At 58.3% G+C, this 56236-nt stretch carries 55 protein-coding genes and 5 pseudogenes (2 of these 60 only partly in view); 36 read left to right on the forward strand and 24 right to left on the reverse strand.

What is annotated here, in order from left to right; genetic code table 11:
- Positions 1 to 382: the 3' portion of a FadR/GntR family transcriptional regulator gene (locus tag HMPREF2822_RS08045; RefSeq protein WP_070523448.1), read on the forward strand. It extends 335 nt beyond the left edge of the window; only the last 382 of its 717 coding nucleotides appear in the window; its start codon lies beyond the left edge, outside the window; its stop codon occupies positions 380 to 382.
- A 9-nt stretch (positions 383 to 391) separates the two neighbouring features.
- Here HMPREF2822_RS08045 and HMPREF2822_RS08050 read toward each other — a convergent pair whose 3' ends face one another.
- The 4 genes from HMPREF2822_RS08050 to HMPREF2822_RS08065 all read right to left on the reverse strand — a co-directional run bounded on the left by HMPREF2822_RS08050 (position 392) and on the right by HMPREF2822_RS08065 (position 3794).
- A complete protein-coding gene (locus HMPREF2822_RS08050) occupies positions 392 to 1102 on the reverse strand; it encodes an N-acetylmannosamine-6-phosphate 2-epimerase (protein ID WP_070523451.1) in 711 nt (236 codons plus the stop codon).
- Between the two features lie 41 nt (positions 1103 to 1143).
- Positions 1144 to 2085, reverse strand: a complete 942-nt coding sequence (locus tag HMPREF2822_RS08055; RefSeq protein ID WP_070523454.1) for an ROK family protein — start codon at positions 2083 to 2085, stop codon at positions 1144 to 1146.
- Positions 2086 to 2116: 31 nt separating this feature from the next.
- On the reverse strand, positions 2117 to 3061 hold the full coding sequence (locus tag HMPREF2822_RS08060) for a dihydrodipicolinate synthase family protein (RefSeq protein WP_070523457.1): 945 nt from the start codon (positions 3059 to 3061) through the stop codon (positions 2117 to 2119).
- Positions 3062 to 3176: 115 nt separating this feature from the next.
- Entirely contained in the window at positions 3177 to 3794 is a 618-nt protein-coding gene (locus HMPREF2822_RS08065) for a 3'-5' exonuclease (protein WP_070523460.1), read from the reverse strand.
- A 301-nt stretch (positions 3795 to 4095) separates the two neighbouring features.
- On the opposite strand from HMPREF2822_RS08065, the gene HMPREF2822_RS08070 reads away from it, so the two are divergent.
- Together HMPREF2822_RS08070 and HMPREF2822_RS08075 are read left to right on the forward strand one after the other, a co-directional pair.
- Entirely contained in the window at positions 4096 to 5958 is a 1863-nt protein-coding gene (locus tag HMPREF2822_RS08070) for a GmrSD restriction endonuclease domain-containing protein (protein WP_070523463.1), read from the forward strand.
- Between the two features lie 120 nt (positions 5959 to 6078).
- Complete coding sequence (locus HMPREF2822_RS08075; protein ID WP_070523467.1) at positions 6079 to 6585, forward strand: GNAT family N-acetyltransferase; 507 nt, start codon at positions 6079 to 6081, stop codon at positions 6583 to 6585.
- A 77-nt stretch (positions 6586 to 6662) separates the two neighbouring features.
- On the opposite strand, the gene HMPREF2822_RS08080 is transcribed toward HMPREF2822_RS08075, so the two are convergent.
- Complete coding sequence (locus HMPREF2822_RS08080; RefSeq protein WP_070523470.1) at positions 6663 to 8375, reverse strand: bifunctional metallophosphatase/5'-nucleotidase; 1713 nt, start codon at positions 8373 to 8375, stop codon at positions 6663 to 6665.
- Positions 8376 to 8503: 128 nt separating this feature from the next.
- A complete protein-coding gene (locus HMPREF2822_RS08085; protein WP_070523473.1) occupies positions 8504 to 8965 on the reverse strand; it encodes an ASCH domain-containing protein in 462 nt (153 codons plus the stop codon).
- A gap of 319 nt (positions 8966 to 9284) precedes the next feature.
- On the opposite strand from HMPREF2822_RS08085, the gene HMPREF2822_RS08090 reads away from it, so the two are divergent.
- The 7 genes from HMPREF2822_RS08090 (at position 9285) to HMPREF2822_RS08120 (ending at position 16733) form a co-directional block, all read left to right on the forward strand.
- Positions 9285 to 10478: an ATP-binding protein gene (locus HMPREF2822_RS08090; RefSeq protein ID WP_083306827.1), complete on the forward strand. Its 1194-nt coding sequence runs from the start codon at positions 9285 to 9287 to the stop codon at positions 10476 to 10478.
- Positions 10479 to 10887: 409 nt separating this feature from the next.
- Positions 10888 to 12135, forward strand: a complete 1248-nt coding sequence (locus HMPREF2822_RS08095) for an arginine deiminase (RefSeq protein ID WP_070523476.1) — start codon at positions 10888 to 10890, stop codon at positions 12133 to 12135.
- 269 nt (positions 12136 to 12404) lie between these two features.
- A complete protein-coding gene (locus HMPREF2822_RS08100) occupies positions 12405 to 13679 on the forward strand; it encodes a hypothetical protein (protein WP_070523479.1) in 1275 nt (424 codons plus the stop codon).
- Between the two features lie 30 nt (positions 13680 to 13709).
- Positions 13710 to 14282 (forward strand): hypothetical protein, encoded by a 573-nt coding sequence (locus tag HMPREF2822_RS08105; protein WP_070523482.1) that lies wholly within the window; start codon positions 13710 to 13712, stop codon positions 14280 to 14282.
- A 3-nt stretch (positions 14283 to 14285) separates the two neighbouring features.
- Entirely contained in the window at positions 14286 to 14867 is a 582-nt protein-coding gene (locus tag HMPREF2822_RS08110; protein ID WP_070523486.1) for a hypothetical protein, read from the forward strand.
- Between the two features lie 209 nt (positions 14868 to 15076).
- The gene (locus HMPREF2822_RS08115) at positions 15077 to 16330 is read left to right on the forward strand and encodes an ATP-binding protein (RefSeq protein WP_070523578.1); all 1254 of its coding nucleotides are present in this window, start codon (positions 15077 to 15079) and stop codon (positions 16328 to 16330) included.
- 55 nt (positions 16331 to 16385) lie between these two features.
- Positions 16386 to 16733, forward strand: coding sequence for a DUF2200 domain-containing protein (locus HMPREF2822_RS08120; RefSeq protein WP_070523489.1), 348 nt, complete (start codon positions 16386 to 16388; stop codon positions 16731 to 16733).
- Positions 16734 to 16767: 34 nt separating this feature from the next.
- Here HMPREF2822_RS08120 and HMPREF2822_RS08125 read toward each other — a convergent pair whose 3' ends face one another.
- Both HMPREF2822_RS08125 and HMPREF2822_RS08130 read right to left on the reverse strand, forming a co-directional pair.
- Entirely contained in the window at positions 16768 to 16950 is a 183-nt protein-coding gene (locus HMPREF2822_RS08125; protein ID WP_232755631.1) for a hypothetical protein, read from the reverse strand.
- Between the two features lie 52 nt (positions 16951 to 17002).
- A complete protein-coding gene (locus HMPREF2822_RS08130) occupies positions 17003 to 17842 on the reverse strand; it encodes a nucleotidyltransferase family protein (RefSeq protein WP_070523495.1) in 840 nt (279 codons plus the stop codon).
- A 202-nt stretch (positions 17843 to 18044) separates the two neighbouring features.
- Here HMPREF2822_RS08130 and HMPREF2822_RS08135 point away from each other — a divergent pair, with 202 nt between their 5' ends.
- From HMPREF2822_RS08135 to HMPREF2822_RS08175, 8 genes are all read left to right on the forward strand, one after another.
- Entirely contained in the window at positions 18045 to 19007 is a 963-nt protein-coding gene (locus HMPREF2822_RS08135) for a DUF2891 family protein (protein ID WP_070523497.1), read from the forward strand.
- A 155-nt stretch (positions 19008 to 19162) separates the two neighbouring features.
- Positions 19163 to 20146, forward strand: a complete 984-nt coding sequence (locus HMPREF2822_RS13680) for a sortase family protein (protein WP_232755633.1) — start codon at positions 19163 to 19165, stop codon at positions 20144 to 20146.
- Positions 20147 to 20442: 296 nt separating this feature from the next.
- Positions 20443 to 21198, forward strand: coding sequence for a hypothetical protein (locus HMPREF2822_RS08150; protein WP_070523505.1), 756 nt, complete (start codon positions 20443 to 20445; stop codon positions 21196 to 21198).
- Positions 21199 to 21616: 418 nt separating this feature from the next.
- Positions 21617 to 21982 (forward strand): hypothetical protein, encoded by a 366-nt coding sequence (locus tag HMPREF2822_RS08155; protein WP_070523508.1) that lies wholly within the window; start codon positions 21617 to 21619, stop codon positions 21980 to 21982.
- Positions 21983 to 22205: 223 nt separating this feature from the next.
- On the forward strand, positions 22206 to 22967 hold the full coding sequence (locus HMPREF2822_RS08160; protein ID WP_070523511.1) for a LamB/YcsF family protein: 762 nt from the start codon (positions 22206 to 22208) through the stop codon (positions 22965 to 22967).
- Complete coding sequence (locus HMPREF2822_RS08165; RefSeq protein WP_070523515.1) at positions 22967 to 24514, forward strand: 5-oxoprolinase subunit B/C family protein; 1548 nt, start codon at positions 22967 to 22969, stop codon at positions 24512 to 24514. The genes HMPREF2822_RS08160 and HMPREF2822_RS08165 overlap by 1 nt, the downstream gene beginning before the upstream one ends.
- A 24-nt stretch (positions 24515 to 24538) precedes the next feature.
- Positions 24539 to 26314, forward strand: a complete 1776-nt coding sequence (locus HMPREF2822_RS08170; protein WP_070523518.1) for an acetyl/propionyl/methylcrotonyl-CoA carboxylase subunit alpha — start codon at positions 24539 to 24541, stop codon at positions 26312 to 26314.
- A gap of 22 nt (positions 26315 to 26336) precedes the next feature.
- Positions 26337 to 26936: a GntR family transcriptional regulator gene (locus HMPREF2822_RS08175; protein ID WP_070523521.1), complete on the forward strand. Its 600-nt coding sequence runs from the start codon at positions 26337 to 26339 to the stop codon at positions 26934 to 26936.
- Positions 26937 to 27190: 254 nt separating this feature from the next.
- On the opposite strand, the pseudogene HMPREF2822_RS08180 reads toward HMPREF2822_RS08175, so the two are convergent.
- Positions 27191 to 27971, reverse strand: a pseudogene (locus HMPREF2822_RS08180) (putative hydro-lyase).
- Positions 27962 to 29125 carry an NRAMP family divalent metal transporter gene (locus tag HMPREF2822_RS08185; protein WP_185963349.1) on the reverse strand — a complete coding sequence of 388 codons (1164 nt, stop codon included), beginning with the start codon at positions 29123 to 29125 and terminating at the stop codon, positions 27962 to 27964. The pseudogene HMPREF2822_RS08180 and the gene HMPREF2822_RS08185 overlap by 10 nt, the downstream one beginning before the upstream one ends.
- Before the next feature lie 324 nt (positions 29126 to 29449).
- Between HMPREF2822_RS08185 and HMPREF2822_RS08190 the strand changes: the two genes are divergently transcribed.
- From HMPREF2822_RS08190 to HMPREF2822_RS13850, 5 genes and pseudogenes are all read left to right on the forward strand, one after another.
- Complete coding sequence (locus tag HMPREF2822_RS08190; RefSeq protein WP_070523527.1) at positions 29450 to 30610, forward strand: acetyl-CoA C-acyltransferase; 1161 nt, start codon at positions 29450 to 29452, stop codon at positions 30608 to 30610.
- Positions 30611 to 32797: a 3-hydroxyacyl-CoA dehydrogenase/enoyl-CoA hydratase family protein gene (locus HMPREF2822_RS13815; RefSeq protein WP_070523530.1), complete on the forward strand. Its 2187-nt coding sequence runs from the start codon at positions 30611 to 30613 to the stop codon at positions 32795 to 32797. It abuts the gene before it with no gap.
- 966 nt (positions 32798 to 33763) lie between these two features.
- Complete coding sequence (locus HMPREF2822_RS13845) at positions 33764 to 33988, forward strand: IS3 family transposase (protein ID WP_158014579.1); 225 nt, start codon at positions 33764 to 33766, stop codon at positions 33986 to 33988.
- A gap of 71 nt (positions 33989 to 34059) precedes the next feature.
- Complete coding sequence (locus HMPREF2822_RS13185) at positions 34060 to 34224, forward strand: DDE-type integrase/transposase/recombinase (protein WP_232755639.1); 165 nt, start codon at positions 34060 to 34062, stop codon at positions 34222 to 34224.
- 90 nt (positions 34225 to 34314) lie between these two features.
- Positions 34315 to 34533, forward strand: a pseudogene (locus tag HMPREF2822_RS13850) (integrase core domain-containing protein); the annotation flags it as partial.
- Positions 34534 to 34561: 28 nt separating this feature from the next.
- Here HMPREF2822_RS13850 and HMPREF2822_RS08205 read toward each other — a convergent pair.
- From HMPREF2822_RS08205 to HMPREF2822_RS08220, 4 genes are all read right to left on the reverse strand, one after another.
- Positions 34562 to 35377 (reverse strand): ABC transporter ATP-binding protein, encoded by an 816-nt coding sequence (locus tag HMPREF2822_RS08205; protein WP_049156256.1) that lies wholly within the window; start codon positions 35375 to 35377, stop codon positions 34562 to 34564.
- Entirely contained in the window at positions 35377 to 36501 is a 1125-nt protein-coding gene (locus HMPREF2822_RS08210) for a FecCD family ABC transporter permease (protein WP_080975109.1), read from the reverse strand. The genes HMPREF2822_RS08205 and HMPREF2822_RS08210 overlap by 1 nt, the downstream gene beginning before the upstream one ends.
- On the reverse strand, positions 36498 to 37655 hold the full coding sequence (locus tag HMPREF2822_RS08215) for an ABC transporter substrate-binding protein (RefSeq protein ID WP_070523537.1): 1158 nt from the start codon (positions 37653 to 37655) through the stop codon (positions 36498 to 36500). Before HMPREF2822_RS08215 ends, HMPREF2822_RS08210 begins: the two co-directional genes overlap by 4 nt.
- Positions 37656 to 37806: 151 nt before the next feature.
- Positions 37807 to 39168, reverse strand: a complete 1362-nt coding sequence (locus tag HMPREF2822_RS08220) for an MATE family efflux transporter (RefSeq protein WP_231732355.1) — start codon at positions 39166 to 39168, stop codon at positions 37807 to 37809.
- A gap of 595 nt (positions 39169 to 39763) precedes the next feature.
- Here HMPREF2822_RS08220 and HMPREF2822_RS08225 point away from each other — a divergent pair.
- The 3 genes from HMPREF2822_RS08225 to HMPREF2822_RS08230 all read left to right on the forward strand — a co-directional run bounded on the left by HMPREF2822_RS08225 (position 39764) and on the right by HMPREF2822_RS08230 (position 41366).
- The gene (locus tag HMPREF2822_RS08225) at positions 39764 to 40360 is read left to right on the forward strand and encodes a hypothetical protein (RefSeq protein ID WP_070523540.1); all 597 of its coding nucleotides are present in this window, start codon (positions 39764 to 39766) and stop codon (positions 40358 to 40360) included.
- A 4-nt stretch (positions 40361 to 40364) separates the two neighbouring features.
- Entirely contained in the window at positions 40365 to 40412 is a 48-nt protein-coding gene (locus tag HMPREF2822_RS13855) for an erythromycin resistance leader peptide (protein WP_011116968.1), read from the forward strand.
- A 99-nt stretch (positions 40413 to 40511) separates the two neighbouring features.
- On the forward strand, positions 40512 to 41366 hold the full coding sequence (locus HMPREF2822_RS08230; protein ID WP_011117480.1) for a 23S rRNA (adenine(2058)-N(6))-methyltransferase Erm(X): 855 nt from the start codon (positions 40512 to 40514) through the stop codon (positions 41364 to 41366).
- Positions 41367 to 41530: 164 nt separating this feature from the next.
- On the opposite strand, the gene tet(W) is transcribed toward HMPREF2822_RS08230, so the two are convergent.
- From tet(W) to HMPREF2822_RS12995, 3 genes are all read right to left on the reverse strand, one after another.
- On the reverse strand, positions 41531 to 43450 hold the full coding sequence (gene tet(W), locus HMPREF2822_RS08235; protein WP_000691721.1) for a tetracycline resistance ribosomal protection protein Tet(W): 1920 nt from the start codon (positions 43448 to 43450) through the stop codon (positions 41531 to 41533).
- Positions 43451 to 43990: 540 nt separating this feature from the next.
- Positions 43991 to 45207, reverse strand: a protein-coding gene (locus tag HMPREF2822_RS08240; RefSeq protein ID WP_118790700.1) for an IS3 family transposase whose coding sequence is annotated in 2 segments (ribosomal slippage) — positions 43991 to 44946 and positions 44946 to 45207 — 1218 coding nt in all. Because the reading frame shifts where the segments join, the coding sequence is not laid out codon by codon here.
- 186 nt (positions 45208 to 45393) lie between these two features.
- The gene (locus HMPREF2822_RS12995) at positions 45394 to 45672 is read right to left on the reverse strand and encodes a hypothetical protein (protein WP_005391230.1); all 279 of its coding nucleotides are present in this window, start codon (positions 45670 to 45672) and stop codon (positions 45394 to 45396) included.
- Between the two features lie 108 nt (positions 45673 to 45780).
- Here HMPREF2822_RS12995 and HMPREF2822_RS13325 point away from each other — a divergent pair.
- Together HMPREF2822_RS13325 and HMPREF2822_RS08250 are read left to right on the forward strand one after the other, a co-directional pair.
- A pseudogene (locus HMPREF2822_RS13325) lies at positions 45781 to 46198 on the forward strand (transposase family protein); the annotation flags it as partial.
- Between the two features lie 353 nt (positions 46199 to 46551).
- Positions 46552 to 46815, forward strand: coding sequence for a hypothetical protein (locus HMPREF2822_RS08250; protein ID WP_011117479.1), 264 nt, complete (start codon positions 46552 to 46554; stop codon positions 46813 to 46815).
- Positions 46816 to 47676: 861 nt separating this feature from the next.
- Here HMPREF2822_RS08250 and HMPREF2822_RS08255 read toward each other — a convergent pair.
- Both HMPREF2822_RS08255 and HMPREF2822_RS08260 read right to left on the reverse strand, forming a co-directional pair.
- Positions 47677 to 48270 carry a recombinase family protein gene (locus HMPREF2822_RS08255; RefSeq protein WP_011117489.1) on the reverse strand — a complete coding sequence of 198 codons (594 nt, stop codon included), beginning with the start codon at positions 48268 to 48270 and terminating at the stop codon, positions 47677 to 47679.
- A complete protein-coding gene (locus tag HMPREF2822_RS08260) occupies positions 48270 to 48524 on the reverse strand; it encodes a hypothetical protein (RefSeq protein ID WP_034659529.1) in 255 nt (84 codons plus the stop codon). Before HMPREF2822_RS08260 ends, HMPREF2822_RS08255 begins: the two co-directional genes overlap by 1 nt.
- Positions 48525 to 48712: 188 nt before the next feature.
- Here HMPREF2822_RS08260 and HMPREF2822_RS08265 point away from each other — a divergent pair, with 188 nt between their 5' ends.
- The 4 genes from HMPREF2822_RS08265 (at position 48713) to HMPREF2822_RS08280 (ending at position 50354) form a co-directional block, all read left to right on the forward strand.
- Positions 48713 to 49258 (forward strand): TetR/AcrR family transcriptional regulator, encoded by a 546-nt coding sequence (locus tag HMPREF2822_RS08265; RefSeq protein ID WP_070523549.1) that lies wholly within the window; start codon positions 48713 to 48715, stop codon positions 49256 to 49258.
- Positions 49255 to 49614, forward strand: a complete 360-nt coding sequence (locus HMPREF2822_RS08270; RefSeq protein ID WP_048733039.1) for a DMT family transporter — start codon at positions 49255 to 49257, stop codon at positions 49612 to 49614. Before HMPREF2822_RS08265 ends, HMPREF2822_RS08270 begins: the two co-directional genes overlap by 4 nt.
- Entirely contained in the window at positions 49611 to 49940 is a 330-nt protein-coding gene (locus HMPREF2822_RS08275; protein WP_003849969.1) for a DMT family transporter, read from the forward strand. Before HMPREF2822_RS08270 ends, HMPREF2822_RS08275 begins: the two co-directional genes overlap by 4 nt.
- Positions 49941 to 50039: 99 nt before the next feature.
- A complete protein-coding gene (locus tag HMPREF2822_RS08280) occupies positions 50040 to 50354 on the forward strand; it encodes an NIPSNAP family protein (protein WP_174232238.1) in 315 nt (104 codons plus the stop codon).
- 157 nt (positions 50355 to 50511) lie between these two features.
- Here HMPREF2822_RS08280 and HMPREF2822_RS13195 read toward each other — a convergent pair.
- Both HMPREF2822_RS13195 and HMPREF2822_RS08285 read right to left on the reverse strand, forming a co-directional pair.
- Positions 50512 to 50776 (reverse strand): annotated as a pseudogene (locus HMPREF2822_RS13195) (IS6 family transposase); the annotation flags it as partial.
- A 116-nt stretch (positions 50777 to 50892) separates the two neighbouring features.
- Positions 50893 to 52452 carry a SulP family inorganic anion transporter gene (locus HMPREF2822_RS08285; RefSeq protein WP_035009418.1) on the reverse strand — a complete coding sequence of 520 codons (1560 nt, stop codon included), beginning with the start codon at positions 52450 to 52452 and terminating at the stop codon, positions 50893 to 50895.
- A gap of 169 nt (positions 52453 to 52621) precedes the next feature.
- Between HMPREF2822_RS08285 and HMPREF2822_RS08290 the strand changes: the two genes are divergently transcribed.
- On the forward strand, positions 52622 to 53026 hold the full coding sequence (locus HMPREF2822_RS08290) for a MerR family transcriptional regulator (protein WP_034664654.1): 405 nt from the start codon (positions 52622 to 52624) through the stop codon (positions 53024 to 53026).
- Between the two features lie 293 nt (positions 53027 to 53319).
- On the opposite strand, the pseudogene HMPREF2822_RS13495 reads toward HMPREF2822_RS08290, so the two are convergent.
- Positions 53320 to 53397, reverse strand: a pseudogene (locus HMPREF2822_RS13495) (IS6 family transposase); the annotation flags it as partial.
- A gap of 532 nt (positions 53398 to 53929) precedes the next feature.
- Entirely contained in the window at positions 53930 to 54226 is a 297-nt protein-coding gene (locus HMPREF2822_RS08295) for a hypothetical protein (RefSeq protein ID WP_005531125.1), read from the reverse strand.
- A gap of 203 nt (positions 54227 to 54429) precedes the next feature.
- Between HMPREF2822_RS08295 and HMPREF2822_RS08300 the strand changes: the two genes are divergently transcribed.
- The gene (locus HMPREF2822_RS08300) at positions 54430 to 54678 is read left to right on the forward strand and encodes an alkyl hydroperoxide reductase (protein ID WP_232755636.1); all 249 of its coding nucleotides are present in this window, start codon (positions 54430 to 54432) and stop codon (positions 54676 to 54678) included.
- Positions 54679 to 54740: 62 nt separating this feature from the next.
- Here HMPREF2822_RS08300 and HMPREF2822_RS08305 read toward each other — a convergent pair whose 3' ends face one another.
- The gene (locus HMPREF2822_RS08305) at positions 54741 to 55124 is read right to left on the reverse strand and encodes a heavy metal-responsive transcriptional regulator (RefSeq protein ID WP_369815758.1); all 384 of its coding nucleotides are present in this window, start codon (positions 55122 to 55124) and stop codon (positions 54741 to 54743) included.
- Positions 55125 to 55351: 227 nt separating this feature from the next.
- On the opposite strand from HMPREF2822_RS08305, the gene HMPREF2822_RS08310 reads away from it, so the two are divergent.
- Complete coding sequence (locus tag HMPREF2822_RS08310; protein ID WP_044055145.1) at positions 55352 to 55729, forward strand: hypothetical protein; 378 nt, start codon at positions 55352 to 55354, stop codon at positions 55727 to 55729.
- Positions 55726 to 56236, forward strand: partial view of a cytochrome c biogenesis CcdA family protein gene (locus HMPREF2822_RS08315; RefSeq protein ID WP_005532162.1) — the 5' portion only. The gene runs 455 nt beyond the window's last position; only the first 511 of its 966 coding nucleotides appear in the window; it begins with the start codon at positions 55726 to 55728; its stop codon lies beyond the right edge, outside the window. Before HMPREF2822_RS08310 ends, HMPREF2822_RS08315 begins: the two co-directional genes overlap by 4 nt.

Raw genomic sequence — 56236 nt, forward strand, 5'->3', positions numbered from 1 at the left:
GGAAATCCGGCAGGCGATTGATCTTGCTATCGGGCAAGAAATCACAGCCAAACTCGACCCCTCGAAGCTAGAGCAGTTGAGCATCATCGTGGAAAAGATGTCAGCCAAGCGGAAGCAGGGCCTAAACTTTGCCGAAGAGGATCGGGAGTTCCATCAGGTGCTGCTTTCCGAAATTGATAACCCGATCATCCGTGAGCTCAATGATGCCTTTTGGCAAGTGCACATGAACGTCATTCCACTTCGCAAGTTGGAAGAACCACAGGACTTCAGCAGGACGGTTCGCGCGCACCAAGACATCGTCGATGCTCTACAGAACAATGACCTGAAGAAGTATCAAGAGTCTGTACTCAGGCATTACGAGCCTCTGCTGACTTCGCTGTGACAATCCGCGTCAGCTATTGAAGCTCCGCGTAATCCAGGCAGGATCTGTGATGGCAGTGCCAATGATGATTGCATCGGCGCCAGCGCGCTTTCCTGCAGCCACATCATCGCGCGAGGCAAACCTGCCTTCGCCTATCAAAAAAGCATCTTCACCACAGAGCCGTCGCCCCTCTGCCAAGCATTCAAGATCCGGACCTTCAGTCTTGCTCCGGAATTCTGTATAGCCGGCCAGCGTCGTTGAAATGATATCCGCCCCCGTGTGGTGCGCCTGCTGCATTTCTTCCGGGGTTGAACAATCGGCCATTGACAAGACATTAAGCCGGTGACACTCTGCGACAAGATCAGAAAAGCTTGAGCCATCAGGCCTAGGGCGATCCGTGGCATCTGCACAGATAACAGCTGCCCCTGCCTCAGCCAATCGACGGACGGACTCTACAGTTGGCGTGATATAAACCCCCTCACTCCCCTCCTTTGTAAGGCCGAAAACTGGTACATCTACTGCAGCTGCGATTGCCTCGACATCCTCGATGCCGCCATACCCGCCACACCGGATTGCACGGCTTCCTCCCTCAACGCACGCACGAGCGACATGCGTCAAGGTATGGGTATCGCGCATTGGGTGACCATCTGGCGCTTGCACCGAGACAATCACCGAGTTTCGAATTAACCCTTGGACTTCTTCTCGGCGTTCCGCCAGTTCACTACTCTTAAACCTAAACATATACCTGAGCCTTCTTCTGGATATATCGCAGATAAACGGTGCTAAAAAGCGTTATCTCGAGCAAAAGCCGCTGCACCCACTAACGGTGCTGTCGCCGGAGATTCAGTAACCCGAATTGCAACGGAGCGATTCGGCTTCAATGCGAAATCCTCTATGGCCTGACGGAATGGTTCTTCCACAGCGGCACCAATCTGACACACACCGCCGCCCAAGACAACGGCATCAAGATCAAGAGCCGAAACAAGACCAGCCACCGCACGGCCAAGGCCATAAGAATTCCCTCGAATAATCCGGGAAGCGAGTTCATCTCCCTGGTTCATTCTTTCCACGACCTTTTCGAGGGGAAGCACTAACTGGGCCCGTTCCTTCCACTGCACCCGCTCGCTCGCCGGGTTCGTAGAAAATTCTTCATAATACGCAGCCAAGCTATTGCCGCTCATAATGTTTTCGGCGCGGTCCGCAAAGCCCCGGAAATCAGCGCACAAGAGCTCCGAAAACTCTCCGGCCGATCCGGTAGGTCCGCTGAGCAGACTCCCGTTATCGCTTACCGCACCACCGACACCAGTTCCCAACGAAAGGTACAGGACTCTGCCGGACTGGAACTCCCTCGCGGCTCCGAGCATCAGCTCTCCGTACGCCCAGACTCTCACATCATTGTGAACAGCACACGGAAGGTCAACAACCTCTTTCGCGACCTCACGAAGATTGGTACCAGACCAGTTCTTAATGGTGTCCCCGTTGTAGGTGACGAGTCCCTCAGGTGCCTGAATCACTCCTGGCGAACCAATGCCGATTCGCGCCGGGGCAATGCCCGATTCTTCCAACGCCAGCTGAACGGCTTTCTTAATCTGCTCCTGTGGCGAAGCCCCGGCCGGCTGGGTAGGAATCTTTCCCAACGCAACTGCCTGCGTTGGGTCTTCATCAGACACGAAGCCCCAACCAATCTTTGTTGCACCGACATCAAGCGCAAGGGTACTAGTCACTCTTCACTCGTTTCGTCGTAGTTCAGCGAAATTAGGGCTCGATCACCTGAGCGGCATCGACGATCTCATGAATCTTAGCCAGCTCCTCATCATTCAGAGCGACGTGCGGACGGGACATCAGCCCCGACGGAAAGACGCCCAGGTGGTGAAGCGCTGCCTTGAAGCTGCCGAGACCTTGCGAGCTTCCGCCCATGCGGGTCCCATCGCCCACACCAACGATGGTGAAAAGGTCACAAATCTTAGACTGCAATTCCGCGGCCTCGGCATACGCCCCGTCCACCAGTAGCTCATGCAACTTCACGTAGGAAACCGGGTCCACGTTGCCCAGACCAGGTACCACGCCATCGGCACCTGCCAGGTAAGCAAAGTCGACCGTAGTTTCCGAGCCAGTTAAAACCACAAAGTTTTTCACCCCAGCCTTGTCGCGGGCACTAATCAGAGCACGCGTGTATCCATCATTGCCGCCAGAATCTTTAACGCCAGCGAGCACACCTTCCTTGGCGAGAGAAATAAGGGTAGAAATATCCAGTACCGAGTGAACACTGACCGGAATATTGTACGCGTAGATGGGAGTCTCTGGCGCGGCTTCGTGAAGAAGTCGGAAGTGCTCAGCAATTTCTACATCGTGAGTACGAACATAAAAAGGGGCAGTGGCAACTAGACCCTGGACCCCGAGCGCGACGGCATCTTCAATATGCTCAATGACTCGCGGAGTCGTCATGTCAATCACGCCTGCAACTACCGGAACTCGCCCGCGAGCCTGTTCCGCCACCGTTGCAATGACTTCCTTACGCTGCTCTCGTGTAAGGAAAGCCACCTCACCTGAAGAACCGAGAACGAACAGACCATGAACACCAGCCTTAATCAGCCGTTCGGCCTGACGCTTGAGGGTATCGATGTCGACGGAGTAGTCCTCGTTAAACGGAGTCAGAAGCGGCGGTACAACGCCGTGCAGGAGCTGTGTGCTTGCAGTCATGTCTTGAACCCTTCCTATTCACCTTTTCACTTGAGTCATAAGACATCATACGTCTCCTGCGATTGTGATGCAGCTCCTTCCAGCGAAAGGAAGCAAAGGAAGAGAACTGACTAACCTAACCTGGCAACAGCTCGGAGGCCTCCCCCACCACGCTCACTACGAGCACATCGCGGGCGCGGGAGGCCGCCACGTAGAGCAAAGCCCGCTCGCGCTGCAGCGCCTCGTCGGCCTCGGCCGGTGCCAGCCCCTTCATCAGGTAGCGTTGCGGCAGCGCCTCGCGGCTTACATCAAGCAAGATGACGTGCGTGAACTCCAAGCCCTTGGCGTTGTGCATCGTCATCACCGCCACCGGGCGATCCCGGGACGTGCGCCGCCCAGTGCTCACCGCCACGCCCAGCTCGCCCAACTGCGTGGCGATCTCATCCTTGCGGGCATTAGTCCGGGTGAGCACACCGATGGAGACATCGTCATCCCCGGAGGTCCAGTCCCGGATGCGCGCAGCCAAGGCCTCAGCCTCCTCCGCCTTGCTCGCAGAATTCAAGACAACCGGCGCAGGACCCTGGCGCACCGAACGGTAGCCATGCAGATCGTCGATATTCTCTTCCGAATCCACCCACTCGGCACCGTCGAGAATCGCCGTGGCATAGCCCAGGTTCTGCCGAGTCGTGCGGTAATTCACGCGCAGTTTCGTGGTGGCACGGCCGCGGGTTTCAATCCCGTAATCGCGCAGCACCAACCGCTGCCCATAGATGCGCTGGTGCGCGCGACGTTGCTGACCAGCCAGTGCTCATCACAGCAGGAGATGGGTACATCGAGGGCGAGCTGGGAGTAGTCGGAAAGGCTCATGGAGTCCAAGGCATCAGCGGGGCTGGACCTTTTGGGAGGATTGCGGCTCAGGAGTTCGAGAACATTTCACCTGGATAAGCCCAACACCAAACGCAGCCTTTTGCTGAAATAAATCTCCAGAGTTCTCCTCCCCCTTTGCCCCTTTTAAGGCATGCTGGAGAAGACTATTCGCTACAGAGGAGGCTCCGGTGGGTTTCAACACCAACATGCACCAACTATCGGCGCTGATGCGCAATACCGAGAACGGAGAGATTCAGCTCCCCGATTTCCAGCGAAAGTATAAGTGGGAGGACGAGCGCGTCCGCCAGCTCCTCATAACCATCTTCCGTGGGCATCCTTTGGGCATCATCATGTTGCTGGAAACCGGCAATTCCTCTGTCAGGTTCAAGCCACGGCCCATCGAAAGCACCGAGTCTACTGCCACTTCCGAGCCCAAGTTCTTGCTTCTCGACGGCCAGCAACGACTGACATCGCTTACCCAAGCCCTCAAGGGTGATGGTGTTGTTCACACCAAAGACTCACGCGGCAAGCGCCTCGACCGCAGGTACTTCATCAATATCCAGAAGTCTATTGAGGATCCCTTCGAGCTGGATGAAGCAGTGATCTCGGTACCGGCTGATGGAGTTATTCGAACCAACTTCAATCGCGATATCGTGCTCGATCTGAGCAGCATGGAGAAGCAACACGAAGCGGGCTACATCCCCGTTTCGCTACTGCTTGATCAGATGGGACTTTTCGAATGGTTTGGCAAGTTGGGTGATACCGAGCTCATGACCGCATTCAGCGATGGGATCATCCGTCAGGTCAACGAATACAAGATTCCCGCAATTGAGCTCGACAAGCAGACGGACAAGGCAGCGGTGGCCACCGTCTTCGAAAAGGTCAATGTTGGCGGACTCCCTCTCAACGTTTTTGAGCTCCTCACGGCGGTGTTTGCCGGCGATGCAGAGTACTACGACAAGTACCAGCGCGATTTCCGCCTCAACGATGACTGGGTGGAGACCAAGGAGCTGTGGAAAGAACATGACGTCCTCCACAAGGTGGAGAACACTGACTTCCTCCAAGCAATCACGATGCTGACAACTCTTGAGCGAAGCAAGCACTCCTCGGTAAGCCGCAAAGTCGGCCTGTCTGCCAAGAGGGAAGACGTTCTAAAGCTTGAGTTGAACGACTACCTCACTTGGCGCGACGCCCTGCGTCAAGGATTCATCTGGGCGGCAGGCTTCCTCGCAGATCTGCACATCTATCGGTTCAGGGATGTCCCCTACCCGAAGCAATTGGTTCCGCTTGCTGCCATTGCTGTTGTTCTTGGCAAGGAAGCAGACAAACACCACGTGAAAGAAAAGATCACGCAGTGGTTCTGGAGCGGAGTCTTGGGCGAGCTCTATGGCGCTGCCATTGAGACACGCTTCGTACGTGACCTCGAAGGAGTACCTGCTTGGGCGATGGGTGAAGAAACTTCCGCCCCACGCACCGTGCAGGACGCTACCTTCGCTGAATCCCGCCTTCATTCCTTGCGCACCCGCAATGCCGCTGCCTATAAGGGCATCGCAGCACTCATCATGGCACAGGGCTCAACAGACTGGGTCGAGGGAAAACAATTCGGAGCATTCCAGTACAGGGACATGGCCGTAGACATCCACCATATTTTCCCTCAGGACTGGTGCAAGAAAAACGGAATTGATAACGAGCGCCGCGAGTCAATCGTCAACAAGACGACGCTGAGCGCACGCACGAACCGTGTCATCGGTGGCGTTGCCCCGTCGGCATACTTGACCAAAGTTGAGAGCGAATCAGGCTTCGATGCCGACGGCGTGGACGACGTTCTGCGCGGACACCTCATTTCACCCGACGCACTGCGCAGCGATAACTTTGATGCTTTCTTCGAGCGTCGAAGGGAATCACTCTGCACACTCATTGAGGGTGCTCTGAAGAAGACGGTTCAGCGCGATGTCAGCGAAGGAAACGCTGTGGAAGACTCGTCATTCTTCGAGGAAGAAGCGCTTGAGGAGCCTGTCCAAACGGGAGTCGACCCCCTTTCGGAGGCCTAAGGCAAAGTTGCTTCCTCTCTGACCGACGCAGCCAGGCAGCTTTCGACCAAGAGCGACGGCACCACGCGTGTGCAGATTAGACAACTTGGCCGAACGCCGCTCTCAACCTCAGGACTCGCAATGAATGATATTCATACTCTTCGCACTCCCCGACTCAGTTTGTCGGCACCAACTGATGCCGACATAGACGCCATCTTTGCCATCCACTCGGACGCCCGCACTTACGAACACCGCCCTGACCTAGCTATGAAGACCAGGGAGGAAGCCACGGAGTTGGCACGCACATGGCAGGCCAACTGGCGCGAGAATCAGCTGGGCTACTACGTGGTATCCACGCTCGATGGCACGACCATAGGATTTACTGGCGTGCGCCATAGTGCGGAAGCTGGTGAAGAAGTACTCAACCTCTACTACCGCTTCGCACCCGAATCGCAGGGCAAAGGCTACGCAAAAGAGGCCGCAGCCGCTGCAATTGCCAGTGCGCGCGAGCGTTTCCCACAGCTCCCCGTCGTCGCCATCATCGACCCCACCAACGAGGCTTCGATTGCCCTAGCCTTGAAGCTCGGACTGCAGCACGTTCCTGGCGCCGGAGTGCCGGACGACTATGAGGTCTACCGACTGGGCTGATAAAAATATCTCGACACTCGCAGCTCAGCCACTCTTTTGAAACGTGGGAATGACTCCGTAGAACTGAAATGCCCTGGTTATTGATGCAGTCCCTGCAAGGGGAAGCGATCCGAAGGAAGATTTAGTTGCCACGAGCCCGGCAAGAAGGTCTTCAGGTAGCGAACAATCCCCTCCAGTACGGGCTTGGGAGTAAACGCGACGAAAGCACCCGCCAGTGCGGCAATCACCCCGATAGCAACGGCTGCTCCTCGCGAAGATCCAATCGATGATTCTTCTGCCTTCCCACCGTTTGCTGGACCGTTTGACTTATCGGGAGTCTTCAAAGGTAAGAGCTCACCATGCCGCTTGATGAACTCGGAGAAGACATCGACGTCGATTGCCGTGCCTGTAGAAGTAACACGCGCATCGCTGAATGAATCGATCTTGTCGCCACCATTTACCACGTAGTTGCTAACGGCTAGTGAATAGGTGGCATTCATGCCCATTGACGTGCCATCATCGAGCTTTATCGCCGTGACACGCTCGCCAAATGGCGCAGATGCGTCGAAATCAAACGTGAATCCGGCAGTTCGTGGGAAGCCGTTTCCACCGTCCGGGTTGGATTCAATACCCTTTTCCAGCGCATCTTTAATCTGTGGGCCTGTCGCTTGAATCGCGATTGGTGAGTTTCCAAAAGGAAGCACCGATTGCGCATCGCGACGGGTCAAGGTCCCTTCTTTCATGTCGGCACGCTGACCGCCACCGTTCTGCCATCCGAGCTGGGTATCGAAATGTTCGCGGTATGCATCCGCTACCAACGGACCTAGTTCTGCTTTTGATAAAGCCTGCGTCGCAGTACCAAGTTGCTCGCCCAGTTGGCGGTCTAATTCACCGTAGAGTTTCTCGCTGCGTGTCTTCCACTCTTCGTTAGCCCTAAGCGATGGATTGACCGGATGGTTCACTACTTTCACTGTGTTCTCCTGTGTGGACCGGTCAACAGTGATGTCGAGGTGAACCAACGTTCCATAATCAGCGCGCGGTGCGACAATCGGCCGACCATCTGCGGTGTAGGTTACTTCTTCCGGTGATTGCGCCTCGTTTTCTTCACGCAGCGCTGCTGCAAGCTCGGGAATCTCTTCCATTACCCGAGTGGTGTCTTCTTTTGAAATCTGGCTCAGCAAAACGATTGCATCGACGCCTTCTTCTTGGAGCTTGTTAACCCCGGCGCGTGCGGAATCAATGAAGTCCCCCACTACCACATCCTTGGCGGCTACCGTTCGATCAAGGTCGGCAGTAAGAGAAACAAACCCGACGGTGAGGTCGCCAGACTTAGCGGTGAACGTGGTTCCGTCCTCGCTGATCGGCTCGCCATTCTGGGTAGTCAGATTGCTGGAAATCCATGGAAACTCGGCCTTTTCGATAAGGCTACGAGTATGGTCCACACCGTAATCAAAGTCGTGGTTGCCAAAATTGCCAACGTCCACACCGAGTTCGTTAAAAGCCTCTACAAATGACTCACCGCGAAAGACTGAGCCGAACAGGCTGCCGGCAGCAAGTTCTCCACCAAAGGCGACAATGGGGTCGCCCTCTTCTTGACGGATATTCTCCAGAGCAGTTGCCAAGTAAGCGATGCCGCCTTGGTGACTACCGTCATCCCAAGTTCGGGGCTCGAACTCCTTCATATCCTGGAAGTAGACAATGTCTCCGGTCGCTACTGCCGCCTGGCCTGGGTCCGATTCAGCAGCGATAGCGTTAGAGGCGTTGAGAGAAAGAAGAGCAGTCAAAGCAAGAATGGTGTGACGATTGCGCATAGAGGCATTCTGCCTATCGCGACTAGAGGTTCCCCGACCTTGAGGCAAAATCTAGATGAACATTCACAGTCCAGATGTTTACCGCTGGGCACGAGCTACGAATACGCCTAGCTCGCGGGCATGCCCCTTCAGGAATCCCACGGCTCCAATGCCTTAACCGGGTACCGCCCATCAACAGCAAAGCGCTGGCACACCACCTGGGTGTCATCGTTGATGTCTAGTTCTCCGATGTACTCAACGAAATCGGGCGAACACCAGAACTCTTCATGCCCGGCGCGCCATTCGCTGGCATCGGTGTAGCCTTCGCCCTCGGCGATGGCATGCTTGTCGCTGACGTCGGCGAGCCGGCGGACTTGGACCTCGATGGTGCGGATGACGCACACCACGTTGTCGTGTGAGTCGAGGACAGCCTCAAGAGTGCCCACGTCCTCGCGCGGGTCGTGGTCGCACGGGTGCTCGGCCAACAAGGACGTCGTAGTGGTTTTCGTGCCGTTCAGGATGGCGGTGACGAGGGCGTCGCGAAGCGGGCCAGGGAAGGCGAACTCACCGCGCGGCAGTGCCGATATGGGTTCCAAAGTGTCCTGAGTCATACGTTCACAGTACGTGGCCAGTTAAATGTTGCTGAGTGAGTACGCACTCGCTTTCTGTTCCGACCGGCCGGATGCTCGCTCCCCCAAACTCGCTTCATCCACGACGATGTCCGGGCGCATCCCTTGCGCCAAAGATGCTCCTTACAAAGAACTTGTAAACCAACTTCTTTCCCAATCGCTCCATGCCGCGCCACTGCCTCCTATTAATAGCGACGCAGGCCCTTCTTCAAACTTCAAAGCTCTTCATAAACTTCAAAGAATTCACAAAATTCATAAACTTCACAAGACTTCAAAAGCTCTGTGGTCTAGAGTGAGGGACATGAATCCGAAACACACCAACCCTTTTACGGCTACTCTCGGCGCCACTCCCCCGCTGTTGGTTGGCCGCAGCGATGCCATTCGTGATTTCGGTTTTGCACTCGATGAAGGCCCTGGTGCCCATGAGAGGATCTCACTCATCATCGGACCACGCGGCATCGGCAAGACAGTCCTTCTTAATGCCTTCGAAGACGAAGCGCTCGAGCGCGGTTGGCTCACGCTCAGTGACACTGCAACGACCGGTTTTGTTGAGCGACTGCGTAGCAGCATTATTCAGCTTCTGGCTAAGGAGAGGAAACAGCTCAAAGGCCTCAACGTCTCTATCCTCGGCATTGGAGGCGGGCTCAATTGGGATACCCGAGCTATCGCAGAGTCCACGTACTCGCTCCGCAATGCGCTCAAGGATTTACTGGCCTATAAACGTGAGCTCGACCGGAAATCCCGCCAGGAGCCCGGTGGGGTTCTTGTAACACTGGATGAAATGCACCATCAACGCAGCCAGGAGCTCATAGAGTTCGGCGCCACGATTCAACATTTAGTTCGCGAGGGTGAGGACATTTCCGTTGTCATGGCAGGCATCCCGTCCTCAATTAGACCTTTGCTTTCCGGGAAGCTGAACAGTCGTGGCGACACCAATCCAGTTACCTTTCTTCGACGCGCTAACCGCATTGAGCTGGGCAGGGTCTCCGATTCGGATGTACGTGAAGCACTGGAGGAACCCCTTCACAGCGCCGCCACCTCATGGTCACAGGACGCTTTGGAAACCGCGGTTGAGGCGTGCCATGGATATCCATTCATGATCCAGCTCGTCGGCCAGTGCTCATTCAGGGAAAAGGAACGTACCGCTGACGGAGGTACCGAGATTTCTATCGACGCTGCCCGGCGCGGAGTCGCAACAGCACAGCGCAAGCTCGGCCAACTTGTTCATGAGCCAGCGCTGTCGGACCTCTCCCCCGTCGACCGAAGCTTTTTGGTCTACATGGCTCAAAGCGATGGCCCTTCCAAGATGGCGGACATCAAGGCACGCTTCAATAAGACTGATTCTTATGTAGGCAACTATCGCCGCCGGCTTCTCGACGCCGAAATGATCACCACCACGGGCCACGGCGAAGTCGATTTCGCCTTGCCGTACTTACGCGACTACCTCCGCGAGCACGCGGCAAGTCTCATAGCCGAGGACTTCGACGCCCAGTAGCGAGGCCTCCCTCGCCCTCGGACTGCACGCCACACCTACCCCCGCGCGTTTACATCTCTACTATTCGCGCAGAGTTTCCATTCCTCTCAAAGTTATTCATCCGGCTCGCCGGGAAATGCAGCACCTGCCAGCGTAGGTGTTGTCGCAGTGGCGGAGGAAGAGGCGTCGACAAGCGCGGCGTGGAACCTCACTATGTGCGCGCCGGAGCCGTGTGAATAAACGCGGATAATAGTATGCGTCCAGTCGCAAAACCTGCACCTACATGGGGTTTCTTCGGCTTCCGGTAGCTTGAAAAAGCTCGAACTTTTCTTAGAATTGTCGTCTAGTTCACATATCACCACCCCGGGTGCCGCTGCTCACCACGCAACTGGATGGCACAGCGCACCCGTACCGAGAAAGGTTCACGCACATGACAACTCCCCCGCTGGGCGTTTGGTCCGAGGTTGGCAAGCTCCACCAGGTCATGGTGTGCGCGCCGGGGCTCGCGCACGAGCGGCTGACCCCCAGCAATTGCGGAGAGCTGCTTTTCGACGACGTCCTCTGGGTCGACGAAGCCAAGAAGCATCACGCAGAGTTCGTCGCCAAGCTGCGCAGCTACGGCGTCGAGGTGCTGGAGATGCACACGCTCCTGGAGGAAACCCTGGCCACCCCGGGCGGGCGTGATTTCATCCTGGACTTCAAGCTTTTGGATAAGAACGTTGGTGTCGGCATCGGCGGCGAGCTGCGCCACTGGTTCGATGACATGTCTAACAAACGCCTGGCGGAGCTCCTCATCGGCGGGCTGCCCTTCGCCGAAATCCCGGAAGGCCTAGGCCACGGAACCATCGATGCCATGCGTGAGGTCTACGGACCTTCCGCTTTTGCGCTGCGCCCGCTGCCCAACACTCAGTACTCGCGGGATAACTCGGCGTGGATTTATGGCGGGGTCTCGCTCAACCCCATGCGCATGCCGGCGCGCCACCAGGAAACGCTGCTGACCAGAGCGATTTATAACTACCACCCACGGTTTGCGCAGGCGGATTTTCAGTTCTGGTACGGAAATACCGATGAGGAGCCAGGCCTGGCTTCCTTGGAGGGCGGGGACATCATGCCGATCGGAAAGGGCATCGTCCTCGTCGGCATGGGTGAGCGCACCACCTGGCAGGGAGTAAGCCAGCTGGCCATGCGCCTATTCCAGGAAGGCGCGGCCGAGAAGATCATCATCGCCGCCATGGCCGCCGACCGCGCCTCGATGCACCTGGACACCGTGCTCACCTTCCTGGATGCCGATAAGGTCACCGCCTACCCCAAGATCGTGGACACTATCCGGCCCATCGTGTTGCACCCCTCCACAAGCACGGCGCCTTTCGACGTCGAACTGCCCACCGAGTCTTTCCTCGAGGTCGTCGCCAAGGCACTTGGCGTCAGGAGCCTGCAGGTGGTGGAAACCGGTGGGGACACCTATGCCGCCGCTCGCGAGCAGTGGGACGACGCCAATAACGTCGTGGCCATTGAACCGGGCGTGGTGGTGGCTTATGACCGCAACAAGCACACCAATAAGAAGCTGCGCGCCGCCGGCATTGAGGTGGTCGAGATCGGCTCGGCGGAGTTGGGCCGCGGGCGCGGGGGCGGGCACTGCATGACCTGCCCTATTGTGCGTGATGCGGTGGACTATTAGAAGGTTTCCCTTCTTCCGGCCACCGGTGCGCGTATCCCATAAAGTCAAGAGACCGGGTCTGCACTGACCCACCCACACGGGGTTATACAGAAGTTTGTGTACGAAAGATCAATGGGCTGGCCAGCAAATACTTAACGCCACTAACTTTCTTCAAGCGTCGTAAGCCGTTTTCTATATCCATTGTCTACCCCCTGCATGCCTCCTAAAATAAGTGCGGATTCTACAAATCTCTCACTTTTCGCTTAATAAAATATAAGGACGGTACACAGGTGCTCTCTAAGGGACTGCGCGCGCTTGCACCACTGGTGGCAACCGCGGCATTAGTTACCCCCTCGGCACAGGCGGCCAACATTCCGCCCATGCCACAGGCCTACCCCATCACCAACCTCTACAAGAGCTGCAGCGCAGCAGGTGAAGACAACGCCACTCCCGAGTGGCACTTCGCAGAGACCGGCCGCCGCTACTTGAGCGACGGCACCCTGCAGTTTAAGAACACCACGAACCAGGAGGTGCCGTACACCGCCTCCGTGGAAACGGGCACCAACCACAAGATTGAGGCCAACTCCAAGGCCGCTATGCCTTCCGGCTGGGACACCACCGCCAAGTCCGACATCGGACTGAAGCTGAGCAACGGCTGGCAGGAGAAGGAAACCTTCGGCCCCGTCACCCTGAAGCCGGGCGAATCCTTCCGCGTGGAATACGGCGTGGTGGAAAAGGACTTCATCTCCATGTTCGTCGGCTGCAACGATGACCGCCTAGAGAACATGCCCGGCGCCAACGTCATCCGCGGCAAGGGCCCGGCTGAGCGCTATGCCTTTGCCTACATCATCAAGGCGGATGGTTCGATTTCGGACCTCGCCATGGAGATTCCTTCCCGCTCCCCGGGCGCGAACTCCAAGCCCATCGAGGGCAACTACACCTCCGTGTCCGGCCCCAGCCTGGAGAAGATTGCGGACCCGAAGAAGGATGAAATCATGCAGCCTTCCGAGGACCTGCAGCGCGACCCATCCTGGCCCAAGGAAGGCGAGACCTGCGAAGGCCGCGATAGCTCCTGGTACCCGCTGGACATCACTGCGGTGAAGCCGACCTTCCGCAAGCCGGGCTACTCCACAGACTTCCTCAACTGGTCCAAGGGTGACTATGAGTACGCGCCGGTCACCGATTTCGTCGTCGGCGCCGAGCACGCACCGTACACCAACTGGCAGGGCAACCGCGGCGATATCCCGAAGGGCTGGCTGGAGTCCGTTGGCGCGGTCAAGCGCGCCTACATGCCGGTGGGAACCGAGCTGCAGCACATCGACCTGGCCCCTGGTGAGCGCGTCCGCGTGGAGTACGGCACCACCATGACCCGTATCAACTACCGCGAAATCCACTGCGGTAAGGACGGAAAGTACAGCCTGACCTCCAACTACAAGCAGACCACCGCTCCCAGCGGTTTCTGGGCGGAGGCCACCATCACGGGCAAGGACGGCTCCACTCGCACCGAGGACGTCACCCCGGACGAGTACCGCGAACTCCCAGTCCCGACCCAGACCATCTACTAATCCCCCTTTACTTCCCAAGGAGAAATCACCATGTTCAAGACCAAGATTGCTTCCACCACCGCCGCCGTGGCCATCGCTTGCGGCCTGATCGCTACCCCGGCTGCTAACGCCCTCCCGGCACGTGACCTGGGCCCGGCCAACCCGACCACCATCGGTGAGCACTGCACCAACCCGGGTGACACCGGCCAGACCGTTAAGATCAAGCGCACCTACTTCGACGGCTCCGCCGGCTCCTGGACCGTGTCCAACTACAACGACGAGCCGCTGCCGGTCACCCGCTCCATCAAGGAAACCAAGACCAAGACCTGGAACGTTTCCGCCGGCGTTGACTTCAAGCTGCTGGATCTGATCAACTTCACCTTCTCCTCCAGCTACACCGACTCCCAGTCCTACGAGGTGGGCGAGCAGGTCGGCCCGTACAACATTGCTCCGGGCAAGACCGCCGTCATGCGCGCCGGCTGGGTTGTCTCCGACTTCGAGGGTCAGAAGACCATCTGCGGTTCCGATAACACCTGGCAGGCCAACGGTGGCACCTTCACCGCTACCCTGCCGAAGGAGCGCCACGTGGAGGTCTCCACCCGCGACAACAACGATTGGGGCTAAGACGTGCTGAAGAAGTCCATCGCGAGCGCCTTCGCCGCGCTCAGCCTATTGGCGGCCGCTCCTGTGGCCCACGCCGCTGACTTCGGCGGGGACTTCGAGCTGCCGCAGCGCTGGAATGATGATTTCAAGCCGGGCACGCACTGCTCGACGCCCGGTGAGAACGGCACCTACGTCACCGCCACCCGCCGATGGTTCAAGCAGACCGACGCCGCCAGTGTGGCCAACCGAAATGATGAGCCCGTGCCGGTCAGCCACACCGTGACCCAGGCCCGCACGCAGACCATCGAGGTCTCCGGTTCCATCAAGGGCGAGGGCGAGCTGGCCAAGGTTCTGACCCAGACCTACGGTTTCAACTACGTGCACGAGCAGCACTGGAAGCTGAACCAGGAGGTTGGCCCGTACACGCTGCCGGCAAACTCCCAGGGCAAGCTGGTGTGGGGCTTTACCATGCTCGACACCGACGGCCAGGACGTGCGTTGCAATGCCGACCAGGAATGGGAGGCCGTGGGCAAACCCTACTCCGCCACCGTTCCGGAGGCGCGCTACTCCGAGCTGCAGCTTGGCGACGCCCCCGTCTGGGACTAGCCCTCCTCCTCAGGCCTCACAGAAGAGGGCACCCCAAGCCGTTTCACGACGGCTGCGGGTGCCCTCTTTTTGGCGTTCCACAGCGTGATCAAACGGCAGCGCGAGCATTGCAGAACGGCAATGAGAACCTTGCAGAACCGCAACGAGAGCATTGCAGAACCGCAATGAACATCTTGCAGAACCGCAACACCGCAGGTAGATTGACGGCCATGACTCATTCTTTTCTGCATAGAAACGCACTAGAACTGGCGGAAGAAGTTCTGTCAGATACACCTGTGCTGACTATTTCCGGCGCACGCCAAGTAGGAAAGAGCACCCTTGTCCATCAATTACTCGAAGGTAGGGAACATAGATTCATTAACCTTGATGAGAGCGCTTCGCTGGTATCTGCGAAAGCAGATCCAGACGGCTTTGTCAGACAGCTCCCCGAAGGGACACTAGCCATAGATGAAATTCAGCGCGCACCAGAGCTGTTTCGCGCGATTAAAGGCGCACTCGAAGAAGATCGACGGCCGGGTCGTTTTATCCTTACCGGATCATCCAACCTCCTCAGTCTCACAGGAGCTGAAGAATCTCTCGCTGGCCGCGCAGAAACTATTCGCCTTCACGGCCTCAGCGTGGGCGAACGTTTAGGTATCCACGAAGACTTTGCAGGCCGAATGTGGTCATTAAAAGATGCAAGCGTACAACCCGCATCCGCCCTTTCCCGGGCTGACTACTTCCAGCTCTTCTGCACGCCGAGTTTTCCAGGACTTAGGGATTCTAGTCGGCGACGGCAACACCGGTGGTTCGATGCTTATATTGAGCGAGTCTTGTCAAAAGACGCTGCCGAGCTCTACGGCATTCAATTCCCTGACCGCTTACACAATCTTCTCGCCAAGTTTGCTGCACAAGGCACCGCGGAACTTGTAGCGGCGCACATTGGGCGTGCACTCGACATTCCCGAACGCTCAGTCCCTACCTATGTAGCTGCTCTGAATGATGTCTTCTTGATTAACCAATTACCATCATGGGGAACAAATCTTGAGAAGCGAGCTATCTCTAAGCCTAAGGTCTTCCTCTCGGATACCGCACTGGCCACAAGTCTGGCAGGCCTCGAGCCAGAGGCATTGGAGATGAACATTTCCAGCACGCTTAGCGGCGGCATATGCGAAGCCTTCGTTGCCAACGAGCTTCTGAAGCAGAAAGCATGGTCATCAGTTGATTATCGCCTCTTCCACTTTCGGACTTCTACTGGCAAAGAGGTTGACCTTGTGCTGGAATCACGATCCCGGGACGTTGTTGGCGTGGAGGTCAAAGCCGCAATGTCGATCCAGCCGAAGGACTTTGCTGGCCTGCGCTATCTTCAGCAGGTAGCTGGTGATTCTTTCCGCGCAGGAATTGTCTTGTACACAGGCAAGGACGTCTTGCCGATGGGTGAAAACCTCTGGGCAATGCCAATCTCGACGCTCTGGCACGGCTAAACCGCGACAACGAACGGCCGCCGCGCGCCATGAGGCCCACCGATATACTGCACCCATGTCTCACCGCATCTTTTCCGTTCCCTTCGCCGATATTTATCCGCACTACGTTAAGAAGGTAGAGCGCAAAGGCAGGACTGTCAGCGAGCTTCACGAAGTCATCACTTGGCTTACCGGCTACTCGGTTGAGGAGCTGGAACGGGTCCGGAAGCAAAAGGTCACCCTCGAGGACTTCTTCGAGCAGGCCCCGCACCTGAACCCATCCCGCTCCCTCATCACTGGCAGCATCTGCGGGCATCGTGTCCAAGACATCGATGACCCACTGATGCAGAATATTCGGTACATGGACAAGCTCGTTGACGAGCTAGCCAAAGGAAAGGCCATGGAGAAAATCCTTCGCGGCTAGCTTTCATCAACTGCGCCCTTCAAAGCTTCGAGCTTTAAGCCACAAAGGGATACGGCGGCGCGGTCTTCTCACGGAAGAAGTAGCGCGCATGCGTGTGCCGAACGGACTCTAAGTTCTTAGCACCAATCGCCACAATCTCGACATCAGGATCCTTATTTACTTGATCCAGTCTATGACGAGCGCGGGTTCCCTCTATCAGGGAATCATACTCAGTCACTTCCAGTGCACCTGTCGGTCGATGGTATTTAATCAGATAGGCTGGCATCGGCTTATTCTCCCTCCATGTCACGTTGAACTCGACGTTCTTCGAATTCATGGATTAATTTATCTAGCATCTTATACATGTTCCGCCGCAATTGACGCGCCTCTTTTTGGGTTGCGCCAACAGGCAGGCTTCCTTCGAAAGGCTCGGTAAGAATATCTACGAGCTTTTCCACCCTGTTTACGACTTCGGATACCTCATGTAAAGCACGGATCTCAATCTCAAATTCTGCCGGAATTCTTCCTCCGAATTCGAGGTATCGGATTTCCCTTCCATACAAGTCTCCTGCCATTTCATAAAGGTTTGCCCACTGCGACTGAAGCGCGGTTCGTAGCTGAAATTCTGCACGTCCGGCCTCTGACATCACGTGTAAGTGCACCGCGCGATACCCCGAGTGCGGTTCCTCTCGCATGTCCCGAAGAACCACTTTCCTCGCGCCAGCCTTCACAAGCTCTCGCGAAAGAAGCTTCGCAAGTACAGTTTGTTCTTTTAGAGTCACATCGACGTCCATCCGTACGCCAGATACATCCTGAATATTCTCTAAAGGGAAGCTCGGCATTCGACTCAATTTCTCTCTCAACGTGTCTCTCGTTTTTACGCGAGAACTCAAGAAATACCTGTCTGAATCTGGCTCCACGATAGAGTCTGCAGTCATCGTCAACTGATTATCAAGCTGTGCCATAGTCTTGCTCGCTTCCTGAATTATCGATTCACACAGAGCTGATTGCTGGTCCAAGAACAGCCCAAGCTGTTCCTCATCAATCGGTTCCCCATTGCGCAACGCACTACCTATTCGATGTACTTGTCTCTTACTAAATGTCGTCGGCTTGTTTTCCAAGAACTCCACAGTTCCCCCTTCTTCGTTAGTGACAACCCCCAAAGACGAAGAGCATTGCCAGCAATTTCAGACACCCACACATCCCCCACCCCTTGGATGCCTGCCCTAAAGACTACGAGGGCGACCGGACACCAACACCACAATTTCGCATATACGTTCGACGTTTGCGCTGAACCGCACATCCCACCTTCAGCTTTGCCATACTTGACGCATGACCACGCTAGAAACTTGTTCCAGCGCCTGGGCGAAAGCAATTATGGCCGCACTCGAGCGCGAATTCCCCGCCGCGATGCACCACACGAGCGCTTCCACAGAAGACTGCGACGTGCGTCCGCGCGAGCTACACCCCAGTTTCTATGGCTGCTTCGACTGGCACTCCAGCGTCCACATGCAGTACTCAGGCGCGCTGCTAAACAAGATTCTCGGGCCCGAGTCTCCCAAAGAACTTGCCGCGCTTCTCGACGATCGCCTCAGCGCAGAAGCCCTCACCACGGAATACAACTACCTACTCGCCCACCCCGGATATGAAATGCCCTATGGGCGCGCCTGGCTGCTGCAGCTCGCCTCCGTTCGGCCTGGCGAAGCGATGGACAAGCTCGTAGAGCTAACCGCACAGCACTGCCACGACTGGCTTAGGTCACTCAACCAACCGGTGCGGCACGGCATGCATTCCAATACAGCCTTCAACCTTTTCCTCATCCTCGAGGCCGCGGAGAAACTCGGGCTGGATTCACTGGCGAGCTCGGTGCGCGAGGCTGCTGTCCGCCTTTTCCGCGACGACCACAACTACCCGCTGGAGTGGGAGCTGTCCGGGCACGATTTCCTCTCCAACGGATTATCAGAAGCTCTGCTCATATCGCGCGTGCTGCCAGACTTCCCACAATGGTTCGACGGCTTTCTTCCCCACCGCACCGAAGCGCTGGAATTTCTCACACAAATCCCGGAGGTGCTTGACCCAACCGATGGCCGCCTGGCCCACCTCTACGGCCTAGCGCTGACCAGAGCATGGATGCTCGTTGAACTCGCTGAGCATTTCGACGCCTCCGTCCTACCCCGCGCCCATGCACTCGCCGCCAGCGCGCAACCGCAGCTTGTCGACGGCCACTTCATGTCCACCCACTGGCTCATCACCTACGCGCTGCGCTTTCAGCTCGCTGCCAACGAAAGGCATTAGCCACAAATAAGGCTTCCTCATTGCCAGTCATCCAAGCCGAAAGCCCAGGCCGGAATGCCACAACTACCCCTGCCGCCATAGTGAGCGCATACGGAATAGTTACTTAGCGAGTAGTACTGTAACTTTCTAATTATCGTTCTCTTCAGGAGCTCACTATGGATTCTCGCTACTCGACACAGCGCGATAGCTATCGCCTGCCAGAAGAAGGAATCCGTATTGATCTGCGCGCCGAACGCGCACGCCGACGCAGCTCCACTTCTGACCGCGAGAGCACTGCCCCTGAGCGCCCTTCCTACCGCCCGCGACGCCACCCCAGCCAAGAACGCCTAGCTTCGTCCCCGTCGACAACTTCCCCTTCCCGTCGATCCGCTTCAACGTCGGCCCCTGCCCAACAAGCGCCGACCCGAACGACGCCGAAGAAGACGACAGCCCCTGCACCACGGCACCTAGCACCGCGCCCTCGCACGCCCATCAGCCGTCGCGGGTTGGGAGTTCTCCTTATTTTGGCGATGGTTCTCGTCGGCATCGTCGCCGCACTTCAGATCAATAAGGAGCCAGACGCGCCCGCGCCGCAACCAACCGATGTGATTGCGGAGCCCGCCGCCGTCATCGAACCCTCCCCAGCGGTGGAGATGTACATCCCGACAATTGATGTGCGCGCAGAGTTTGAAGAAGGCTCCTGTCGAATCAAAGACAACAAGATCAACCCCGACTCGATGAATAAGGCTTGTACCTACACCGCGGAGGATAAACCCTATTCGCTCCCTGGCACGGATGCACAGGATGTCGTGGTGGTCGCCGGACATACCGGTGCGGGAGTACCAGCGGTGTTCAATAACCTCTATGACGGTAGCGCCGACGAGCACAAAGCCTCTGTGGGCGACAAGTTATACCTGCGCACGCAGAACTCCGGCGAGCAATGGCTGGTGTACACCGCAACAGATCTGCACGATCCGTCGAAGGACGGCCTTGAGCAGGATGAGAGCATCTGGGGCACCGATGCCCAGCCCGGTCGCCTTCTCACTATCAGCTGCATCCAGCCGGCCAACCCTTTGGCTGCTGCGGTGCGCAATGCCGTGGTGGGATGGCAGTTTGAGGGCGTAACCGAGGCTCCTGATCCTGCCGCAGAACAGAGCTAAGCCTGGTGCAGCATCCCCCGTTCGGGGGGATTTCCGCCACTACGCGCAGTTATCGAACATTTTCGCAGCTCAACCGACAAGACCGTTCTTATTCTTGCAGGTTAACAGACCTTGTAGCGCCGCCCGTGAGGACCTCAACCCACCGAACATGCCACCCGTTTGGCGTGAAATGCATCAGCCATGTTACGGAGCGAAATCTCGAAACCCGTGTGATTAATGTGAAAGTTGTGGCTATTGTGGTTCACGTCGGGTTGAATCCCTCTCACATACCTCACAAACCCCACAAGGAGAAGCTTATGAAGCGCATCAACCGCACCCTGACCGCAGCCGTTCTGGCCGGTTCCCTCGCACTGGGCGGCACCGCCGTTGCCTCTGCCCAGATTCCGGCTCCGGCTGAACTCACGGTCGATGGCGTCACCTACCAGAAGCAGGCCGACGGTAGCTACCAGCACCGCAACGAGAACGGCGAGTTGGACGGAACCACCAAACTGACCGCAGAGCAGGCACAGTGGGCTTGGGAGCAGCAGCAGGCTCAGGCGGCTGACGCCGAAGCACCCGAGGAAGATGCACCGACCACCACCAGCGTGATGGCCCCGGACATGGACATGGCAGCCACCGGCGAGGCTACCGCTCCGTCTTCCGTTGACTACCCGATCAACGGCGAGTCCGAGGCTGAGCCGACCAGCGCCGAGTTCGACAAGAAGCAGCTGGCCTGGCTGGCTCTGCCGGCCGCCCTCATCATCGGCGGCGTGACCTGGTACCTGGCCAAGGACGGCAAGACCTACGTCAAGTCCGAGGAGGCAGCTCAGAAGGACGCTCCTTCCGCTGAGGAGAAGGCCGCTTCCGAGAAAATGCTGCAGGAGAACAAGGACGAGGTCATCGCCCAGGGCGGCAAGGTTGCTGAAGGCACCGCCGCACAGACCCCAGCACAGTCCCGCGGTATCTCCGCTGAGACCGGTTCCAACACCGTTGCCCGCGGCCTCGCTGCACTGGCAATCGCAGCGATGATCGCCGCTGGCGCTGTCGTTGCTCGCCGCAAGCTCTTCATCTAAGAGGTTTAAGGCCTAGGGCCAACAGGCAACTCATCCGCGCCTCTTCCTTTCCCTACCGGGGTGGAGAGACGCGGCTTTTGCGGTTTTATACGCCCGTTGGGCCACCACCTTTCCCACCGCACCCCTTGGAGGAAGTTAAAAGATTCAACGGATGAACTAGCACGCAAGCAAGCCCCAAAACCCGAACCACGCAGGAAGTTTCATCCCACCACCGCAAGGTCCAGCACCACCCGACGAGCCAGCGCACCCTGGCACAACCATGAAAATTTGCGTGGAGTAGCTTAAAAATTGGAAATAGTTTGACCTACCTCACTATTTCTTGGTTAGTATGTGGGAAGTCGACATCAGTTAACGGTGACAACATCGTCTGATACGGCGTTGACCAAACTTTCCCGATCTAACCCCAGGAGTAAGAAACATGAAGCGCATTTCCCGCAACCTCACCGCCGCAGCCCTGGCCGGCGCCCTCGCACTCGCAGGCGTCACCGCCGCCAACGCTGAAGACACCACCGGCCAGAGCGCCAACGCCACCTCCAGCACCGGCACCGAAGGCGATAACGGCAGCAGCAACCAGGGCGGCGACGCCGGCAGCAGCGACGAAGGCAAGGGCGACCAGAGCAGCGAGGATCAGAGCTCTTCCGACGACATCAAGGGCAAGCTCTCCTCCGAGGACGGCAAGCCTTCCGGGCTAGGCATCGCCGTCATCGTCCTCGGCGTCGTAGGCGCGCTGGCCGCAGCCGCACCGGCCGCAGCACAGGCACTGGGAGTCAACCTCCCGTTCTAATCTGAATCCTGCACCATCGAGCTTCAAACGCGAAGCTCTTAGCAGCGCCAGCCCACCGGCGCGAGGCAGCCGCACCCCCATCACCGTCGTGATGGGGGTGTTTTCACGTCCCACCCATCCACAGATACGGGACACACTTCACAAACCTACGTGATGCGGGCTACACTAGTCACCCATAGATTGTTCAACAATTCGGGAACTATAGAAGAGGTGTCCTCCTGCTATGAGCGCGCTGCACATAGACCTCAACGCTGACCTCGGCGAGACTACCGCCGGCAACCCCGTGGCCGATGACGCCGCGATGCTCCAGCTCGTCTCCTCCGCCAACGTCGCCACCGGCTTCCACGCCGGCGATCCGCACTCCATCGCGGGAACGCTGAAGGCGGCCGCAGAAGCAGGAGTTACCGTCGGCGCACACGTGGGCTATAACGACCCGGCAGCATTCGGACGTCGCTTCATCGATTACGCCCCTGCGGAGCTTGCCGACGAAGTCACCTACCAAATCGGTGCCCTCCAAGCCTTGGCCCAGGCCAATGGGACTCGGGTGGCCTACGTCAAGCCGCACGGCGCGATGTACAACACCATCGTCCACCACGAAGCCCAAGCCCACGCCGTTATCGACGGCATCAAGGCCTTCAGTGATCTGCCCGTCATGCTGCTGCCCGGCGGCGTCGCCGTCGACATCGCCGAAAAGAAGGGACTCACCGTCATCCGCGAGGCCTTCGCCGACCGCAACTACAACCCCGATGGCACGCTCGTCTCGCGGCGAGAGGCGAATGCGGTGATGGGCGATGAGGGGGACGTCGTCAAGCGCGTGCTCGAGGTCGCCGAAACCGGATCCATCACGGCCATCGATGGCTCCGTGCTCAATGTGGATGCCCAGTCGGTGTGCACACACGGTGATTCGCCCGGCGCGGTGCAACTGCTGCGCGGTGTGGTCGCCGAGCTGCAGGAGCGCGGAATCGAGATTCGGAGCGCCATCTGATGCAGATTCACCCCGTAGGAACGCGCGCGCTGCTCGTGGAGCTGGAGGACTTATCCCAGGTCATGGCGTGGCACGCGGCCCTCGACGCCAATCCGCTCAAGGACCAAGTCGATGCCATTGCTGCAGCCACCACCTTGCTGCTGACCTTTGCCACGCCGAATTCCGCCGCCGCTGCCGCCGAGAAGCTGCAGGACTTCCACCCCACCGCGCAGGCGGGCGAGGATCCGCGCTTTGTGGAGATCGACGTTCTCTATGACGGCGAGGACCTCGACGAGGCCGCCGAGTTGATGGGTATGTCGCGCGAAGGCCTCATTGAGTGGCACACGTCCACCGAGTGGCTCGCGGCCTTCGGTGGCTTCGCTCCCGGCTTTACCTATTGCACCCCGGCGGATCCGGCGCAGAATTTCAACATCGCGCGCCGCGCCACCCCGCGCACCGCGGTGCCGGCGGGGGCCGTCGGTATTGCCGGCGGATTCTCCGCTGTCTACCCGCGCGTCTCCCCCGGCGGCTGGCAGCTGCTGGGCACCACCTCGACCCCGATGTGGGAATCCGATGCCCACCCACCAGCGCTGGTGCAGCCCGGTGACCGCGTGCGCTACCGCGCGGTGAGCTCGCTGCCAGATGTTGTGTCGACCACGCCTTTTGGCCGCCGCACCCCGGCGCGCCTGCCACGCATGGAGGTCCTCGATGCCGGGCTGCTCACGCTCTTCCAAGACCAGGGGCGCCCCGGCCGCGGCAACTTGGGTGTCACGCCCTCGGGTGCGGCGGACCTGGCGGCGGCTGCCACGGCCAACGTCGCGGTGGGCAACCCCCGCGGGGCCACCGTGCTGGAGAACATCGGTGGCATCCGCCTGCGCGCGCTGACCGACGCAGTCATGTGCGTCACCGGTGCCCAATCCCGCGTCCTGCTGGACGATATGCCAGTGCACCTCGCGCGCCCGGTGCTCGTCACCGCTGGTTCGACGGTGACCGTGGATCCCGCGACGGTGGGCCTGCGCAACTACATCGCCATCCGCGGCGGCATCGTGGCGGATGCGGAGCTGGGCTCTGCCTCGACGGACGTGCTCTCTGGGTTGGGGCCGCAGCCGGTGCGGCTGGGCGACGTCATCGGCGTCCTCCCCCGCTCCACCGCAATGACCGATGCCCAGCTGAGCAACCCGATGCGCGTTCGCGAAGGCGCGCACGGACAGACCGAGGGCGTGCTGCGCTGCGTGCTCGGCCCGCGCGATGACTGGTTCACGCCAGAGAGCCTGGAGGCCTTCCTGGCCACCGAGTGGACTGTGACCGCGCAGTCTAACCGCGTGGGCGTGCGCCTGCTGGGCCCGGAGGGCTCCGTGGAACTGAGCCGTGCCCGCGAGGGCGAGCTGCCCTCGGAGGGCATGGTCGCCGGCTCCGTCCAGGTTCCGCCGAGTGGTGAGCCGGTGATTTTCCTCCGCGATCACGCCGTGACCGGTGGTTACCCGGTCATCGCCACGGTCCTCGAAGAAGATATTGATATTGCCGCGCAGCTCCCGCCGGGGGCGACGGTCCGCTTTGAACTCGCTTAAACACTGATTAAGGAACAACCACACATGATTTCTGCAGTCCTTATTGCTAACCGCGGCGAGATCGCCGTCCGTATCGCCCGCACCGCGCGCGACATGGGCATCCGCTCCATCGCCATTTACTCCGAAGCCGATGCCGGCGCCCTGCACACCCAGGTGGCTGACGAAGCCTACGCACTACCCGGCAACTCCGCGGCGGATACCTATATGAATGTCCCCGCGCTCCTCGATATCGCCGTGCGCGCCGGCGCGGATGCCATCCACCCCGGCTACGGCTTCCTCTCGGAGAACGCCGACTTTGCCCGCGCCGTGGCCGAGGCCGGCCTGACGTGGATTGGCCCGTCGCCGGAGTCCATCGAGCTGCTCGGTGACAAGATTGCCGCGCGCCGCGTGGCCGAGGAGGTTGGCGCCCCGCTGGCACCGGGTACCTCCGATCCCATCGATGACTGGCAGGAGGCCCGCGCCTTCGCCGAGAAACACGGCCTGCCCATCGCCATCAAGGCCGCTTATGGCGGCGGCGGACGCGGCCTGAAGGTGGTGGAGAACCTCGAAGACATCGAGGCTGCCTTCAACTCCGCCGGCCGCGAGGCCAAGGAGGCCTTCGGCCGCGCGGAGTGCTACGTGGAGAAGTTCCTGACCCACCCGCGCCACGTGGAGGCGCAGATTCTGGCTGATACGCACGGCAACGTCGCCGTGCTGGGTACCCGCGATTGCTCCACGCAGCGCCGCTTCCAGAAGCTCATCGAGGAGGCCCCGGCGCCTGCGCTTTCCGACGAACAGCGCACCGGCATCCACGAAGGTGCCCGCGCCATCTGCGCGAAGGTGGGTTACACCGGTGCCGGCACGGTGGAGTACATCGTCTCCGAGGATGGCACGATTTCCTTCCTCGAGGTCAACACCCGTGTGCAGGTGGAGCACCCGGTGACCGAGATGGTCACGGGCGTGGACATCATTGCGGAGCAGTTCCGCATTGCCTCCGGGGAGCCCCTCTCCTTCGCGTCTGATTCCTCTTCCTCGTCTGAAGCGCAAGCTTCAGACCCTGTGTCCGATGGCCACGCCTTCGAGTTCCGCATCAACGCCGAAGACATCCTCAACGGCTTCGCCCCCTGCCCGGGCACCATCGTGCGCTTCGAGCCGCCGACGGGCCCTGGCATCCGCGTGGACTCCGGCGTGCGCTCCGGCTCCATCGTGCCGCCCTACTATGACTCGCTCGTGGCTAAGCTTCTGGTCTGGGGGCCGACCCGCGAGATCGCCCTGAAGCGTGCACAGCAGGCCCTCCAGGAATTCGACATCGAAGGTGTTCGCACCGTGCTGCCCTTCCACCGCGATATGGTCTCCTCCCAGGTCCTCGTGGATCACGGCGACGCCGATGCCGCAGCCGGTATCTACACCGACTGGCTCGACCACAACTACCGCCCCTCCGCGGAGGCCACGAGCGCCACCGTCCCCGTCGAGGCCATCTACGCGCAGCGCACCCGCGTTGCGCTGGAGATCGACGGCAAGCTGGTCAGCGTGGGCTTCCCCACCGATATGTTGGCGCAGGGGCAGGCGAAGGGGGCGTCGGCAAGCGCGGCCTCCGGTGCCAGCGCCAGCGGCAACGAGGTGACCAGCCCCTACGAGGCCAACCTCGTGGCGTGGAACGTCGAGGACGGCGAGACGGTCGAGGAAGGCCAGGCCATCGCCACGATTGAGGCCATGAAGATGGAATCCGCGGTCAAGGCTCCGTCCGCGGGCACGCTGAGCCGTGTGGCAAAGGAGGGTTCCAGGCTGGAACCGGGCGCGGTAATCGCCACGATTTCCTAAGCGGCGGGCTACTGTAAGTCGCATGCTTGCTGATTCCGTCGCGTCCGCGCTCCGCGCCGCCATCTCCGAGGGCGAGTACATGCCCGGACACCAGCTCAGCGAGGTCCGCGCGGCCGAGCGCTTCGAATGCTCCCGCAACACGCTGCGGGAGTCCTTCGCCATGCTCGCCTCCGAGCGCATCGTGGAGCGCATCCCGCACAGGGGTGTGTTCATCGCCACCCCTGACGGCGATTTCGTGCGCGATCTCTACTTGGCGCGCGCAGCCATCGAGCCGGCCGCGGCGCGCTATGCCACCTTCGAGGACCCAGGCGAGCTGGTGCGGCTGACCGAATCCGCAGTGCTTAACGACGCTCCCCGCCCCCTCATCAACCAGCGCTTCCACAAGCAGCTGGTCGCCGGTTTGGGCTCGCCGACGCTGGACCGCTCCATGTCGCACCTGCTGGCGCGCATGCGCTTGACCTTCTTGTTGACGCTGGAGCGCTACCCGCAGATTCACGATAACCACGTGCAAGCCAACATCGACTTGGCTCACCTCATTGCGCAAGGCGAGCGCGAGGCGGCCGCCGATGCCTGCCGCGCGGACTTGATGCGCGCGATGGAATCGATTCTCCGGGTCCTTTAGCTTCCTTTAGTTTCCGAGTCCCCCACTATGGCCTTCGCTCCTGTTAGCCGGTTCCACCCGCGCAAAACTAACCGGCACCACATGGTTCGAGTGAGATGGTTCGGGTCAAAAGGTTCGTTTACCCCCAAGTGAACCATCTATGCACTCAAAGAAGGTTTGTTTGCCCCCAAACAAACCTTCTGACCAGAACCATCTGAGTAGAACCATGTATCGGCGCACTGAGGGCTTGGGGTGGTAGCACCACCGCACAGAAATTAAGGGATGAGGAAGTCGCGATCCGGGATGTCGGTGACGAGCATCTTGCCCGGGGCATGTGTGATGGCCAGGCTGGGACGCGAGTTCATCACGATGGCCTGCGGGGTCACGCCGCACGCCCAGAAGACCGGGATGGTGCCCTCAGGGATGTCGACGGCTTCGCCGAAATCGGGCTGCGACAAGTCCTCGATGCCGATGGCAGCAGGGTCGCCCACGTGAACCGGGGCACCATGGACGCCCGGGTAGCGGGAGGTGATGCGGACGGCATCGGCAACCTGGCTCGCGGGGATGGGGCGCATGGAGACAACCATCGGCCCAGAGAAGACTCCAGCCGGCGCGCAGGGAATCGAGGTGCGATACATCGGCACGTTGCGGCCCTGATCAATGTGGGCGATGGAAATGCCGTTCTCCACGAGCGCATTCTCAAAGGTGAAGGAACAACCGATGAGGAAGGAGACGATGTCGGCGGAGTAGAAGGGGGGAAGCGTCGTCAAGCGTCTGCGTAAGCTGGCCATCCTCATAGATGTTGTAGGCCGGGATGTCCGTGCGAATATCCCCGCCCGGGATGAGCTCAGAGGTGAACTGCCCGGCCTCCAGCACACCGACGATGGGGCACGGCTTGGGGTTGCGCTGTGCAAAGAGGAGGAAGTCGAAGGCGTACTCGCGCGGCAGCGCGATGAGGTTAGCCTGCATGAAGCCGCGGGCGTGGCCGGCGGTGGTGGTCATGTCGTGCGCGCGGGCGAAGGCGCGCACATCTGCGGGAGTCTGCATTATGCCCATAGTTCAACGATTCCCGAGATGGATTTAACGCCAATGAAGATTTCCAGCGCGAGCGCCAAGACGCCGGCGATGAGCAGCCACATCGGCTGCTTGACGCCGTGGGTGAGGTCATGGCGCTTGAACGCGACCCACATCACCATGGCGAAGGCGATGGGCAGGATGATGCCGTTGAAAGCACCCGCGAAGATGAGAAGTTTTTGCGGTGCGGAATTAAGAATGCCGAAGAGAATGGCGCAGACCACAATGAAGCCGACGGTGAGGAAGTTGCGGGTCCGCGGGCTGACCTTCTGGGTGGTCACGAAGGTAATGGAGGTGTAGGACGCGCCGATGACGGAGGACAGGCCGGCCGCGAAAAGGACGACACCGAAGGCGCGAAGGCCAAACTCGCCGGCGGCCTGGCGGAAGGCGTCGGCGGCCGTGTTGTCCTCGGAGAGCGCAACACCCGTGGCGACGACGCCCAGGACCGCGAGGAAGAGCAGCACGCGCATGATGCCGGTGACGATGATGCCGAGCACGGAGGTCTTCGTAATCGCGCCGACGTTCTCCGGGCCGGACAGGCCCGAGTCGATGAGGCGATGTGCGCCGGCAAACGTAATGTAGCCGCCCACCGTGCCACCGATGAGGGTGGTGATGACGAAGAAGTCAATGCTTTCCGGCATGACGGTATTCTTCAGGGCCTCACCCACCGGCGGCTGGGAGACAATCGCCACGTAAAGCATGAGCAGAATCATGATGGCGCCCAGCGCGGCGACGATGCGGTCAAGCGCGACGCCCGCCCGCTTGGACAGGAAGATGAAGATGGCGATGGCCGAGGCGATGAGGCCACCGATGCGTGCATCGATGCCGATCATGGCGTTTAGGCCCAAGCCGGAGCCGGCGATATTGCCGATGTTGAAGACAACGCCGCCGATGAAAACTAGGACAGCGAGGAACCAACCCAGGCCCGGCAGCACAGTGTTACCCAGCTCGTTGGCGCGCATGCCGGAGACAGCGAGGATGCGCCAGACGTTGAGCTGGATGGCGATGTCCACAATGATCGACAGCGCAATAGCGAAGGCGAAGGCCGCGCCCATCTGCACGGTGAAGACGGAGGTTTGGGTCAAGAAGCCCGGGCCGATGGCAGAGGTGGCCATAAGGAACATGGCGCCGGCCATGGCGCCGATGCCCTTGGGGGCTTGCGCTTCTTTCGGCGCGTCCTGTGTAGTTCCCTGGGCTGCTTCCTGGGAAGCTGCGGAGGAATTGGTTGATTCCAAGCTCATTGTTGGGCACCTTTCGTGACGAAGGTCGCATTTAACGATGGTGAAAGCATAAGGGTTGTTGAACAATCTGTAAACAACGCGGGGGTGGCGCACGTTACACCCACGCCATAACTACAGCCCCTCACACACCTTCCAGTGAAGCTCCGTTGCACGCGGCGAAAAAGTGACCTAGGATACCTAGTTAACTAATGATGATTCGTTAAACCTACGGAGGAGCTCATGCCCCAAGACATCTACATCGCGGGCGCCGCGCGCCTGCCCGTCGGAAAATTTGGTGGTAGCCTGGCCCGACTTTCCCTCACCGAGCTCGGTTCGCTTGCCGCCGAAGTGGCTATTGATCGTTCGGGGCTAACTGGTGCAGACCTCGATACCGCCGTAGCCTCCAACGTCATGCCCGTCGTGCCGAAGGACCTCTACCTCTCACGCGCCATTGCCAAGAACGTCGGCATGCCGGACTCCTCCACTGCGATGGGCGTCAACCGCCTGTGCGGCTCCGGAGTCCAGGCCGTCATCAGTGCGGCCCAACTTCTGCAGTCTGGCGACGGCGCCCTGGCGCTGGCCGTCGGCGCGGAATCTATGAGCAACGCGCCCTACTCCGTCGAAGGCGCACGCTTTGGCAAGCGCATGGGTGACGGCAAACTCTATGACTGGCTCACCGGCGCGCTCTCCTGTCCCTTCGGCACCGGCCATATGGGCGTAACCGCGGAGAACGTCGCTGCAGATAACACCATCACCCGCGAGCGCCAGGACGAGTTCGCCGCCGAGTCCCAGGCGCGCGCCGCCCAGGCCCGCGCGGAGGGCGTCCACGCGGAAGAAATCGTCCCCGTCGGCGAGCTGGACTTTGATGAAGCGGTGCGAGAGACGGACGTCGAGAAGCTGGCGAAGCTCAAGCCGGTCTTTGTTAAGGACGGAACCGTCACCGCCGGCAACGCCTCCGGCATCAACGATGGTGCGGCAGCCGCCGTGCTGGCCACCGCGGAAGAGGTGGCCAAGCGTGGCTTGGACCCGCTGGCGAAGATTGTGTCCTGGTCCATCGCGGGCGTGGACCCGACGCGTATGGGCATCGGCCCTATCGCTGCCGTCCCGAAGGCGCTGGATAAGGCCGAGCTGAGCTTGGAGGATATCGACCTCATCGAATCCAACGAGGCTTTCGCCGCCCAGGCCATCGCCGTGCAGGACCAGCTGGGCTTCGCCCCGGCGAAGACGAATATCTATGGCGGCGCCGTTGCGCACGGCCACCCGGTCGGTGCCACGGGCGTCATCCTGCTGACCAAACTGGCGTATGCACTACGCCGCGAGGGCAAGCGCTATGGCCTGGTCACCATGTGCATCGGCGGCGGTCAGGGAATCGCCATGACTATTGAGAATGGAGAAAAGTAAATGAGCATCACCAAGGTAGCCGTCATCGGCGCAGGTTCTATGGGTTCGGGCATCGCCGCGCTGTGTGCGTCGGCGGGCATGGACGTCGTGCTGCTGGACCAGAACGCGGAAGGCGCGCAGCGCGGCGTCGACATCCAGCTCAAGCGCAAAGGCTTCCACCTGCCAGAGTTCGCCGAGCGCGTGCGCGCCAGCGATGACTACGCGCTGTTGGAGGACCGCGAGTGGGTCATCGAGGCCATCTTCGAGGACCTCGGCGCCAAGCACTCGCTCTACGAGGCCATCGAGCCTTATTTGTCTGCGGATGCTCTGTTGAGCTCGAACACCTCGACCCTGCCGCTGGCCTCCCTCCTGGAGGGCGTGCCGGAGGCCCGCCGCGAGAAGTTCGCTATCACGCACTTCTTCAACCCGCCGAAGGTCATGCGGCTGGTGGAGCTCATCGCTTCTGGAGAGACCGAGGACACGCTGCGCACGACCATCGAGCAAACCCTGGGCAAGATTGCTCTCGAGTGCCGCGACACCCCGGGTTTCATTGCCAACCGCGTGGGCTGCTACTGGATGGCCGCCGGTGTGGCACGCGCCCGCGAGTTCGACGTGAGCTACGAGCTTGCCGACGCCTCCTTCGGCCGTGCCTTCGGCATTCCGCGCACCGGTATTTTCGGGCTGCTCGATTACATCGGCCTCCAGCTGGTCAAGCCGATTTGGAAGTCTTTGGAGACGGCCCTGCCGGCGGGCGATCCGCTTCTTGACGTCCCCCTCGGCGATGACTCCTTTATCGAAGGTCTCGTTTCTCGAGGGCTCACCGGCCGCACCGGTGACGGCGGCTTTTACCGCGGCCGTGACGAGGTCATCAACGCCTCCTACGAATACGTACCCCGCACTCAGCCCACCGATCCTGTCGTGGGACTCAAAGATCCGCGCGAGGTCATGGAGACCGATTCGCCGGGCGGCCGTTTTGCCCGCGCCGTCTTCCTCGGCACGCTGGCGTACTGCTGCGAGGTCGCACCTGACATTGCGGACCACGTGGGCCTCATCGACGAGGGCCTTACTCTTGGTTTCGGCTGGAAGAAGGGCATCTTCGCGCTTGCCGACGCCATCGGCATCGACTGGGTCGCCTCCGCCTACGGCTCCAACGTCCCGGCCTTGGTCTCCGCCGCGGCTTCGGCGGGCGGTTTTTACGGCAAGGGCTCGGTGCTCTCTTCTCAGGGAGAACGTCAGGAACTCGCGCCGCGCGAGGGTGTTGTCACCCTGGCTTCTCTGGATGCGGAGACCATCGTGTCTCAGGAGGCGGGCGCTGTCCACGCGGTCTCCACCCCGGCTGGCCGCATCGGCATCATCGACCTACACACCCCGATGAACTCCCTGCCAACGCCCGCCCTCGAAGTCATCCGTGCCGCTCTGGGCGCCGTGACCTCGGAGAACCTCGTCGCGCTGGTTATTGGTAATGACAAGCCGGTTTTCTGCGCGGGCGCAGACCTCGCTTCCATCGCTTCCGCTGGTGAGTCCGGCGATGCCTCGCTCGTCGAATCCCTCCTTTCGGACGGCTCGACCACCCTACGCGCCCTTAAGTTCGCCCCGGTTCCGGTCGTGGCCGCTGTGCGTGGCGTCGCTCTGGGCGGCGGCTTCGAAACCGCTCTGGCCTGCGACCGCATCGTGGCCCACGCCGATACCCGCCTTGGCTTCCCGGAGCGCACCGTGGGCCTCTACCCCGGCTGGACCGGCACCATCTCCTCGCTGGAGCGCCTCAAGGCGGCCGGTGTCGAAGACTATCACCAGAAGGCCTTCGATTTCATCGCGTCCGCCCGCAACTTCTCGTCTGCTTTCGAGGCACAGAAGGCTGGCTTTTTGTCCTCGGATGATGTCGTGCTCATGTCCTACGACCACGTCCTCGCCCGCGCTATGGAGGAGGCCGCCACCCTGGCCGGCTCCTACACCCCGCCGGCCGATGAGGAGATTGAGATGTACTCCGGCTCCCCCGCCCTCGACCGCGATTGGCCTATCGAGGGCACCACCGAGAATGACCACGTCATCGTGGCCAAGCTCGCCGAGATGTACACCGGCTCCGGCTCGCTGAGCTTCACCGAGTTCTGCGACCGCGAGGTGGAGTACGACGTACCGCTGGTCCTCCTGCCCGCCAACGTGGAGCGCGCCAAGCACATGGCCGCGACCCGCAAGCCGCTCAACAACTAGCCTGCGCCACCCTCATCGCAAATGGTCCCCTTACTCTGGTCCCCTTTACTCAGCAAAGGGACCATTTGTATGGGGTTTTGGTGTGGAGATGGTCCCTTATCAGCACTAAGAAACCAAAGTAGAAGGACCATCTAAACTCGGCGGTGCTTGATGAGGCTCGCTTTCCACCCCACCACTATGCGCTACGGTGCGACCTCACAGCCTTGAGCGCTGCCCGCACCTCACTGACCACTCGTGGTCTTTCATAAAGCAATTCGCTCGGGGAATACGGCAAGACAACAAAGCCTAGATTCTGGATGTGCTTTTCACGCTGCCGCTCCGCCCGGATGACCTCATCCACCGGTTTGCCGTAGGTGATTCCGTCATATTTCACATGCCCATCAATAACGAGTTGGACGCGATTTTCGTAGATAAGCGCAGTAGCGGGCAAGGCACGTTCGTCCCGATTGACTTTGACGCGGTCGTCAAAGCACGCACAAGACGTGTGAAGCTAACATTGTAAGTATTGTGGGCTCGCTACACCACAACGCTGGCCCAGCCGGGCCAGCGTCACTACAGCTACGACCGGTTCCGCCAACTGGTTGCCTCCCATGTCGACGCGGCCGGGCTGACCGCCCGGATCACCCATGCACCAGGGCATACGATGCAGGTGGATTGGGCAGGTACGAAAATGCGCCTGTACGACCCTTCAAGCACACCGGGGTGAAAGTCACCATTTTCGTTGCTTTGTTGCCGTATTCAGGGATGCTCTTTGCATGTGCGTGTGCTGACCAGCTTTTTCGCCTCACGACCAGGCCCCAAACGTTAAGAAATGATCCGGTTCATCGATAAATACCGGAATCATTTCTCTGTCGAGTTCATCTGCACCGGAGTTGAAGATTAACCGGGCTGGTGGGTTTATCACCTCGCGTGGTTATCGCCAGTCCAAAGCCCGTGGGCTTAAGTGCTCGTCGCCTTCGTGACGCTGTGCTGATTGAACGCATTGGTGCCATTCATCGGGATAATTACGGTGTCTACGGCGTGCGGACAATGTGGCATGCGCTTGACCGTGACGGAATCGACATCGGTCGTGAGCAAACCGCCCGGCTGATGCGCCTAGCTGGTGTTTCTGGCACAGGCACAGGCGGATCACCAATCACAACCCGTACACCTCAACAGGCCGGATCTGCGCCCGGATTTGGTCGAGCGTGAGTTCAAAGCCCAAGGCCTTAAACAAGCTGTGGGTGGCCGACATTACCTACGTGCGTACGAAGAAGGGTTTTGTGTACACCGCGTTTGTCACTGACGTTTACTCCCGGCGGATCGTCGGATGGGCATTATCGGACTCGATGCGCACCGAGGTATTACCGCTGCAAGCACTCAACCAAGCGATTGTGAGCGCGAAGGAAACAACAGGCCTTATTCACCATTCGGATCACGGCTTATAGTACGTCAGCGTTGTCTACAACCAGCGTCTCGCCCAGCACGGGATTGCCGCTTCCACTGGGACCGTCGGTGACTGAAATGACAATGCTCTAGCTGAAAACGTTAACGGCTCTTACAAGAATGAGCTCATCCATACTCGCAGGTGGAATGATGTTGTCGAGGTAGAAATCGCGACGTTCGAGTGGGTGTCATGGTGGAACGAGGTAAGGCTCCACCAAAGCCTGGGATATCGAACCCCAGCCGAGGTGGAAACCGAATTGTGGAAGAAGAACCCGCAACAGGGAATAATAGAAATCAAGGAACATGCCTAGGAACAAAACTCGGGGCACTTCAAGCCCCTTATATGGCTCTGGATGTGGTGATTGCTGCAGAACCGTCATCAGTAAGGGTGACTTTTCCATCTACGCGGTAGACTTCACGCAACATTTTTGCGGTTAACACGTCCTTAGCTGCTCCGTGTGCGTATACAGTGCCCGCGTGGAGTACCGCAATGCGGTGAGCGAAGCGCGCTGCTTGTGAAAGATCGTGCATCGAAACCACGACCGCCGCGGGTGCTTCAGCTGCATAGGCGCGAATATGCTCCATGAGGATGAGCTGATTTCTTAGGTCAAGAGCGCTGGTTGGCTCGTCCAGTAGTAATGCCTGCGGCCGGCATACGATGGCCTGGGCGAAGCTTACTAATTGACGCTGGCCGCCGGAGAGCTGGGACATTGTTCGGGATTCTAGGTCTTCTAGCCCCAGCCGCGTGAGGACCGAGCTGACTCGGTCCTGTGTGGATGTGGCTACCCGTAGTCCGCTGAATCCCGTCCGGGAATGCTGGAGTGCCAGAAGTACCGATTCGAATACGGTAAGGGTGCTTTCCGGCGGGGGATCCTGTGGCAAATATACTGCCTCGGGCCCAGTGACGTCGCCGCTGAATCGGCATAGGTTAGCCATGCAGCGCAGCAAAGTCGACTTACCAGCGCCATTAGGGCCGACGAGGGCGGTGACGGTTCCAGCTTCGATCTTTGGGAGACATACGTCATTCAGTATCTGTTCGTCTCCATGGGAAAAGCACAGGTTATCTACCCGGAGTGTGGGTTCTGGCGGAACCGTGGGCGGTTGTTCCACGAGGGGGTCCTTTCTGGGGCAGGAAGTACTGGGAGAGGCGATCATTAGGTTGAGGAGACAGTTCGGGGGCGGCGTCGCAAAACAATGAGGACGACGAACACGGGAACGCCCACAATCGCGGTGATGATGCCGACAGGCAGAATCGCCCCAGGCTGGATCAGCTTGGATACCACTGAGGCTGAGGTCAGCAAAAGCGCACCTGAGATGATGGACGTGGTGAGGAAGAAGCGTTGGTCCTCACCAACGAGCATCCTGGCGATATGTGGGCCGACGAGTCCGATGAAACCAATTGTCCCGGCCATCGAAACGGCAGTTGCCGCCATAAGGGAGACTCCCACCAGCGTGTACGTGCGCAGCTTTGGGATATTGATACCCATGGACCTAGCGCGGTCGTCGCCCATTCGAAACGCGGTCAGCGTCCACGCATTGCGGTAGAAGTAAGCAATTCCGATTAGTGAGATGACCGCGAGAAGGCCGATCTGAGGCCACGTAGCGCGCGTAAGGCTGCCCAAGGTCCAGAAAACCACCTGCTCTAATTGGGTCTGCGAGGCGAGGTACTGCATTAGCGCTAGTAGAGCATCGAAGAGGAACACGATGGCTATGCCCAGCAGAATCATTCCCTCGGTACCAGAGCTCTTTGACCGAGAGAATAGGACGATCACCGCACAGGCCGCGAGGGCGAAGACCCAAGCACTGCCCGCCATTCCCAGCGCTGCCCCGATTCCCGCCGCGGTGAATCCTGAGACGGTGGCAAAGGCTGCGCCAAAGCTCGCAGCGGCGGAAATGCCCAGCGTATAGGGCTCTGCCAAGGGGTTATCCAAGATGGTTTGCATCTCTGCGCCGGCAGCAGCGAGGGTGCCACCGATGAGCACCGCTGTGACGGTCATAGGCAGACGTATATCAAAGATGATCTGCCAGTCAATTGGGCGGGAATCGCTGGGGTGAAAGAGCACGTAGAGCGCCTCATTTGCGTTCAAACTGCTGCCGATGAGGAAATCTATGGCAATGGTGACGCATAGCAGGGCCGTAAGCCCTGCGATGATCGCTACCTTTCGCCTGCTAGCTGTTCGGTACCAGTTTGACCGGGGGCGTTGCCGTTGCGGGGTAGAGTTTTGGTCGTCCACCTCGCTTCCGGTGGCAATTGATTGCGCTCGTGCTCCGTGGCTCATGGCAAACCAGTCCAGAAGGTGCCGCTAGCCTCCACAGGGAGGAATTTTTCATGTAGTTCTTCCAAATCGGCCTGCGGGTCGACATCGGAAAACAGGTCGGGGTGCATGGCTTTGGCAAACCACTCGATGGCTAGGTAGTTGTATGGGGAGTCGTAGAAGTGATGCCACGCAGCGTAGGCCCGCTTGTTCTTGACCGTCCGCATTTCCTTAAGGACAGGTTGCCCGTCAACAACGCGTTGGAAGTCTTTGGCTGCCTGTTCGGTGGACTCGTCGTAGCCCAGGGGTACAAAGCCATTCTTCTTTGGCTGCTGCTTGGCGCCGGTCCAGTCTGCGCCGGTGGCGATGATGACGTCTGGGTCTTTTTCAGCTAGCGCCTCGGGAGAGACTTGCCCCTGCTTGGCGTCGATCATATCGTCGCCCACGTTTTCGCCACCCGCTGCGTTAACAATTTGGGCTAGGTTGGACTTAGCGAAGGTAGAGCAGCAGTCGAAGTAGCCGGGAGCTCGCCAGAGGAAGGTCGGTGTGGGGGTGGCCTTGGCTTTTTCTAGGCGCTCCTGAACCATGTTCACCTTGGACTCATAGAACTCGGCATACTCTTCCGCTTCCTTCTCGTGGCCGAGTACCTTGCCGAGCAAGCGCACGCTCGGTGCGGTGTTCTTCACCGGGTCGGTAAAGTAATCGACGGTAACCGTGGGGATTCCGGCCTTTTCTAGACCGTCTACGATGCCAGCATCCTGGGCGGCTTCGAAGCTGCTTGCGGAGACAATGAAGACATCTGGACGGGAATTCAAAGCTTGCTCAACGGACATCGAGCCGTCGTAAACTTCACCAGTTTGCTCAATATCTTCGATCTCTGGGAATTTCTGTTCGTACTTCTTGTACGTGCCAGGGTCGTTCTGCTCCAGGTCATCTGGCCAGGCAACGATGCCCTGGAGCGGGTTTTCTTTGTTGAGGATGGATGTCGTGTAAAGCATCCGTTGCCCGCCCATGAGGACCCGATCGACGTTCTTCGGGACCTCGACTTCGCGCCCGAGAATGTCGGTGATCTGTTGCTTTTCTCCGTCATCTGCGGTCTGTTGTTCATCGTTAGTGCTGCAGGCAGCGGTCATAAGGAGGGCAGTGGCGGTGACGGCTGAGGCGACTACGCGGGCCATTCGGTGGTGAGGGGCGCGTGGGGTTTTAAAACCGCGAGCCCTAGTTGTCGTGAGGGACAAGGCAATCCTTTCTTCCAAGTGGATCTATTAGGTTAGCCATACCTTTGTTTATCTACAATGGGTGATGAAACTTTTACCCCCAACATTCCCGTTAAGTCAGTTCATTCAGTCGGCGGGAATATGTGCGTAGCAGCAGTACCGCCGTGGTTGCGAAACCCATGATGAGTCCTAACCAGACGCCATATCCTTCCCATCCGAGGAGCTTTCCAAATATCAGAATCCCGGGGACGCCAACCAGCCAGTACCCGACGAGGGTGCAGCGTAGCCCTGAGGTGGTGTCTTTCAGGCCTCTCAGTAGGCCCACTGCCACGTTTTGGATTCCTTTGGCGAACTGTTGCAGTACCGCGAGACATAGGAGCAGGACGGCAATGTGAAAGGTGGTGGGATCTGCCTCTTTTAAGAAAGGATGCAGTACCCACCTGCCCAACAGAAGCCACAGCGCGCCCATTATTCCCAGATACGTGACCACGACGAACAATATGCGTCGGGTAATCTCGCGCACTGAGTCGGCACTCTCGGCCCGAGCCCTTGTGATCAGCACCGAGCCGCCGTGAGAAAAGCCGATGCACACTTGGTAAACGATGTACGCCAGTTGGTTCACAATATTGTGCGCCGCTAGCATCTGTGGGCTAAAGGTCCCCATCACTAAACCGGCGATGGTTGTTATTGCAGCCTCCGAGCCATAGGTCAGACTGACTGGTACCCCGAGGCGGACGAGGCGGCAGATAGTCTCCCCATCTCCTTTACACGGAAGGATGTGGAAATAGGGCTGTAGCTCGGGAATGCGCAGTACCACAATCCGGAAGGCCAGGAAGGTAAGCAGTTGGATGACAGTTGTAGAAAGCCCGATGCCCGCTACCTTCCAGTGATCCGAGGCTGCCCATGTCATAAATAACCAGTTCAATGCGATATTTATAAATATCGATATCAGCGTGATGGTTAACAGGGAGCCGGGTTTTCGCATGCCCACGGCGAATTGGCGCAGGACGTTGAGCCACATCATCGGGACTAACCCGGGTGCGAGCGCAAGGGTCATGGCGAAGGTGAGTTGGGCAACGTGCTTGTCGATGGGCAGAACAAGGACCAATCCGCCTAGGGCGATGACCAGTAACGCGCCGAGAATTGCAGTGCCAGTGGCCACCGCGAAGGAGGAGCGCACAGCCCGCCGGATCTGTTCTGCTCCCGCCTCGCAATTTTGACAAGAGGTTTTCTCTTTTTCCATTTTTGCTGCTGCTTCAGCCACAAGATTTGCCCCGGCCGTCACCATGCCCACGCACATCGTGCGGATCTGGTTGTAAAGCTGCATCGCTAGGCCGCCGCCGGCTATCGCCAGTACGCCCACGGACTGCAGCATCAATACGTCCGTGGTGGTCAATGCAACTCCGGCGAGTTGTACTCCAGCGATGGGAAGGGAAATTCCCAGAACTTCGCGATATTTCCGGATGGATTTCAACCTCGCAGCCACCTTCAACTTCGGACTAACATTCGTCTCGGCCCTCGCTTCTCATCTTCTAAACCTCGCCCATTTTGGCGGCTGGTCTCCAATGTGCTGCGGTTTCTAGCGGTAGATACGCAGCACATCCGATTCATTTGCGGCCTCCAGGCCGTTGAAGCGAATGGCGCTGCGATACATCTGCACCAAAGTTGCAATCGGACGCTGCCGTCTGCACCATGGAAATTAGTGGTTCGCCCCTGCGGATTCAGCTGGTGCTGGCCGATGCCCCAGCGGTACCACCGTTGGTTGAGACCGAATCCCGTTCAGGGCTGGTGTTTGCAGCGGCAGAGACTCCCTTCGGAAAGTATAAAGATTATACCTAGTTTAGGTAAGGCTACCATAATTGAAGATTTCCACTTCAAACACTTCAGGTGGAAGGAGTGTGAAGATGGATAGGAGAGCTACTGTTTATGCTCCCGCCTCGCCTTACGGCTCGTTGGGCTGCCGCCCAAATCAAAGATTTGGTTGCCACTAAAACACCCCACAACAACCACAGTCCTATAACCCTCCACGTAGCCTTGTGTCTTCTAGACTTTCTTCAAAGAAAAGAACCATGGACAGGGGAGGCAAGGCAGTGGTCTACAAGCGCTACATCGACGACCCGAACTTTCGAGACAACCTCGAAGCAATCCTAGAGCGCCTAGAAGCCCAAGAGACCACCTCTCCACTAGAACTTGGTGCCTCCATCATGCAGGCCTACAGTCACACCCGATTCAACTACACCTACCCCACTGCCCCTGCTTCCACAGCGCAAGAAAGCAACCTGCATGACTCCCACACCTGGAGCCGTTTCCTAGACTCGACTGCTGCCTATCCGGGCTGGGACAAAGAGGAGATAGAACGCCTCGCACAGTCTTCTATCCCACTCAATGCCGACAGTATGAATGCCAAAGGCTTAGCCTCCCACCGCTACCGCGTGAGCGCTAAGCGCCCTGATACGCGCCAGCGGCTACTAGAGACCATGCTGGAGCAACTCGACGACTCAAACCTCGTAGACGTTCACCTCACCCACACCGTAGGCACATACCTCACCGCAGAAAATACGAAGACCCGCTTCCGCATACTCCCCCAAGACGAAAACACCAGCCCGCGCTACCGACTGACCATCAACACCACGGAACCACCCGCGAATTTAAATGGATATAATTAGACCCATGTTGATTTCAGGTACCGCTTTCTTGCGGTTGCGCACCAACCGCTAAGGCGGTTTCCTACCCCGTAGGTTAAAAACCGCTCCGGTCCTTTAGCCGGGCGGCTATTTGTCATGCCCGGCTCCCTTTCAAATCCAAGGAGCACACCTGATGTCTGCATACGGACACGGCCGTCACGAGCATGGCCAAAATTTTCTCACCAACCACAAGATCATCAACTCCATCATCGACCTTGTGAAACAAACCTCCGGCCCCATCATTGAGATCGGACCAGGAAGCGGTGCCCTCACTCACCCGATGGCCCACTTGGGGAGGGCGATAACGGCAGTTGAAGTGGACGCAAAACTAGCTGCCAAAATCACACAAGAAACCTCCTCGGCGGCGGTCGAAGTGGTCCATGATGATTTCCTTAACTTCCGGTTACCCGCCACTCCCTGCGTCATTGTGGGAAACATTCCCTTTCACCTCACCACTGCCATTCTTCGAAAGTTGCTGCATGCGCCAGCATGGACTGACGCTGTACTCCTCATGCAGTGGGAAGTCGCTCGCCGCCGGGCCGGGGTAGGCGCAAGCACGATGATGACGGCTCAGTGGTCCCCATGGTTCACATTTCACCTGGGTTCTCGGGTACCAAGGTCTGCTTTCCGGCCACAGCCAAACGTTGACGGGGGGATCTTAGTGATCCGCCGGGTGGGTGACCCGAAGATTCCGATAGAGCAGCGCAAAGCCTTTCAGGCGATGGTGCACACCGTTTTCACTGCCCGGGGACGCGGGATAGGGGAAATTCTCCGAAGGGCAGGGTTGTTTTCATCACGTTCAGAAACACAATCATGGTTGCGCTCGCGAGGAATCGACCCCGCGACCCTACCTCCCAGATTGCACACCAACGACTGGATCGATCTCTTCCAGGTGACTGGTTCCTCTCTACCTCACCATCGACCCATTTCACCATCGGGAAGTAGTCAACGACCTCCTCAACGGAAAAACCGAAGCCGGCGGCGTTAATCCCCACCAAAACCGAAATCCACCAGTAGTACTAAAAGGGCTCTTCCGGTTTTAGAGTGCATTGATTAGTTCGCCGGGGGTTCGGGCGTGGCACAAGATATTGGGGTCCTCGCTCAATGATATTTCGCAATAGCCAGCAATGAACGCTTGCATTGCGCAAGACGTTACATTATCTTCTGAAACATATAGCGCACCTTGTCCAGGCGGCTGTTTGGACGGCGGGGCTGGATGACTGGCTTGCCGACAGCGGCCTGATACCCTTTCAGTTCTGTAAGGCATACGCTCTGCCCGTTGGTGTAAAAGGCCAGATCAGTACGGTATGCCTGTATACAGCGGGCGGGAATCTCGCCAGTAAAGACAACTTCATCCTTTTTTACCTGGACCGTTTCGATGGTGGCACAGTATTTCGGTGCATCATGATAAGCCCTGGAAAGATATTCCCGGGGCGCATAGAGGGTGAAGGAGAGATAAGGTTCCAGCAGTTGCGTCCCTGATTCCTTCAATGCCTGTTCCAATACAATCGGGGCCAATGAGCGGAAGTCCGCCGGCGTGCTGACCGGACTGTAATAAAGCCCGTATTCAAAGCAAATCTTACAGTCCGTTACGTTCCAGCCGAACAAGCCCTGCTCCAGCCCGTAACGGATACCATCCCTGACAGCGTTTTGAAAACTCTGGTTCAAGTATCCCAGCGAAACCCGGCTCTCGTATTGTACACCGGAGCCAAGCGGGAGTGGTGTAACAGACAGTCCGATGGATGCCCAAAACGGGTTGGGCGGCACCTCGATATGGATGGTGTGGCTGGCTGCTTTGAGCGGCCGCTCCATATAAATGACGGTGGGTTCCTTTACCACTGTTTCAAGCTTGTATTTTTCCGACAGCAAAGCGGAAACAACCTCCAACTGCACCCGGCCCAAAAAAGAAAGAATGATCTCATGGGTGATGGAATCCACCTCGCAGCGCAAAAGCGGGTCAGTATCCGCAAGTTGCGTAAGAGCGTCCAGCAGCCGTTCTCTTTGCGCTGCCGTTTTCGGCGCAATCGACGTCCGCAGCATGGGGAGGGGGTCCTCACGCCACCTTTTACGAGGGAGCCGGGTTGGGTCCCCTAATACATCGTTTAACCTCACGCTGTCGCTGGGAAGGATAACAATTTCACCCGGATAAGCGGTGTCTGTCCGAACAATTTCCCCTTTGGATGGAATACGCATCTCTGTGATTTTCAGCTTTTCTCTCCCGGCCAGGGCCACCGTATCCCGCAGGCGCAGCGTTCCGCTGTATAGCCGTAGATAGACACGCCGCTGGCCGCAATCTGTATACTCCACCTTGAAAACGCTGCCGCATAGGGCGGCGCTCCCCTGTTCCCCAATCGGTTGGAACAGCCCTGTCACCGCATCCATCAACGGTTGAATGCCAAGGCCCTTTTTGGCGCTGCCATAATAGACCGGGAACAGGGAGGCGTCTTGAACCCGCCGCTGTTCCTCCCGCACAAGTTTTTCCCGGCTGATTGGTTCTCCTGCGATATACTTTTCCAATAATTTATCGTTATTTTCGATGACCGCATCCCATGCTTCTATGTCGGTATTTTCCTCCAGGACTATTTCCGGGGACAGCGACACCGTCTGCTTGATGATAATATCGGCGGAGAGCTTATCCCGAACAGACTGAACCACGCTCTGCAAATCAACGCCAGCCTGGTCGATCTTGTTGATAAAGATAACGGTGGGAATGTTCATTTTCCGCAGGGCATGGAACAGAATACGGGTCTGGGCCTGCACGCCATCTTTAGCGGAGATCACCAAGATGGCCCCATCTAAAACAGCCAAAGAGCGGTACACCTCCGCCAAAAAATCCATGTGGCCGGGCGTATCCACAATGTTGACTTTACATCTGTGCCACTGGAAGGAAGTGACTGCCGCTTGAATGGTAATCCCACGCTGCCGCTCCAAAAACATGGTGTCCGTCCTCGTTGTCCCTTTTTCGACGCTCCCCGGTTCTGAAATGGCTCCGCTGGCATATAGCAGGCTCTCCGTCAAGGTCGTCTTTCCAGCGTCTACATGGGCAAGAATTCCAATATTGATTATTTTCATGTGATTGTCCTCCCTTTACTGCCCCGAAGGGCATAAAAATCCCCAGCAGTAAAATACTTTTACCACTGGGGATGATAATTTGCGGACATACACATATACAGCATACACCTGTTTGTGAGTGCTGTTTTTGGGGATATGTCAAAATTGATAAGGCAAAAGTATTCTTAAATTGGGTACAAAAAACTAAGCCCCTACAAAAGGGACTATCATAATCCTTTGTTCCCACTATTTGATTATAGTTTTATTTAAGAATACCTTGCCGCATATTTTTTACTCCTTTTCTGGAATTGAATTATTATATCACATCAGTTTTAGGAAAACAAGTATCTAAAAGAAATTTTTCTTCCCCTTATATGTAACAATCATACCGGCTTCCTAACGTTCAGAATGGTTTCTACTGTCTGCTGCGGTGTTTGGTTGGAATTGTCCAGCCAAAAGCCGATCCGTGGTGTTGTCTGCATTTTACTAAATACAAATTCAATGTATACAGAAAGTGGGCTTGCCCGCAAATGGTGGACACGTAGTGGAGCTACCTCATGGTTAGGCAGCTGTTTCTTCTTCGTTGGTGGTCTGGGTGATGTGGTGCTCGAAGTCGACGGGGCTGACCATCCCGAGTGCGGAGTGGCGCCGGCGGCGGTTGTAGACCACTTCAATCCAGCGGGCGACACCCGTGCGTGCAGCATCCCTGGTAGGCCAGCGTTGCCGGTCGTAAAATTCAGTCTTCAACGTCGACCAGAACGACTCGGCCATCGCGTTATCAAAGCACACCCCGGTACGCCCGACGGACTGGGCAATGCCCAGGCCGCGGCAGACATCCCAGAGCTGCTCGCTGGTAAACTGTGCCCCACGGTCAGCGTGAAACACCAGGCCATCAGGAACCTCACCGCGTAGCGTATACGCCATCCGCAGGGCCCGCTCGACCAGGGAAGCATCTTGCACACTATCCATAGCCCAGCCCAGCACTCGGCGGGAATGACCATCACGGACCGCACACAAGTACAACCAGCCTTCACCGGTGCGCAGGTAGGTAATATCCGACATCCACACCCGATTGAGCTCACCTGCATCAAACATGCGCTTAACCAGGTCAGGAAGCCTGGACTTACGCTTGGACTGAATCGTGGTCACCGGGACGAAGGCCCGCGGTGAAATCCCCTCAATGCCCATCAGGCGCATCCGCTTAGCCACGGTCTTCCGGTTGAGCGCAATGCCGTAGCGCTCAGCCAGTTCTGCGGTAATGCGCGGTGCACCGTAGACCTGATCAGAGTCAGCCCAAATCTGGTGGATCTTGCAGTCAACATCGTCATAAAACGCTGCCCGATCATCGTGACCTAAGAGTCGTTGCTGCTGGGTATGGAACCATTTGTAGTAGCCGGACCGTGACACCTTCAACAAGCGTGCCATACGTTTGATGCTGTAGTTTGCCTTCTCTCGCCGCATTAGTTCGAACTTTTCTGTTCGCGTTGCTTCGCGGCGAAGAAGGCTGTCGCTTTTGACAAAAACTCGTTGTCCATCCGAGCTTCTGCCAGCTCCCGGCGCAAGCGCGCATTCTCGGCCCGAAGATCCGCCGCGCTCATCCCATCGGCAGCGCCTCGGCGCTCCCGCTCATTTTTGACCCACTTGCCCAAAAGCCCCGGGGCGACACCGATCTCTCGGGCCACATGAGCGGTCGGGCGCTGCGACTCAATCACGAGATTCGCGGCTTCACGCCGATACTCCGGCGTGTACTTCTTGCGTTGTTGACTCACAATGAACATCCTCTCCTACGGACACAACATCCGTACAAGTTGGGTGTCCACTAAACGAGGGTAACCTCAAAAGAAATATATAAGGAGTGGGAGGGATTCCGCCGTAGTCGGCATTGTAGGAAAATCCAAAAGTTTAGATTTTCTCAAAATGCTTATCTTTTGGTCTTTGGTTCGGAATAGTGTAGTGCTGGCGGTCTATCTATTGTTTTCGGTTGCTTGCTTCTTTACCGTACATGAGCATTCAGTGTTGGGGATAAACACGACTGCCGCAGCATCCGGCATGACCAACTCACTATCGGAAAGCGTGGCACCGGGTGCAAGGGTGACAGTCGGCAACGCCAGCACATCGCGTGCAGAAAGCATGCTTGCACGCCGACGTTTACGAGTCCTGCCGGGGTCGGGGTTGGTGTTGTAATCGGCCCAATCCTTCTCTGGTGGCTTGGGGATCAGCGGGGGAATATCGTGTGGGGACATGGGTGCGGACCTCCTTCGGGTTCTGGCCCACAACCAGCCTGCCACCTAGGGCCTTGGCTTTGTAGGAAAAAGGTATCTAATCCATCCGTACAAAACTAAGGACCTACTGTGCAGCCTAACGGAAATGTCATCGTCGATACCATCTGCCGCACCGCAAAACTAGGAACTACTATCACCGGTGCCACAGAAAACGGTGACGTCACTGTTATTGAAGCCGAACCCGTCGAGCCGATCAATGAATGCCCTACCTGCGGGCAGCCTGGAGTATTCCGCGACCACGTCATCCGCAGCCTGGTCGATCTGCCCATCGTCGGCCACCCAACAACTTCATGTGCGCCTTCCACGCTACCGGTGCACCAACAAGCGTTGCTTGCAGAAGATCTTCCGTGCTGGCCTTGCCTGCGCGCCCGACAATTCAAAGACCACGGACCAGGTGACCCACTGGATCCTGCAACGACTCTGCCTAAATCGGATGAGCGTTGCCGCTGCACCCAAGTCATTAGGCCTGGGGTGGGATATGAAGTGTCCCAGGTTTTGTTCCGTTTGATGAAACCCGTTTTTGAAACAACGTACGGAGCACAACGCACGCCGATGCCAAAGCTTCCGCAACATCGACTACCTCATCAAACCCACGACAGTGGGATTCACACCCTCAATCCCCACGCGTGCAATCTTCGCACCTCAAAGATTGAAAAATGAAAGAAACCGGAGGTAACATACCCTTTCGAGTTTGTTACTTCCGGTGGTGCAGTTTGTTCAACTGCTCATCAGGATCTTACGGGGGATAACACTAACACACCCTGACTCTTGGAAAACGCAGCACACAGACCGTGCACACCCTCACCGATAAAATGGGCACCAGTCCCGAAAGGAGAAGGAATGTACACGACCATCACCCTCGCCGCACTCGCAGTACTTTTCGTCTTAATCATCCAGACCATCCGCCGCGAACGGCCAGAAGACCGTATGTATTACGCCGCGCTTGGAGGCAGCATAAGCGCAGCAATGATCCTTGTCCCCTCCTTCCTTTTCACCCAGGCCGGTCTCTCGCGAGAACTGGCCGCACTGCTCATCTCCTTCGGCCTACTAGCCTTGTGGATTACCATTTTCGGACTCCGCCTAAACGCAAGAACTAGCAGGTAAACCTGCATAACACAGAACATATGCTTTAGCATATGGCGGAACATACGCTATAACATATGCCTAAACATATGTTCCGCCATATGGCAGGACTCGCGGGCGCACGAATACGCAGATTCCCGCCCGCAGTAGAGAAAAGGAGGGCTACGGGCTCAGTGTGGGAGTATTGCGAAACCTTCGCGCGCCCATTAGCCTAAAAAGTGACAGCACAGTTCATCCCTGAATTGCGGCTGCACAATAAAAAGGGCCCCAACGAGTGCCAGCTCGTTGAGACCCTCGGGCCTAAAGACCCACGTGAAGCATCGCGGTAACGAGCTTCACGATTACGGTCACAAGAACTATGACCTTGGTAGCCACATCTAGCCAGTCAAGCTTGGTGGCATCAAGGTCTTTTCTTTTGCGACCGGGTGTATCCAATGAGTGTTTACCCATTGTCTACCTCCCTTTACGTCGTAGGGTTGTCCGCTCGCCTGAAAAAGGCGCGCGGGACAGCCCACGTCACGCGCGGGCCTTACCGCGCACCGACGAGGAAGTCACGCCCACGCCCCACCACAGGTGGCGGGGCATGATTGTGAACCGGCACTAACGTTAGCAGCCACCCCTGACGAGACCTAGAAGCATGATTTCACCCCTGCCTTTATAAAAGCCGCCCATGAGGGGAAACCCGTACAGTGCTACTTGCAGCTGCACTCAACACCGCTAATTTCTCTGCCTGTCACCCTATCTAGACGCACGAAAATGCTGGCAGTGCTACATAACTGCCGACATATGCTTTAGCATATGCCTAAACATATGTCCCGCCATATGGCAAGACATATGACGGGGCTCATGGGCGCGCTGATCTACCATCACGGCTGCACTACCCTAGGTGTTTTTCAATGCTCGATACACCGTAGGACGGGTTACCCCAAATTCCCGCGCTAGTGCTGCCTTTGACTCCCCTGCCAATATGCGCCGTTTAATCTCCGCTACTTGCTGCGGGCTAAGAGCGGGTTTGCGGCCTTTGTACTTTCCGGCCTTTTTCGCCAACGCAATCCCCTCCGCCTGGCGCTCGCGGATAATGGCCCGCTCAAACTCCGCGAAGCTACCGAGAATTCCGAGCATTAAATCCGCGCGCGGATCGGACGTGTCTTTCGCAAACGCGAGATTCTCATGCAGGAAAGTAACAGTCACACCCTTGCCGGTAAGTTCATCAACAATACCGCGCAGATCTGTCAGCGATCGGGCGAGACGGTCAATCGACGACACGACAAGTTCGTCACCGTCTCGCACGTACGCCATACACTCGACAAGTCCAGGGCGGGCAGTCTTGGTGCGGCCGGAAATCCTATCTTCAAAAAACCGGTCAATCCTGCCGGAAGCATTGAGTAGTTCTTTCTGGCGCTGATTATTCTGCTCCACCGTGGAGACACGGATATAGCCCACCCGCTGCCCATGCGAACCAGAGTCATTGACCATTAGTCTTCGCTCCGCGAAGGTTTAAAGGCGGCATTCTCTTGTTCTATGACTGCATCACGATACGACTCGATTGCATCCGAGAGGGCATAAAGCTGAACACCGTCGAGGCCATCAGCGTCAGCAAGCAAGGATTGTACAATCCTGCCCAACGCCTGCTGCCCCGACGAGAGTCCACCATGCAGATCTTTCACCCGCGCCAACGCGGGTACAGAGTCAATATGACTTTCAATATGGAAACCGTCAGACGATAACATCACACTCACCACTTTCTGTAAACATAAGGCTTAGACCCCGCTAGACACGTGTAAAACAATGCTAGGAACGGCCCTATTTTACAGGAAACATTCTGCCGCACACCGGCGTAACAATAGGGTGTACCCCAGGTGCCCCTACCAGCGCCCGCAGTTGAAGGCTTCACCTACCAAATGGTAAAGTTAGCTATATGCGAACCAGTCGGCGCTCCGAGATCCTGGAAGCTGCCCTCCGCGTCATGAACGCAGCGGAGGGTGGCGACATTACCCTTGACGCAGTGACCCACGAGGCCGGGCTCACCAAACCGGGATTGCTATATCACTTCCGCAACCGCGACGTACTGCTCGCCGCGATCGTCGACCACGCTGCGGCCAACGTCGAGAACGACATGACTGCCACCCTTGGCAAGCCCCTCGAGAACGCCAACGCCACCGAGCGGCTCCTGAGCTACGTTCACGTCGCCGCCCACGGGGCCGCCAAGCGCGCCGAGTTCATCATCTGGGGCCAAGCGACGTATCGGCCCGAACTCACCGAACCGTGGACTACGCGGATGGGCCGCTGGCTCGAACTCCCGGACGATCTCGACGCCGCCACCCGAGCCAGGCTGACCACCGCCCGACTCGCCGCCGACGGACTCTGGGGCGCCCAGGCCACAGGTGTGTCCACCCTCCACGGCGCGGATCTCGAAGCCGTCGTCTCCAGCATTCGCTCCCTGATCGAAGGAACAACCCCATGAAGCAGTGGTTCCTGCTCGCTGGCGCCATCACTACCGAAGTGGCGGCGACGCTGTCTCTCAAGGCGGCGCTCAATCACCCATCCTGGTACATCGTGGTTGCTGCCGGATACATCGGCACTTTCGTCTTCCTCACCTTCTGCCTGCGCGAAGGAATGCAGATCGGCGTCGCCTATGGCATCTGGGGAGCCAGCGGGGTCGTGCTCGCCGCCGTGCTATCCGCCGCGATTTTCGGTGAACCTCTGACCGCTGTGATGGGTCTTGGAATGGTTGCGATCATCAGCGGTGTCCTCACCGTCGAACTCGGCTCCCAGAAAGCTCAGCAAACCGCAGCCCAGGAAGCAGGAGTCAACTCATGAGATGGATCTTCCTCGCAGGCGCCATCTTGTCCGAAGTCGTCGCGACCATGTCGCTACGAGCCTCCGACGGTGGCCGGGTGAAGAAATGGTTCATCGGCGTCATCGCGGGGTATCTCGTGGCGTTCGTCGCCTTAAGTCTCGCCTTGGCCGACGGCATGGCCCTTGGCGTCGCCTACGGCATCTGGGCAGCATCCGGCGTAGCTCTCACCGCGATCCTCGCCCGGGTCATCTTCCACGAACCCCTCACCCGAACCATGGCCCTCGGCATCCTCCTCATCGCCGTCGGAGTTCTCACCGTTGAACTCGGCGCCAACTTGGCGAACTGACGCATTTCCGCAGGTAAACCAGGCAGATTGGTGTGCTGCACCACGAGGCGCACAGACAAAGGCTCCCCAATGAGCGCCTGTGGGCCTAGCGTTGTGGATGTGATCACCTGTGTCGTCCACTACACCATCGACCCCGACCAGATCGCAGCCTTTGAACAGTTCGCCCGCGCTTGGATGCGGCATGTCGACGAACACGGCGGCACCCACCACGGGTACTACCTACCCGCGGAAGGTGTGAGTGACCGTGCGGAATCCCTGTTCAGCTTCCCCAGCCTGGCTGCCTACGAGCAGTACCGCACCTTGTTCGGCACCCACTCGGACTTCATCGCCGCTGACCGGATTCGAGACGAGTCCGAGTGCGTCCTGCGGTACGAGCGCACCTTCATGCGGCCGCTCCTACCCCAGGGACACTGAAAGGGACTCCGGCAGCACGCTCGGCACAACCCACAACGCCGCAGGTCAGCGCGTACAGATGGGTGTACCCCAGAGCGCGAATCAGCATGGACCTATAAAGCGACTATCCTATACCGGTCTGGCCACCGGCGGTGATCGCCCGATAGAGGTAGCATCACCTGCCGCCGACTCGGATATAGGTCTCATCGACCCGCCAGGAACTGGCCTGGCAGTCAGGTACCTGCCGGTACCACCGTGTTTGCTTGTCCAGCTCAGGGGCGTATTTCTGGACCCAGCGGTAGATCGTGGTGTGATCGACCGGCACGCCCCGCTGAAGTCATCATTTCCTCCAGATCGCGGTAGCTCACCCCGTAGCGGCAGTACCACCGCACTGCCCATAGAATGATGTCACGGGGGAAATGACGACCGGAGAAGATACCCATGGCTGTGACTATTTCACGTCACTCTTCCTACTGCCCCAACTGTGCAACAGCACCAATAAACTGGCGCCCCGGTTATAAGTTGGGGCGCCAAGTCGATGTGCTCGAGTCGGGGGATGTTAGTGGCCGGTGCCAAGCCGGCCAGACAGTCGGTTCAGCCGGTCCTGACTGGGACCGTCGAGCCCGATAATGGACACGGTTTTGCCTCTGTCCTGGAACTTCTGCGTAATCGCGTCAAAGGTCGCGACCGTGGAGGCATCCCAGATCTCCGCCTCAGTGAGATCAATAGTGATATGACGGGCAGAATCGGTGTAATCAAAGCGATAAACCAGGTCATTGCTTGATGCCCAAAACAACTGGCCATGCACCCGGTAGGTACGAGTATCAATCTCGCCATCGCCGTCGCCGTCGATCTCGGAGACCTTTTCAATGGAAGCGATATGTGCCATCCGACGGGCGAACATGATCATCGCGGTGACCACACCCAGCACCACACCAATGGCCAGGTTGCTGGTGGCTAGGGTGGCAATAATCGTCACGGCCATAACAATGGTCTCAGAGACCGGCATGAGTTTAAGGGTGCGTGGATGCACCGAGTGCCAGTCGATGGTGCCGACCGAGACCATGATCATGATTGCCACCAGCGCAGCCATCGGGATCATGCCAACGATGTCGCCCAGTGCCAGGACCAGGACCAGCAGGAACACACCGGCTAACAGGGTGGATAGGCGGGTACGTGCCCCGGATTCGCGGACGTTGATCATGGTTTGACCGATCATCGCGCAGCCACCCATGCCGCCGAAGAAACCGGAGGCAATATTAGCCACCCCCTGTCCCCAGGATTCACGAGTTTTATCGGAATGAGTGTCGGTGATGTCATCGACGAGCTTGGCGGTCATCAACGATTCCATGAGACCGACCACGGCCATGGCCAGGGCATAAGGCGCGATGATCTGCAGGGTCTCCAACGTCCACGGCACGTTCGGAATAAACAGGGACGGTAAGGTCTCCGGCATCTTGCCCATGTCCGAGACCGTCGGGACAGTCAAACCGGCGGCAATGACCAAACCGGTGAGCACGATAATCGTGACCAGCGGGGCGGGGATCACACTGGTGAGCTTGGGGAAGAAAATCATGATCACCACACCCAAGCCGACGAGTGGGTAGACCATCCAAGGCACATCAATGAGGTGTTCGAGTTGGGCGGTGAAAATCATAATGCCCAGTGCATTGACGAAACCCAGCATCACCGATCGGGGGATAAAACGCTGAAGTTTCGCCACACCGAGGGCGCCGAGCACGATTTGTAGGACACCGCCCAACAAGACGGTGGCGATGAAATAATCCATCCCGTAACCACGCGCCACAGGAGCAATGACTAGGGCAATAGCCCCGGTGGCGCCGGTGGTCATTGCCGGGCGGCCACCGGTAAAGGCGATCGCAATGGCCATGACTACCGAGGAAAACAGACCCATGGCTGGGTCAACACCGGCAAGGATGGAAAAGGCAATGGCCTCAGGGATCAGCGCCAGGGATACCGCCAGTCCGGCCAGAATCTCTATACGGATACGGGCGGGGGAAGAAAATGCGTAACGGAAGGATGCGATGATCCCGGTAGGGGCATCAGCGCCGTCTGGACTCAGGAGGGGGCGGGGGGCCGCCGTGCTAGTTTCAGTCATAGATGTCCAATCTTTGAGGGGATAGGTAACTGGGCGAACGCCCGAAAGGAATCCAACCCTCTAGTAACTTTAGGTTTGGTGATGGTGGTCATGGTAGCGGGAGTTTTACTCAACCGCCAACCCAGGCACAGGAACCCGTGGGCAACATCACCGTGAAGGAGAACAGGCAATGCAAAACAGTAATTTCAAGATCGGCGAGGTCGTTGACCAGACGGGGTTGTCGATTCCCACCTTGCGTTATTATGACAACGTCGGCCTGATTACCCCATCGGGGCGTAGCCCTGGTGGGTTCAGGCTTTATAGTGAGGCTGATGTACGTCGTGTTTTGCTGGTGCGACGGATGAAACCGCTGGGGTTTACTCTGGATCAGATGCGAGAATTCCTGGAAGCTGCGGAGATTCTTCATAGTTCAGATGGCGGGCAGGAAAGTGATACCGCACAGCAGGCACGGAGTAATGCCAAGGCCACCCTTGCCGACATTCGTGAGGAGACGCGCACCCGCTACGAAAAGCTACGCAAGCAAATTGCCTACGCTGAGGAATTCCTCGATCTGGTCAACACCCTGGCACCCTAAAGTGCCCCCATCCTTCGCAGGGAGAAAAAGACCATCCGATTGAATGCGCTCTGTCGAGTCGCGTTCCAGATGAAGTGGACGAACGCCCGCGGCCTCTCCGGAGTGGATGGCGATAGTACAGAGGACTTCTGAAATCCGTGCAGACGACTCCTCAAAACGACACAGTCATCCAAGGTCACATAATCGAAAATTGTCACTTAACCCGTTATTTTACCTACGCGGTGCTGTTGCAAAGTTGGGCCAGGGTCGAAAAGCCTACCCTCAAGACATTAGTTGTCCTTGCTCCGGGGTGCTTAAGCTGTCTCGAATATCCGGCTGACGATCACCGCGTCTGGGTTCGGGTGCCCGTAGGTAAACACCGTGCCCTGGCCCAACTTTGCAACAGCGCCGTCTAAAAGTATGTTCAGATCTCCTTGTTTAAGGATTGAAAACTGTAGTGTCTTGCTGTGGAGGCAGCAAGGTGGCGTATTGAGATGCCAAGTAAGTCCCGTCTTCCCACTTGGCTTTCAGCATCCTGGCGATACACATGACAGTGACATGGTGATCGCCTGCTCGGTGCAGAGATACCGCTTCTGATTGCGCACTGGCTCCGCTGACCCAAGTGTCCTCCACTAGCAGCACGTGCCGACCGGCGACTGCAGCAGGATCTATCACTGAAAAACGATCTGGGCTTATTGTGTGGGACGCGCCGGTGTTATCACCTGAAGATTCTAAAGCCGCTGGTGTGAGACGATTTCGGATATATGACCGAGAGCAGAATTGAGGGCACTAGCAAGTGCCCCACGGTCGCGTCCGGGACTGCGGTTGGTAGAGGGGACGTGAGTTATCACTTCTACCGGACTGACTGCTTGAGCAAGAGTTGGAAGATTATCTCGTAACGTGGTGTACCCTAACCGACTTAACTCAGTGTCCTAAATTGTTCATGACACGTGCAGTTTTATCAATCATGACCGCAACTTCGTGTTGCTCGTAAACATTTTGCATATTCCGGCCAAGGCTGACGTCTATCCACCCATTTGTGGCATGTTCTGACTTTGTCTCCGTTGCAGCTATGGCATCAATGATATTGCTTTGGTCTTTCCAACGGGCATCATTCAAAATGTAGACCACGGCCTTGTCCCAGGCCTGCTCAAAGCTTGGCTCCCTACCGTAGAAGAACGTTGTCTTTAAAGTCGGCGAATATACGCGAAATTCAAACATGTACCTTATTGTAAAAGTGGGGTGTAATCAACTTTTGCAAGTGTTATCTGTCTCGGAGAGAATAAGAATCAGAGCATGATCCTCTACGTCCGGTTCCTACCCCAGATCATTCCCACCGAAAGCCGCCGCCAACCGGCCTGACCTCGCTCACTCGCCGGGCCACGGCATCACCATGGGGCTTGACCCTCGAGCCGGGAGCCCGGGTGCTTGCCAAGGTCCAGCGAAGCTCTCCTGCTGCCGTGAACTATGTCGCGGTGGACATCGCGTCCTACGAGACGGCCGATGAAATCAGGGAATTCCTGGCCGGAAATGGGGCGTCATCCCTGGCCTTTGCCTCTGATGCCGATACGCGGCTCATCACCGCCTACCGGATAAACCAGGTAAGCACCGCTGTAATCCTGGACGCCGCGGGCACGGAGGTCTTCCGTGCCGTGGAGCCGGGTGCTGCGTAACTGCGGACGGCACTGGCCGCGGCGGGAGCCGGCTCAGTGAAGCCCCTTAGCCTGCGGCGGGCTCAGATGTAACTGCAGATTTGTTCAGCATCGCAGCGCTGAGGGTCGGCCACCTCGGCGGTTGCATATTGTTCGGCCACGGTCACCCGGAGCGCGGTGAGCTCCGCGATTTTCCGGTCCAGGTCCTGCAACTGTTTCCCCAGGACATCCCGTACGTGGGTGCAAGGCGTCAAACCGCTATCGCGGATCCGCAGAATGCCCTGGATCTGCGCCAGGGTCAGCCCGGCGATTTGGCTGCGGCGAATGAATTCGAGGCGGCTGAGGGTGTCGTGGGTGTAGTCACGATAGCCGTTGGCCGAGCGCTCAGCCGGTGGGAGCAGGCCCCGGTCCTCATAGAACCTGATCGTCTTGGTTGTTATACCGGCAGCATCAGCAACTTCACCGATTCGCATTTCGGGTCCTCATCTCGTTCCAAAAAATCGCATATGACCCTTCCATCGTACTGGAACGTTCCGCATCGGCACCCGCAAACCAACAGGTCCCGTCGCCAGCTTGACCTTCCCCCTTAGTGGAAGGTTGATAATGGGGTGTGACGTACTACTGGCCGTCCGGTTTCGTGTTGGGGTCCCCTGTCGGGGTTCCGGACACGAGCCGGACATATGAAGGGATGATCATGTCAATAAAAGTGAAGGGCCGGAAGCGCTCTGGCCTGGTGCTTGCGGCAGGCACTCTGCTGTCCTTCCTTGGTGTTGTGATGGTGGCGCTGGTGTGCTGCGGGGTACCCGTTCTGACGGCTGCAGCCGGTGTTTTCGCCGCGGCCGGCGCAATGGCCGGCAACCTCTGGTTCATTGCCGCCGCAGCCCTTGCCGCGGGGGCCCTGCTCCTGCGGGCGCAGCGTCGGGGCAGCCCGGGGACGGATTGTTGCGCCCGTTCCCGCCCGGGGGCCAGCCTGTCCGCGGGTTCTACTCCAACACCTCATTCATCGTCGGAGCAGGAGCGGTCCGGGCAGTCCCGGGCCGGTGCTTCTGAGGATGCGGGGTCACAGGGATGACGGGTGTTTTGGGTCTGGCCTTTCTGACCGGAATGCTTGCCACGGTGAATCCATGCGGGTTTGCGATGCTGCCAACCTATCTGGCGTATTTCATTGGTTCAGGCCCCGGTGCGGGACGGAAGCGGCCGTTGCTTGCAGGTCTTCAGGCCGGGGTTGCCCTCAGCGCCGGTTTCGCCACTGTCTTTGTTACGGCCGGCCTGCTCGCCGCTGTAGGCCTGCGGTCGGTGGCGTCGGCGCTTCCCTGGGCGGCGGCGCTGATCGGAGCGGTTATTGTGGTTGCCGGCCTTGGCATGGTGTTCGGATGGCAGCTGCCCGGGGCGAGGTTGAACCTGCCCCGGATTCTGAAGACGGACGGGACCAGTTCGGGCCTCAGGGCGGTCTTTGGCTACGGGGTGGCCTATGCGGTGGCTGCGCTCTCTTGCAGCCTGGCCCTGCTGCTGGCTGTTGTCGCCCAGGCTGTGTCCACCGGGAGCCTGGCCGGGCTGCTGGCGGTCTTCGCCGCCTACG

It is taken from the genome of Corynebacterium sp. HMSC062E11 (assembly GCF_001811845.1).
Lineage (GTDB): Bacteria > Actinomycetota > Actinomycetes > Mycobacteriales > Mycobacteriaceae > Corynebacterium > Corynebacterium hesseae.

What these genes read in the sequence shown, in the direction of transcription:
- HMPREF2822_RS08250 (WP_011117479.1), top strand. Translation starts at nt 46,552, where the DNA reads ATGTACACGACCATCACCCTCGCCGCACTCGCAGTACTTTTCGTCTTA.
- HMPREF2822_RS08115 (WP_070523578.1), top strand. Translation starts at nt 15,077, where the DNA reads ATGACTCATTCTTTTCTGCATAGAAACGCACTAGAACTGGCGGAAGAA.
- HMPREF2822_RS08190 (WP_070523527.1), top strand. Translation starts at nt 29,450, where the DNA reads ATGCCCCAAGACATCTACATCGCGGGCGCCGCGCGCCTGCCCGTCGGA.
- HMPREF2822_RS08085 (WP_070523473.1), bottom strand. Translation starts at nt 8,965, where the DNA reads ATGACTCAGGACACTTTGGAACCCATATCGGCACTGCCGCGCGGTGAG.
- HMPREF2822_RS08075 (WP_070523467.1), top strand. Translation starts at nt 6,079, where the DNA reads ATGAATGATATTCATACTCTTCGCACTCCCCGACTCAGTTTGTCGGCA.
- HMPREF2822_RS08260 (WP_034659529.1), bottom strand. Translation starts at nt 48,524, where the DNA reads ATGTTATCGTCTGACGGTTTCCATATTGAAAGTCATATTGACTCTGTA.
- HMPREF2822_RS08225 (WP_070523540.1), top strand. Translation starts at nt 39,764, where the DNA reads ATGGACAGGGGAGGCAAGGCAGTGGTCTACAAGCGCTACATCGACGAC.
- HMPREF2822_RS08270 (WP_048733039.1), top strand. Translation starts at nt 49,255, where the DNA reads ATGAAGCAGTGGTTCCTGCTCGCTGGCGCCATCACTACCGAAGTGGCG.
- HMPREF2822_RS08275 (WP_003849969.1), top strand. Translation starts at nt 49,611, where the DNA reads ATGAGATGGATCTTCCTCGCAGGCGCCATCTTGTCCGAAGTCGTCGCG.
- HMPREF2822_RS08160 (WP_070523511.1), top strand. Translation starts at nt 22,206, where the DNA reads ATGAGCGCGCTGCACATAGACCTCAACGCTGACCTCGGCGAGACTACC.
- HMPREF2822_RS08050 (WP_070523451.1), bottom strand. Translation starts at nt 1,102, where the DNA reads ATGTTTAGGTTTAAGAGTAGTGAACTGGCGGAACGCCGAGAAGAAGTC.
- HMPREF2822_RS08150 (WP_070523505.1), top strand. Translation starts at nt 20,443, where the DNA reads ATGAAGCGCATCAACCGCACCCTGACCGCAGCCGTTCTGGCCGGTTCC.
- HMPREF2822_RS13680 (WP_232755633.1), top strand. Translation starts at nt 19,163, where the DNA reads ATGGATTCTCGCTACTCGACACAGCGCGATAGCTATCGCCTGCCAGAA.
- HMPREF2822_RS08310 (WP_044055145.1), top strand. Translation starts at nt 55,352, where the DNA reads ATGTCAATAAAAGTGAAGGGCCGGAAGCGCTCTGGCCTGGTGCTTGCG.
- HMPREF2822_RS08155 (WP_070523508.1), top strand. Translation starts at nt 21,617, where the DNA reads ATGAAGCGCATTTCCCGCAACCTCACCGCCGCAGCCCTGGCCGGCGCC.
- HMPREF2822_RS08105 (WP_070523482.1), top strand. Translation starts at nt 13,710, where the DNA reads ATGTTCAAGACCAAGATTGCTTCCACCACCGCCGCCGTGGCCATCGCT.
- HMPREF2822_RS08165 (WP_070523515.1), top strand. Translation starts at nt 22,967, where the DNA reads ATGCAGATTCACCCCGTAGGAACGCGCGCGCTGCTCGTGGAGCTGGAG.
- HMPREF2822_RS08205 (WP_049156256.1), bottom strand. Translation starts at nt 35,377, where the DNA reads ATGATCGCCTCTCCCAGTACTTCCTGCCCCAGAAAGGACCCCCTCGTG.
- HMPREF2822_RS08120 (WP_070523489.1), top strand. Translation starts at nt 16,386, where the DNA reads ATGTCTCACCGCATCTTTTCCGTTCCCTTCGCCGATATTTATCCGCAC.
- HMPREF2822_RS08175 (WP_070523521.1), top strand. Translation starts at nt 26,337, where the DNA reads ATGCTTGCTGATTCCGTCGCGTCCGCGCTCCGCGCCGCCATCTCCGAG.
- HMPREF2822_RS08210 (WP_080975109.1), bottom strand. Translation starts at nt 36,501, where the DNA reads ATGAGCCACGGAGCACGAGCGCAATCAATTGCCACCGGAAGCGAGGTG.
- HMPREF2822_RS08255 (WP_011117489.1), bottom strand. Translation starts at nt 48,270, where the DNA reads ATGGTCAATGACTCTGGTTCGCATGGGCAGCGGGTGGGCTATATCCGT.
- HMPREF2822_RS08290 (WP_034664654.1), top strand. Translation starts at nt 52,622, where the DNA reads ATGCAAAACAGTAATTTCAAGATCGGCGAGGTCGTTGACCAGACGGGG.
- HMPREF2822_RS08230 (WP_011117480.1), top strand. Translation starts at nt 40,512, where the DNA reads ATGTCTGCATACGGACACGGCCGTCACGAGCATGGCCAAAATTTTCTC.
- HMPREF2822_RS08185 (WP_185963349.1), bottom strand. Translation starts at nt 29,125, where the DNA reads ATGGCCGGCGCCATGTTCCTTATGGCCACCTCTGCCATCGGCCCGGGC.
- HMPREF2822_RS13815 (WP_070523530.1), top strand. Translation starts at nt 30,611, where the DNA reads ATGAGCATCACCAAGGTAGCCGTCATCGGCGCAGGTTCTATGGGTTCG.
- HMPREF2822_RS08215 (WP_070523537.1), bottom strand. Translation starts at nt 37,655, where the DNA reads ATGGCCCGCGTAGTCGCCTCAGCCGTCACCGCCACTGCCCTCCTTATG.
- HMPREF2822_RS08135 (WP_070523497.1), top strand. Translation starts at nt 18,045, where the DNA reads ATGACCACGCTAGAAACTTGTTCCAGCGCCTGGGCGAAAGCAATTATG.
- HMPREF2822_RS08285 (WP_035009418.1), bottom strand. Translation starts at nt 52,452, where the DNA reads ATGACTGAAACTAGCACGGCGGCCCCCCGCCCCCTCCTGAGTCCAGAC.
- HMPREF2822_RS12995 (WP_005391230.1), bottom strand. Translation starts at nt 45,672, where the DNA reads ATGTCCCCACACGATATTCCCCCGCTGATCCCCAAGCCACCAGAGAAG.
- HMPREF2822_RS08095 (WP_070523476.1), top strand. Translation starts at nt 10,888, where the DNA reads ATGACAACTCCCCCGCTGGGCGTTTGGTCCGAGGTTGGCAAGCTCCAC.
- HMPREF2822_RS08295 (WP_005531125.1), bottom strand. Translation starts at nt 54,226, where the DNA reads ATGTTTGAATTTCGCGTATATTCGCCGACTTTAAAGACAACGTTCTTC.
- HMPREF2822_RS08080 (WP_070523470.1), bottom strand. Translation starts at nt 8,375, where the DNA reads ATGCGCAATCGTCACACCATTCTTGCTTTGACTGCTCTTCTTTCTCTC.
- HMPREF2822_RS08060 (WP_070523457.1), bottom strand. Translation starts at nt 3,061, where the DNA reads ATGACTGCAAGCACACAGCTCCTGCACGGCGTTGTACCGCCGCTTCTG.
- HMPREF2822_RS08265 (WP_070523549.1), top strand. Translation starts at nt 48,713, where the DNA reads ATGCGAACCAGTCGGCGCTCCGAGATCCTGGAAGCTGCCCTCCGCGTC.
- HMPREF2822_RS08090 (WP_083306827.1), top strand. Translation starts at nt 9,285, where the DNA reads ATGAATCCGAAACACACCAACCCTTTTACGGCTACTCTCGGCGCCACT.
- HMPREF2822_RS08170 (WP_070523518.1), top strand. Translation starts at nt 24,539, where the DNA reads ATGATTTCTGCAGTCCTTATTGCTAACCGCGGCGAGATCGCCGTCCGT.